This is a genomic window from Modicisalibacter sp. (genome assembly GCF_055145905.1).
In genome coordinates this window covers 1-55893 of record NZ_JBSREH010000035.1, presented here as the reverse complement: position 1 = coordinate 55893, position 55893 = coordinate 1, and the positions used below count along the sequence as shown (strand labels likewise).

The 55893-nt window shown below is 67.1% G+C and carries 48 protein-coding genes, 2 tRNA genes and 1 pseudogene; 28 read left to right on the top strand and 23 right to left on the bottom strand.

Translation table 11 applies throughout. The features are described 5' to 3' along the window. Positions 1 to 173: 173 nt before the first annotated feature. Together ACTCB7_RS11375 and recN are read right to left on the bottom strand one after the other, a co-directional pair. Positions 174 to 845, bottom strand: coding sequence for a YoaK family protein (locus tag ACTCB7_RS11375; RefSeq protein WP_463006763.1), 672 nt, complete (start codon positions 843 to 845; stop codon positions 174 to 176). 202 nt (positions 846 to 1047) lie between these two features. After that, positions 1048 to 2721, bottom strand: coding sequence for a DNA repair protein RecN (gene recN / locus ACTCB7_RS11370; RefSeq protein ID WP_463006762.1), 1674 nt, complete (start codon positions 2719 to 2721; stop codon positions 1048 to 1050). A gap of 196 nt (positions 2722 to 2917) precedes the next feature. Here recN and grpE point away from each other — a divergent pair, with 196 nt between their 5' ends. The 3 genes and pseudogenes from grpE (at position 2918) to dnaJ (ending at position 6811) form a co-directional block, all read left to right on the top strand. Continuing rightward, a complete protein-coding gene (gene grpE, locus ACTCB7_RS11365; RefSeq protein WP_463006761.1) occupies positions 2918 to 3538 on the top strand; it encodes a nucleotide exchange factor GrpE in 621 nt (206 codons plus the stop codon). Between the two features lie 105 nt (positions 3539 to 3643). Beyond that, positions 3644 to 5578: a molecular chaperone DnaK gene (gene dnaK / locus ACTCB7_RS11360; RefSeq protein ID WP_463006760.1), complete on the top strand. Its 1935-nt coding sequence runs from the start codon at positions 3644 to 3646 to the stop codon at positions 5576 to 5578. Positions 5579 to 5668: 90 nt separating this feature from the next. Beyond that, positions 5669 to 6811: pseudogene (gene dnaJ, locus ACTCB7_RS11355) on the top strand (molecular chaperone DnaJ). Between the two features lie 71 nt (positions 6812 to 6882). On the opposite strand, the gene ACTCB7_RS11350 reads toward dnaJ, so the two are convergent. Next, positions 6883 to 7827, bottom strand: a complete 945-nt coding sequence (locus ACTCB7_RS11350) for an HNH endonuclease (protein WP_463006759.1) — start codon at positions 7825 to 7827, stop codon at positions 6883 to 6885. Between the two features lie 111 nt (positions 7828 to 7938). Between ACTCB7_RS11350 and ACTCB7_RS11345 the strand changes: the two genes are divergently transcribed. The 5 genes from ACTCB7_RS11345 (at position 7939) to greA (ending at position 14952) form a co-directional block, all read left to right on the top strand. Next, complete coding sequence (locus tag ACTCB7_RS11345; protein ID WP_463006758.1) at positions 7939 to 8883, top strand: EamA family transporter; 945 nt, start codon at positions 7939 to 7941, stop codon at positions 8881 to 8883. Positions 8884 to 8929: 46 nt separating this feature from the next. Next, a complete protein-coding gene (gene dapB, locus ACTCB7_RS11340; protein WP_163650491.1) occupies positions 8930 to 9757 on the top strand; it encodes a 4-hydroxy-tetrahydrodipicolinate reductase in 828 nt (275 codons plus the stop codon). 297 nt (positions 9758 to 10054) lie between these two features. Continuing rightward, positions 10055 to 11200, top strand: a complete 1146-nt coding sequence (gene carA / locus ACTCB7_RS11335) for a glutamine-hydrolyzing carbamoyl-phosphate synthase small subunit (protein WP_463006757.1) — start codon at positions 10055 to 10057, stop codon at positions 11198 to 11200. A gap of 48 nt (positions 11201 to 11248) precedes the next feature. Beyond that, positions 11249 to 14479 (top strand): carbamoyl-phosphate synthase large subunit, encoded by a 3231-nt coding sequence (gene carB / locus ACTCB7_RS11330; RefSeq protein ID WP_463006756.1) that lies wholly within the window; start codon positions 11249 to 11251, stop codon positions 14477 to 14479. Continuing rightward, positions 14476 to 14952 (top strand): transcription elongation factor GreA, encoded by a 477-nt coding sequence (greA, locus tag ACTCB7_RS11325; RefSeq protein WP_463006755.1) that lies wholly within the window; start codon positions 14476 to 14478, stop codon positions 14950 to 14952. The genes carB and greA overlap by 4 nt, the downstream gene beginning before the upstream one ends. Positions 14953 to 15064: 112 nt before the next feature. On the opposite strand, the gene yhbY is transcribed toward greA, so the two are convergent. Then, entirely contained in the window at positions 15065 to 15391 is a 327-nt protein-coding gene (gene yhbY / locus ACTCB7_RS11320) for a ribosome assembly RNA-binding protein YhbY (RefSeq protein ID WP_463006754.1), read from the bottom strand. A gap of 241 nt (positions 15392 to 15632) precedes the next feature. On the opposite strand from yhbY, the gene rlmE reads away from it, so the two are divergent. The 15 genes from rlmE (at position 15633) to pnp (ending at position 30907) form a co-directional block, all read left to right on the top strand. Continuing rightward, a complete protein-coding gene (gene rlmE / locus ACTCB7_RS11315; RefSeq protein ID WP_463006753.1) occupies positions 15633 to 16280 on the top strand; it encodes a 23S rRNA (uridine(2552)-2'-O)-methyltransferase RlmE in 648 nt (215 codons plus the stop codon). Between the two features lie 93 nt (positions 16281 to 16373). Beyond that, positions 16374 to 18338 carry an ATP-dependent zinc metalloprotease FtsH gene (gene ftsH, locus ACTCB7_RS11310; RefSeq protein ID WP_463006752.1) on the top strand — a complete coding sequence of 655 codons (1965 nt, stop codon included), beginning with the start codon at positions 16374 to 16376 and terminating at the stop codon, positions 18336 to 18338. A gap of 93 nt (positions 18339 to 18431) precedes the next feature. After that, a complete protein-coding gene (folP, locus tag ACTCB7_RS11305) occupies positions 18432 to 19295 on the top strand; it encodes a dihydropteroate synthase (RefSeq protein WP_463006751.1) in 864 nt (287 codons plus the stop codon). Continuing rightward, entirely contained in the window at positions 19292 to 20641 is a 1350-nt protein-coding gene (gene glmM, locus ACTCB7_RS11300; RefSeq protein WP_463006750.1) for a phosphoglucosamine mutase, read from the top strand. The genes folP and glmM overlap by 4 nt, the downstream gene beginning before the upstream one ends. 76 nt (positions 20642 to 20717) lie before the next feature. Further along, positions 20718 to 21467: a triose-phosphate isomerase gene (gene tpiA / locus ACTCB7_RS11295; protein ID WP_463006749.1), complete on the top strand. Its 750-nt coding sequence runs from the start codon at positions 20718 to 20720 to the stop codon at positions 21465 to 21467. 2 nt (positions 21468 to 21469) lie between these two features. Further along, a complete protein-coding gene (secG, locus tag ACTCB7_RS11290) occupies positions 21470 to 21832 on the top strand; it encodes a preprotein translocase subunit SecG (RefSeq protein WP_224416419.1) in 363 nt (120 codons plus the stop codon). A gap of 124 nt (positions 21833 to 21956) precedes the next feature. After that, positions 21957 to 22043: transfer RNA gene (locus ACTCB7_RS11285), tRNA-Leu, on the top strand. Positions 22044 to 22151: 108 nt separating this feature from the next. Next, positions 22152 to 22228 (top strand) — tRNA-Met (locus ACTCB7_RS11280). A 142-nt stretch (positions 22229 to 22370) separates the two neighbouring features. Continuing rightward, positions 22371 to 22832, top strand: coding sequence for a ribosome maturation factor RimP (gene rimP / locus ACTCB7_RS11275; protein ID WP_224416420.1), 462 nt, complete (start codon positions 22371 to 22373; stop codon positions 22830 to 22832). Positions 22833 to 22860: 28 nt separating this feature from the next. Then, positions 22861 to 24354, top strand: coding sequence for a transcription termination factor NusA (gene nusA, locus ACTCB7_RS11270; RefSeq protein WP_463006748.1), 1494 nt, complete (start codon positions 22861 to 22863; stop codon positions 24352 to 24354). Between the two features lie 27 nt (positions 24355 to 24381). Then, positions 24382 to 26886, top strand: a complete 2505-nt coding sequence (gene infB / locus ACTCB7_RS11265) for a translation initiation factor IF-2 (protein WP_463006747.1) — start codon at positions 24382 to 24384, stop codon at positions 26884 to 26886. 21 nt (positions 26887 to 26907) lie between these two features. Then, positions 26908 to 27309, top strand: coding sequence for a 30S ribosome-binding factor RbfA (gene rbfA, locus ACTCB7_RS11260; RefSeq protein ID WP_463006746.1), 402 nt, complete (start codon positions 26908 to 26910; stop codon positions 27307 to 27309). Beyond that, positions 27309 to 28211: a tRNA pseudouridine(55) synthase TruB gene (truB, locus tag ACTCB7_RS11255; protein ID WP_463006745.1), complete on the top strand. Its 903-nt coding sequence runs from the start codon at positions 27309 to 27311 to the stop codon at positions 28209 to 28211. The genes rbfA and truB overlap by 1 nt, the downstream gene beginning before the upstream one ends. A 108-nt stretch (positions 28212 to 28319) precedes the next feature. Continuing rightward, positions 28320 to 28589 (top strand): 30S ribosomal protein S15, encoded by a 270-nt coding sequence (rpsO, locus tag ACTCB7_RS11250; RefSeq protein ID WP_163650506.1) that lies wholly within the window; start codon positions 28320 to 28322, stop codon positions 28587 to 28589. A 194-nt stretch (positions 28590 to 28783) separates the two neighbouring features. Then, positions 28784 to 30907, top strand: a complete 2124-nt coding sequence (gene pnp, locus ACTCB7_RS11245) for a polyribonucleotide nucleotidyltransferase (protein ID WP_163650507.1) — start codon at positions 28784 to 28786, stop codon at positions 30905 to 30907. A gap of 89 nt (positions 30908 to 30996) precedes the next feature. Here pnp and hisC read toward each other — a convergent pair whose 3' ends face one another. The 12 genes from hisC to dksA all read right to left on the bottom strand — a co-directional run bounded on the left by hisC (position 30997) and on the right by dksA (position 44502). Beyond that, on the bottom strand, positions 30997 to 32055 hold the full coding sequence (hisC, locus tag ACTCB7_RS11240; RefSeq protein WP_163650508.1) for a histidinol-phosphate transaminase: 1059 nt from the start codon (positions 32053 to 32055) through the stop codon (positions 30997 to 30999). Positions 32056 to 32192: 137 nt separating this feature from the next. After that, positions 32193 to 33371 (bottom strand): acetyl-CoA C-acetyltransferase, encoded by a 1179-nt coding sequence (locus tag ACTCB7_RS11235; protein ID WP_463006744.1) that lies wholly within the window; start codon positions 33369 to 33371, stop codon positions 32193 to 32195. Positions 33372 to 33515: 144 nt separating this feature from the next. Then, complete coding sequence (gene panD, locus ACTCB7_RS11230; protein WP_463006743.1) at positions 33516 to 33896, bottom strand: aspartate 1-decarboxylase; 381 nt, start codon at positions 33894 to 33896, stop codon at positions 33516 to 33518. 23 nt (positions 33897 to 33919) lie between these two features. After that, positions 33920 to 34771, bottom strand: coding sequence for a pantoate--beta-alanine ligase (gene panC, locus ACTCB7_RS11225; protein WP_463006742.1), 852 nt, complete (start codon positions 34769 to 34771; stop codon positions 33920 to 33922). Beyond that, positions 34771 to 35562, bottom strand: a complete 792-nt coding sequence (panB, locus tag ACTCB7_RS11220) for a 3-methyl-2-oxobutanoate hydroxymethyltransferase (protein ID WP_463006741.1) — start codon at positions 35560 to 35562, stop codon at positions 34771 to 34773. The genes panC and panB overlap by 1 nt, the downstream gene beginning before the upstream one ends. Positions 35563 to 35684: 122 nt before the next feature. Beyond that, entirely contained in the window at positions 35685 to 36182 is a 498-nt protein-coding gene (gene folK, locus ACTCB7_RS11215; RefSeq protein ID WP_463006740.1) for a 2-amino-4-hydroxy-6-hydroxymethyldihydropteridine diphosphokinase, read from the bottom strand. Beyond that, on the bottom strand, positions 36175 to 37584 hold the full coding sequence (pcnB, locus tag ACTCB7_RS11210) for a polynucleotide adenylyltransferase PcnB (protein ID WP_463006739.1): 1410 nt from the start codon (positions 37582 to 37584) through the stop codon (positions 36175 to 36177). The genes folK and pcnB overlap by 8 nt, the downstream gene beginning before the upstream one ends. A gap of 941 nt (positions 37585 to 38525) precedes the next feature. After that, the gene (locus ACTCB7_RS11205) at positions 38526 to 39920 is read right to left on the bottom strand and encodes a sigma-54-dependent transcriptional regulator (RefSeq protein ID WP_463006738.1); all 1395 of its coding nucleotides are present in this window, start codon (positions 39918 to 39920) and stop codon (positions 38526 to 38528) included. Continuing rightward, positions 39898 to 42861 carry an ATP-binding protein gene (locus ACTCB7_RS11200; RefSeq protein ID WP_463006737.1) on the bottom strand — a complete coding sequence of 988 codons (2964 nt, stop codon included), beginning with the start codon at positions 42859 to 42861 and terminating at the stop codon, positions 39898 to 39900. The genes ACTCB7_RS11205 and ACTCB7_RS11200 overlap by 23 nt, the downstream gene beginning before the upstream one ends. After that, a complete protein-coding gene (locus ACTCB7_RS11195) occupies positions 42851 to 43027 on the bottom strand; it encodes a hypothetical protein (RefSeq protein WP_463006736.1) in 177 nt (58 codons plus the stop codon). The genes ACTCB7_RS11200 and ACTCB7_RS11195 overlap by 11 nt, the downstream gene beginning before the upstream one ends. An 88-nt stretch (positions 43028 to 43115) precedes the next feature. Then, positions 43116 to 44003: a tRNA glutamyl-Q(34) synthetase GluQRS gene (gene gluQRS, locus ACTCB7_RS11190; protein ID WP_463006735.1), complete on the bottom strand. Its 888-nt coding sequence runs from the start codon at positions 44001 to 44003 to the stop codon at positions 43116 to 43118. A gap of 61 nt (positions 44004 to 44064) precedes the next feature. After that, positions 44065 to 44502 (bottom strand): RNA polymerase-binding protein DksA, encoded by a 438-nt coding sequence (gene dksA, locus ACTCB7_RS11185; protein ID WP_463006734.1) that lies wholly within the window; start codon positions 44500 to 44502, stop codon positions 44065 to 44067. A 238-nt stretch (positions 44503 to 44740) separates the two neighbouring features. Here dksA and ACTCB7_RS11180 point away from each other — a divergent pair, with 238 nt between their 5' ends. After that, positions 44741 to 45907, top strand: a complete 1167-nt coding sequence (locus ACTCB7_RS11180) for an aminotransferase class I/II-fold pyridoxal phosphate-dependent enzyme (protein WP_463006733.1) — start codon at positions 44741 to 44743, stop codon at positions 45905 to 45907. 1 nt (position 45908) lies between these two features. Continuing rightward, entirely contained in the window at positions 45909 to 46697 is a 789-nt protein-coding gene (gene sfsA / locus ACTCB7_RS11175; RefSeq protein ID WP_463006732.1) for a DNA/RNA nuclease SfsA, read from the top strand. On the opposite strand, the gene ACTCB7_RS11170 is transcribed toward sfsA, so the two are convergent. The 6 genes from ACTCB7_RS11170 to ACTCB7_RS11145 all read right to left on the bottom strand — a co-directional run bounded on the left by ACTCB7_RS11170 (position 46656) and on the right by ACTCB7_RS11145 (position 51033). Next, a complete protein-coding gene (locus tag ACTCB7_RS11170; protein ID WP_463006731.1) occupies positions 46656 to 47006 on the bottom strand; it encodes a Rieske (2Fe-2S) protein in 351 nt (116 codons plus the stop codon). The two genes, sfsA and ACTCB7_RS11170, sit on opposite strands and share 42 nt — an antisense overlap. Beyond that, entirely contained in the window at positions 46999 to 47610 is a 612-nt protein-coding gene (gene metW / locus ACTCB7_RS11165) for a methionine biosynthesis protein MetW (RefSeq protein WP_463006730.1), read from the bottom strand. The genes ACTCB7_RS11170 and metW overlap by 8 nt, the downstream gene beginning before the upstream one ends. After that, on the bottom strand, positions 47610 to 48770 hold the full coding sequence (gene metX / locus ACTCB7_RS11160) for a homoserine O-succinyltransferase MetX (protein ID WP_463006729.1): 1161 nt from the start codon (positions 48768 to 48770) through the stop codon (positions 47610 to 47612). Before metX ends, metW begins: the two co-directional genes overlap by 1 nt. Before the next feature lie 87 nt (positions 48771 to 48857). After that, positions 48858 to 49448 carry a YggT family protein gene (locus tag ACTCB7_RS11155; protein ID WP_163650524.1) on the bottom strand — a complete coding sequence of 197 codons (591 nt, stop codon included), beginning with the start codon at positions 49446 to 49448 and terminating at the stop codon, positions 48858 to 48860. A gap of 12 nt (positions 49449 to 49460) precedes the next feature. Beyond that, a complete protein-coding gene (proC, locus tag ACTCB7_RS11150; protein WP_463006728.1) occupies positions 49461 to 50297 on the bottom strand; it encodes a pyrroline-5-carboxylate reductase in 837 nt (278 codons plus the stop codon). A 28-nt stretch (positions 50298 to 50325) separates the two neighbouring features. Next, a complete protein-coding gene (locus tag ACTCB7_RS11145; protein ID WP_463006727.1) occupies positions 50326 to 51033 on the bottom strand; it encodes a YggS family pyridoxal phosphate-dependent enzyme in 708 nt (235 codons plus the stop codon). A gap of 47 nt (positions 51034 to 51080) precedes the next feature. Between ACTCB7_RS11145 and ACTCB7_RS11140 the strand changes: the two genes are divergently transcribed. Together ACTCB7_RS11140 and ACTCB7_RS11135 are read left to right on the top strand one after the other, a co-directional pair. Next, the gene (locus ACTCB7_RS11140) at positions 51081 to 52121 is read left to right on the top strand and encodes a type IV pilus twitching motility protein PilT (protein WP_463006726.1); all 1041 of its coding nucleotides are present in this window, start codon (positions 51081 to 51083) and stop codon (positions 52119 to 52121) included. Positions 52122 to 52159: 38 nt separating this feature from the next. Continuing rightward, positions 52160 to 53305, top strand: a complete 1146-nt coding sequence (locus ACTCB7_RS11135; protein WP_224416432.1) for a PilT/PilU family type 4a pilus ATPase — start codon at positions 52160 to 52162, stop codon at positions 53303 to 53305. 25 nt (positions 53306 to 53330) lie between these two features. Here ACTCB7_RS11135 and ACTCB7_RS11130 read toward each other — a convergent pair whose 3' ends face one another. After that, the gene (locus ACTCB7_RS11130; protein WP_463006725.1) at positions 53331 to 54440 is read right to left on the bottom strand and encodes an anhydro-N-acetylmuramic acid kinase; all 1110 of its coding nucleotides are present in this window, start codon (positions 54438 to 54440) and stop codon (positions 53331 to 53333) included. Between the two features lie 100 nt (positions 54441 to 54540). Here ACTCB7_RS11130 and tyrS point away from each other — a divergent pair, with 100 nt between their 5' ends. Further along, positions 54541 to 55737 (top strand): tyrosine--tRNA ligase, encoded by a 1197-nt coding sequence (tyrS, locus tag ACTCB7_RS11125; RefSeq protein ID WP_463006724.1) that lies wholly within the window; start codon positions 54541 to 54543, stop codon positions 55735 to 55737. The last annotated feature ends 156 nt before the right edge of the window (positions 55738 to 55893 follow it).

The window sequence follows — 55893 nt, the reverse complement described above, 5'->3', positions numbered from 1 at the left end:
CGGGGTTTTTGCGTTTGGGGCCGGGAAATGTGGCCGGCTCCCCCTCGGCCGATCCCGGCAGCCCTGCCGGGCTGCCGGCGGGCGCCGCATCCTCCGCGCGCCGCCGGAACGCGCCCCCCATCGTCGACAGACCGCCCACCCAGATAATCATCAGCCAGCAAGGCTTTCCTGAATTACTCCTGTCGTCCTGCCTTAGCGTGATAGTAGCGACGATAGCTTGCGGCCAGGACAAAACAGATGACGGCAGGCACGCCCAGACTCGAAAACGAGAAGCGGGCAAACAGCCAGGCCCCCGCAGCGCCACCGGCAATGAAGCCCGAGACAATGATCAGAAAGAGCGTGGCCTTGCGCCGGTCGAAGGCACGCCCCCGGAAGGCTTCCCCCAGCATGAGCCCCAGATCGGTGAAGATACCGGTAAGGTGGGTGGTGCGCACCACCGCCCCGCTGTAGGTGGTCACCAGGGCGTTCTGCAGGCCGCAGGCGGCGGAGGCGATGTAGTGGCCGACGGGATGGCCGGCCTGGAGTATCGGAACCGCCGCCAGCAGCAGTCCGCCTTCGATGGCCAGCAGGGTCTCGTAATGGCGGCCCAGTTTCAGCGACTCACCGCACAGCAATGCGCCGGAGAGGGCGGCCCCGAGCAGGAAGCTGATCAGGATGCCGGCCAGGTGCAATGCCTCGCCGAATGTGCCATGCATCAGCCCCGTGCCGAGCAGCGTGGCCGTACCGGACAGGTGGGAGATCGCCTGGTGGGTAAAGCCCAGCAGGCCCACTGCATTGATGCAGCCTGCCGTGAATGCCAGAACGAAAGCGCCATATTCGACCCATCGGGGCAGTCGCGTGATCACGGGCGTTCCTTGGTCGCGGTGACGAGAGTGTCGCGGTAACGGGGCAGCCGGGCGTTACCCGGTTATACGCGATTGTCGCATGGTGGATAAGCTCATCGCTTCCCACGGTGATCTTGACGCTTGACGGATGCCCACAAAAAAGCCGACCGGGTTGGCCCGGGCCGGCTCGCGATGAAAAAGTGGGTAGCGGGTGGCCGATCGCTCAGTGATGCGGCCGCTGACTGGCAGAGAGCATCTCCCGGGCGTGAGCCAGGGTCTGATCCGAGAGGTGAACGCCGCCGAGCATGCGTGCCAGCTCGCGGACACGTCCGGCGCCGTCGAGCAGGGCCATCTGTGTCTGCGTGGTGTCCTCGGCGGTCTGTTTCTCGATATGCAGATGATGATGCGCCTGGGCGGCGACCTGCGGTAGGTGGGTCACGGTCATGACCTGGCCGTTCCCGCCCAGCCGGCGCAGCAGTTGCCCGACGATCTCCGCCGTGGCGCCGGAGACCCCCACGTCGACCTCATCGAAGACCAGAGTGCTGATGGTGCTGTGCGTGGCGGCGACGACCTGAATGGCCAGGCTGATGCGCGACAGCTCGCCGCCGGAGGCGACCCGGGCAAGTGGCCGGGGCGGCTGGCCGGGGTTGGCGCTGATCAAAAAGCGCACGGTTTCCAGCCCCTCGGGCTGCGGCGTGTCGCGCTCCTCGACGTCCACGGCGAAATGCGCCTTGCCCATGGCCAGAAAACCCAGCTGCGACTGCACTTCCTCGGCGAAGGCCGTGGCCGCCTGACGCCGTGCGTCGCCGATGCGCCGCGCCTGTTGCCGGTAGGTGTCGCGTGCGGCTTCCGCCTCGGCACTCAGGGCCTCCAGATCCTGATCGCCCCCCTCCAGACTCTCCAGCTCGTCGCGCAGGGTCGCATGCAGGGCCGTCAGCTCCTCGGGCATGACATGATGCTTGCGGGCAATGCGATGCACTTCTCCCAGACGGTCCTCGACATGCGCCAGGCGCTCGGGGTCGAGTTCGGTGGCATCGGCGACGTGGCGCAGCTCGCGCGCGGCCTCCTCGATCTGGATGCGTGCCTCGCCGAGCATGCCGCGCGCCTCGGCCATTGCGCCCTGATCGCTGCCGGGCAGGGCCTCGAGGCGTGTCAGGGCCTGGTGCAGCAGGTTCAGCGCGCCGCCGTCGTCATGCTCGCAACAGTCGACGGCGAATTGGGTATCGCCGATGATCTGCTCGGCGTTGGCCAGCGTGGCCTGTTCGCGTTCCAGCGCGGCCAGCTCCCCTTCCGCCAGGGCCAGTTGATCCAGTTCCTCGACCTGATAGCGCAGCAACTGGCGGCGAGCCTGCAGTTCATCGCTGGTATCGGCCAGTTGCTTGAGCCGACGCCGCAGGGCCTGCCAGTGACGGAAGGTCTCGCCGAGGGTGGCCACATCGGCGCCCAGCCCGGCGAAATCGTCGAGCAGGCGGCGATGGGTGTCCTCGCGCAGCAACGCCTGATGGGCATGCTGGCCGTGGATCTCGATCAGGGTCTCGCCGAGGGCCTTGAGATCGGCGATGGTGCAGGGCTGGCCGTTGATCCATGCCTTGGAGCGGCCGGCACTGGTGACAACCCGGCGCAGCAGGCAGTCGTCCGCGGGCAGTTCGCGAGCGTCCAGCCAGGCGCGGGCGGCCGGCAGGCGCTGGATGTCGAAGCGCGCGCTGAGATCGGCCTGCCGGGTGCCGTGGCGAACGCTGGCGGCATCGGCCCGCTCGCCCAGGCACAGGCCCAGAGCGTCGAGCAGGATCGACTTGCCGGCGCCGGTCTCGCCGGTGATGGCGGTCATGCCACCGCCGAGGTCGAGTTCGAGACGCTCGACGATGGCAAAGTCGCGAACGGCGAGTTGCACCAGCATGGCCACCTCCTGAAACGGGAATCGGCACGACAAGGGTCTGTGTGTTTATACAGTAGCACCGGGTGCCCTGCAATCCACCGCCACGAACCCCGCCGAGCGCCTTGAGATTGTCGCGGTCATCCCCATATACGAGGGCAATCGATCACTCCCGGCGGCCGCGGCGCGGTCGCGGGGCGACTTTTCTCAGGAGAGCGACATGGCCAAAGACCCACAGACGCCGCTGGACGAGGAACTGCAACGCGCCGAACAGGGCGCCGAGCCACAGGACGAGCCGCTCGAGGGCCAGCTCGACGCGGCCGATGCCGGTGAGGACGCGGCCGCCGACGCCGAGGCGATGGCCGATCCGGAAGCGGAGATCCTGGCGGCCAAGGTCGAGGAGCTCGAGCAGGCGCTGGCCGATGCCAAGGACCAGTCGATGCGGGCCGCCGCCGAGGCCCAGAACGTGCGGCGGCGTGCCGAGCAGGATGTCGAGAAGGCGCGCAAGTTCGCCCTCGAGAAGTTCGTCAAGGAACTGCTGCCGGTGGTCGACAGCCTGGAAAAGGCGCTGGAGTCGATGGGCGAGGACGCCAGCGAGGCGCACCGCGAAGGCGTGTCGATGACCCTCAAGCTGCAGCTCGACGTGCTGGCCAAGTTCGGCGTCGAAGCCGTCGAACCGCAGGGCGAACCGTTCGACCCGCAGTATCACGAGGCCATGGCCATGGTGCCCAACGCCGAGGTGGAGCCCAATACCGTGATCGACGTCATGCAGAAGGGCTACCTGCTCAACGGCCGCCTGGTTCGCCCGGCCATGGTGGTGGTCAGCCAGGCCGCGGGCTGAACCGACGGGCCGGCCCTTGAAAGGCGCCGCCGAGCCCCCACATAGACGACAAAGACGCGGCACAGCCGCTCCGAACAGCAAGCAACGATTCTTCGAGGTGTTTATATGGGACGCATCATTGGTATTGACCTGGGGACGACCAACTCCTGCGTAGCCGTGCTCGACGGCGACAAGCCGAAGGTCATCGAGAACGCCGAAGGCGCACGCACCACGCCGTCGATCATCGCCTACACCGATGACGGCGAGACGCTGGTCGGCCAGGCCGCCAAGCGCCAGGCGGTGACCAACCCGAGCAACACGCTTTACGCCATCAAGCGCCTGATCGGCCGTCGCTTCCAGGACGACGTGGTCCAGAAGGACATCAAGATGGTGCCCTACAAGATCGCCGAGGCCGACAACGGCGACGCCTGGGTCGAGGTGAAGGGCAAGAAGCTGGCTCCGCCGCAGGTCAGCGCCGAGGTGCTGAAGAAGATGAAGAAGACCGCCGAGGATTACCTCGGTGAGGACGTGACCGAAGCGGTGATCACCGTGCCGGCCTACTTCAACGATTCCCAGCGTCAGGCCACCAAGGACGCCGGCCGCATCGCCGGTCTCGAGGTCAAGCGCATCATCAACGAGCCGACCGCGGCCGCGCTGGCCTACGGCATGGACAAGTCGCGCGGCGACAAGACCATCGCGGTCTATGACCTGGGTGGCGGCACGTTCGACATCTCGATCATCGAGGTGGCCGACGTCGACGGCGAGACCCAGTTCGAGGTGCTGGCCACCAACGGCGACACCTTCCTGGGCGGCGAGGACTTCGACCTCAAGCTGATCAACTACCTGGTCGACCAGTTCAAGGCCGACAGCGGCATCGACCTGTCCGGCGACAACCTCGCCATGCAGCGTCTCAAGGAAGCCGCCGAGAAGGCCAAGATCGAGCTGTCCGCCGCGCAGCAGACCGAGGTCAACCTGCCGTACATCACGGCCGACAACACCGGGCCCAAGCACCTCAACGTCAAGATCACCCGGGCCAAGCTCGAGTCGCTGGTCGAGGAACTGGTGATGCAGTCGCTGGGGCCGTGCAAGACCGCCCTGGCCGACGCCGGGCTGTCCAACAGCGAGATCGACGACGTCATCCTGGTCGGCGGTCAGACCCGCATGCCGCTGGTGCAGACCAAGGTCGCCGAATTCTTCGGCAAGGACGCTCGCAAGGACGTCAACCCGGATGAAGCCGTGGCCATCGGTGCGGCGATTCAGGGCGGCGTGCTCGGCGGCGACGTCAAGGACGTGCTGCTGCTCGACGTCACCCCTCTGACGCTGGGCATCGAGACGCTGGGCGGCGTGATGACCCCGCTGATCGAGAAGAACACCACCATCCCGACCAAGAAGACCCAGACCTTCTCGACCGCGGATGACAACCAGACGGCCGTGACCATCCACGTGCTGCAGGGCGAGCGCAAGCAGGCCGGTCAGAACAAGTCGCTGGGCCGCTTCGACCTGGCCGACATTCCGCCGGCGCCGCGCGGCGTGCCGCAGATCGAGGTCGCCTTCGACCTGGACGCCAACGGCATCCTCAACGTTTCCGCCAAGGACAAGGCGACCGGTAAGGAACAGTCGATCGTCATCAAGGCCTCCAGCGGCCTGTCCGAGGAAGAGATCGAGCAGATGGTCCAGGACGCCGAGGCGCATGCCGCCGAGGACAAGAAGTTCGAGGAACTGGTCCAGCTGCGCAACCAGGCCGACGGCATGATCCACGCCGCGCGCAAGACGCTCAGCGAAGCCGGCGACAAGGCTACCGACGACGAGAAGCAGAAGATCGAAACCGCGATCAGCGAGCTCGAGGAAGCGGTCAAGGGCGATGACCAGCAGGAGATCCAGGCCAAGCTGGACGCGCTGACCGAAGCCTCCGGCGGTTTGGCCCAGAAGATGTACGCCGAGCAGGGCGAGGCCGCCCAGCAGGGCGGTGCCGAGCAGGCCGACGGCGGTGCCAAGAAGACCGAGGACGACGTGGTCGACGCCGAGTACGAGGAAGTCAACGACGACCAGAAGAAGCAGTAACCACGTCTGATCCCACGGGAAACCGGCGGCGCGGGGGCATGACTCCCGCGTCGCTGTTTCCGTGGCCCGACACGGAGGCGGACAAGATCCATGTCCAAGCGTGACTATTACGAAGTGCTGGGCGTCGAGCGCGGGGCTGATCAGAAAGAGATCAAGAAAGCCTACCGACGGCTCGCCCAGAAATACCATCCGGACCGCAATCCGGATGACGATACCGCGGCCGAGAAGTTCCGCGAGGTCTCCGAGGCCTACGAGGTCCTGACCGACGACGAGAAGCGCGCGGCCTACGATCAGTTCGGCCATGCCGGTGTCGACGGCCAGGCGGGCGGCTTCGGTGGCGGCGGCTTCGGCGGTGCCGGTGCCGGCGGCTTCAGCGACATCTTCGGCGATGTGTTCGGCGACATCTTCGGCGGCGGCGGGCGGCGCAACCCCAACGCCCCGCAGCGCGGTGCCGACCTGCGCTACAACCTCGAGCTCGATCTCGAGGATGCCGTCGCCGGCACCACCGTCGACATCCGCGTGCCGCGGCATGTGGCTTGCGGGCACTGCGACGCCACCGGTGCCGAGCCGGGTTCCACCAAGGAAACCTGCCCGACCTGTCACGGCATGGGCCAGGTGCGCATGCAGCAGGGCTTCTTCGCCGTGCAGCAGACCTGTCCGACCTGTCACGGCGCCGGCCAGACCATCAAGGTGCCGTGTCGCGAGTGCCACGGCGAGGGCCGGGTGCGCGAGACCCGTACGCTGTCGGTGAAGATTCCCGCCGGCGTCGATACCGGCGATCGCATTCGCCTCAACAGCGAGGGCGAGGCCGGCGCCAACGGCGGCCCGGAAGGCGACCTCTACGTCCAGGTGGCGATCAAGCCGCACCCGATCTTCGAGCGTGACGGCCGCCACCTGCAGTGCGAGGTGCCGATCAACTTCGTCGACGCCGCCCTGGGCGGCGAGCTCGAGGTGCCGACCCTCGACGGCCGGGTCAAGCTGAAGATTCCGCCCGAGACCCAGACCGGCAAGCTGTTCCGGTTGCGCGGCAAGGGCGTCAAGCCGGTCCGCGGCGGCCCCGCCGGCGACCTGCTGTGCAAGGTCGTGCTGGAGACGCCGGTCAACCTCGGCGAGGAGCAGAAGGAGCTGCTGCGCCAGTAGGAGAGCCTCGACGGCAGCAAGAGCCACCACTCGCCGAAGAAGTCGAGCTTCTTCGACGGCGTGAAGAAGTTCTTCGAGGACATGAAGCCGTAAGGCGGTCTCCCGTTGAAAAGCCGGGCCCCGGTATCAGGCGATGCCGGGGCCCGGTGCGTTTTGTCATGCCGTCATCGCCGCAGGTGATCCAGCCGCCAGGTCAATGCCTCGGTATCGGGATGCCAGCGCGAGGTCCGTGGCAGTACCAGAGGCTTGCCGTTCAGGTCGCAGAGCCACTGATTGTCGGATACCAGAGTGTCCACGGTGGGGCTGACGTGCCAGCATCCGTCGGGGCCTGGCGCGATGAGATGATTGTCCATGGCCCAGTGCAGGTTGGGTGTCAACGCGATGCCATTGGACGGGCGATCATCCTGACTGACAGAGAAGGGAATCAGATGTGCGGCTTCGACCAGATAGCGATAGTCGGGTGTGATATAGCGCAACCGACTCGCCGCGCAGCGATAGTCGTAGGCTTCCAGTACCAGATCTCGAAACGCCGCTGAGCGCGCATAGCGCGAGTCAGCCTCCTTGACGTCAGAAGCGAGTCGCTCCGGATGTCGCTGATAGTCGCCACTGGCCAGCGTCGTCTCGAGATATTCCTCGAGGCGTTTCCTGGCGTGATCGTCAGTGGCGAGATAACGGTGGGTCAGTAGCGCGCAGGCTTGTCCGGCCAGATCGGCGTTCTGCAAGGCATTGAATAGCTCGCTGTCGAGCCGGGCCGAGGTGAATCGCTCGTTAAGCTGGCTCAGCGACTTGGGCTGCCCCATCTGATCCGCTATCCCTTGTATGGACGGGGCATACTCGGGGTGCCAGAGCTTGCCGGAGGGGCCTTCCCGGTTTTTCAGTGCCCACATCGGCATCCAGGGTCGCGCTCGATGGCGCTCTTCAGTCACGGTTTCGAAAATATCGTGATAGCGAGCGATCAGGCGCGTGTCGATCGGGATTCGCGGCGAGGTGATATGTCCCGCCTGGATCTCGCAGATGATCGCCAGCAGAAGGCATGGCTGGTGCGGTGCCGGGCTCCCGGTACTGTGGTCCACCTTCAGCCGTGACAAGCATTCAAGCCTGGAGTCCATCTGCCATCCTCTTGTGTCCCCGTGTTTCGCTGGGACCGTCATGACGCCGACCCAGCCTGTCACGGCAGTATATTAGCTATATGTCAGTTGTTCATGTGGAGGAGGGCGCCGATGACGACGAGTCGTGACGTGGCGCGGGCCCACGCCGGCCTGCTGCTCTGGGCCGGGCTGGTGGGGCTGTCGTTCCCGGTGGTGGGGCTGCTGACGCCCGGCCTGCCGCCGCTGTTGCTGACCGCCATTCGCTTCTGCATCGCCGCACTGGGGATCTGGCCGCTGGTCCGGGGGCAGTCGGCGCTGCGACCGTCGCGGGCCGGGGCGTGGCTCTACGCCGCCATGGGGCTGTGCCTGACCGGCTTCTTCGGGGCGATGTTCTGGGCGGCGCATCGCATCACGGCGGTGTCGATGGCCACGCTGTTCGTCAGTGTGCCGCTGCTGGCCTATCTGCTGGGTCTGGCGTGGCGCGTCGAGCGCCTCGCCTGGCGGCTGCCGGCGATTCTCGTCGTCGGTGCCCTGGGGGCGCTGGGTCTGGCCTGGGCCGAGGCGGGCGGCAGCTGGCGCGGGGTGGCGTTCGGCACGGGGGAGGCGGTGTTCTTCCTCGGCTGTGTAGCTTCGGCGCTGTATCCGGTACTCAGCAAATGGGGGCTCGAGAAGGGCTGGCTGGCCGCGTCGGCAGGTGTGCGGACCTTCTGGAGCCTGCTGCTGGGCGGCGGACTGATCGGTCTGGTCGGGCTGTTGCGCGGCGGGGCCCCGGCGCTGGCGTCGCTCGGCGCCATGGACGCGGCGATACTGATCTATCTGGGGCTGTTCTCCAGTGCGCTGACCTTCTGGCTGCAGCAGCGCGCGACGGCGGTACTGACGCCGGGGGCAGTGACCGCCTACGGCTATCTGGTGCCCTTCGTGTCGATGCTGGTGCTGTTCGTGCGTCAGCCCGGCGCCATGGGTCGGGAATGGCTGCCCGGCAGCCTGCTGGTGCTCGTCGCCATCGCCGCGCTGCTACGCCGGGATGCCCGGGCCCGGCGCGCCTCGGTGGCGACAGACGCTGCCGGTCGGCGTTGATATACTGGGCGGCACCGTCACCAATCACGTCGCGCAAGGAGTCTGCATGTCCCGCACCCCCGTTCGTATCGCCGTCATGGGCCCCGCCGGTCGCATGGGGCGCACGCTGGTTTCGGCCGTGCATCAGGATGAGGCTGCCGAACTGACCGCCGGCATCGTGGCGGCGGGCAGTTCGCTGGCCGGTGCCGATCTCGGCGAGTTGGCAGGCGTCGGCCGGTCGGGCGTGAGCGCCAGCGACGACCTGATCGCCGTCGTCGATGACTTCGACGTGCTGATCGACTTCACCAACCCGTCGACGACCCTGGCCAACCTGGCGTTCTGCGCCGAGCACGGCAAGCGCATCGTCATCGGCACCACCGGCCTCGACGACGCCCAGCTGGCCGAGCTCGATGGCTATCGTGACCGGGTGCCGATGGTCTTCGCCCCCAACATGAGCGTCGGGGTCAACCTGACGCTGAACCTGCTGGCCACCGCCGCCCGGGCACTGGGCGACGAAGGCTACGACATCGAGGTGATCGAGGCACACCATCGCCACAAGGTCGATGCGCCCTCCGGCACCGCGCTGAAGATGGGCGAGGTGGTCGCCGATGCCTTGGGACGCAATCTCAAGGAGCATGGCGTGTTCGCCCGCGAAGGGCAGTGCGGACCGCGCAGCGACACGGAGATCGGCTTCGCCACGGTGCGCGCCGGCGACATCGTCGGCGAGCACACCGTGATGTTCGCCACCGAGGGCGAGCGCATCGAGATCACCCACAAGGCCTCGAGCCGCATGACCTTCGCCAGGGGGGCGGTACGGGCTGCGCGCTGGGTCGCCGGGCGCGACGCGGGCCGCTACGACATGCAGGACGTGCTGGGGCTGGCCGGGTCGGTCTGACCCGCTGGATCGTATCGCCGCCGGGGGTAGCCCGGGCGGCAAAAATCGCGTAAAATCCAGTCAATTTGGCCGGGTGAAGGCGATCAGCAAGGCCACATATGCCGAATCGATGACAACAAGCGGGATGAAACCGTCTTTACCGGGTTTCGTCCCGCTTTTTTACGACCTGCGTGTCGAGATCGGCCGGCTGCGCGCCCTGTCCCACCCCGTCCTGATTGACCCTCTCGAACGGCAGCCCGCGTGGCGGAACGGCTGGGCAGGCACCACGATCCACGACAAGCAATGGAGGACGTTGCGTTGAACAGACCCGCGATACTGGCCTTGGAAGATGGCAGCGTGTTTCAGGGTAGCGCCATCGGCGCCGATGGACAGACCAGCGGCGAGGTGGTGTTCAACACGGCCATGACCGGCTATCAGGAAATCCTCACCGACCCCTCCTACACCCGACAGATCGTCACGCTCACCTACCCCCATATCGGCAATACCGGCACCAACGCGGAAGACGTGGAGTCCGGCCGGATCGCCGCGGCGGGCCTGGTGATCCGCGATCTGCCGCTGCTGGCCAGCAGCTTCCGCAATCAGCAGACGCTCGACGACTACCTGCGTTCCCAGAACATTCTCGGCATCGCCGATATCGACACGCGTCGCCTGACCCGCATCCTGCGCGACAAGGGCTCGCTGAACGGGGCGATTCACGCCGGCGCCGAGGCCGAGGGTGACGACGCCGCCGAGCGCGCCCTGGCCGTGGCGCGCGACTTTCCGGGCCTGAAGGGCATGGACCTGGCCAAGGTGGTGTCCTGCCAGTCGCCCTACGAGTGGAGCGAGGGCGAGTGGGCGCTGGGTGCCGGCTATGCCGACGCCGCGGCGGGCGAGCGCCCCTTCCACGTGGTCGCCTACGATTACGGCGTGAAGCGCAATATCCTGCGCATGCTGGCCTCCCGCGGCTGCCGCCTGACGGTGGTGCCCGCCCAGACGCCGGCCAGCGAGGTGATGGCGCTCAATCCGGACGGCATCTTCCTGTCCAACGGCCCCGGCGACCCGGAGCCCTGCGACTACGCGATCACGGCGATCCGTGAGCTGCTGGAAAGCGGCGTGCCGCTGTTCGGCATCTGCCTGGGCCACCAGCTGCTGGCGCTGGCTTCCGGAGCTACGACCGTGAAGATGAATCACGGCCACCACGGTGCCAACCACCCGGTACAGGACCTCGACACCAGCCACGTGATGATCACCAGCCAGAACCACGGCTTCGCGGTCGACGAGACCAGCCTGCCGGCGACGCTGCGGGCCACGCACCGTTCGCTGTTCGACGGCACCCTGCAGGGCATCGAGCGCACCGACCGTCCGGCCTTCAGCTTCCAGGGCCATCCGGAGGCGAGCCCGGGGCCGCGTGACGTCGCGCCGCTGTTCGACCGCTTTATCGAGATGATGAAGGCCCAGCGCTAACCGTCCGATCGTCGCCCCTCGTCCGTCACCTTATTTGCGGGAAGCACCATGCCAAAACGTACCGACATCCAGAGCATCCTGATTATCGGCGCCGGCCCCATCGTCATCGGCCAGGCGTGTGAATTCGACTACTCCGGCGCCCAGGCCTGCAAGGCGCTGCGCGAGGAGGGCTACCGGGTCATCCTGGTCAACTCCAACCCGGCCACCATCATGACCGACCCGGTGATGGCCGACGCCACCTACATCGAGCCGATCACCTGGCAGGCCGTCGAGAAGATCATCGAGAAGGAGCGTCCGGACGCGCTGCTGCCCACCATGGGCGGCCAGACCGCACTCAACTGCGCGCTGGACCTCGACAAGCACGGCGTGCTGGCGAAACACGGCGTGGAGATGATCGGCGCCAATGCCGACGCCATCAACAAGGCCGAAGATCGCGACCTGTTCGACAAGGCGATGCGCAACATCGGCCTCGAATGCCCGAAGGCCAAGGTCGCCCACCGCATGGACGAGGCCTGGGAGATCCAGGCCGAGCTGGGCTTCCCGGTGATCATCCGGCCCTCCTACACCATGGGCGGCTCCGGCGGCGGCGTGGCCTACAACAAGGAGGAGTTCGAGGAGATCTGCACCCGCGGCTTCGAGCTCTCCAACAACCACGAACTGCTGATCGACGAGTCGCTGCTGGGGTGGAAGGAATACGAGATGGAGGTCGTTCGCGACAGGAACGACAACTGCATCATCGTGTGTGCCATCGAGAACTTCGACCCGATGGGCATCCATACCGGCGACTCGATCACCGTGGCCCCGGCGCAGACGCTGACCGACAAGGAATACCAGATCATGCGCGACGCCTCGCTGGCGGTGCTGCGCGAGATCGGCGTCGAGACCGGCGGTTCCAACGTGCAGTTCGGGGTCGACCCGCAGACCGGGCGCATGGTGGTCATCGAGATGAACCCGCGGGTGTCGCGCTCCTCGGCGCTGGCCTCCAAGGCCACCGGCTTCCCGATCGCCAAGATCGCCGCCAAGCTGGCCGTGGGCTATACCCTGGACGAGCTGCAGAACGACATCACCGGCGGCAAGACCCCGGCGTCCTTCGAGCCGGCCATCGATTACGTGGTCACCAAGATCCCGCGCTTCACCTTCGAGAAGTTCCCGATGGCGAACGATCGGCTGACCACGCAGATGAAGTCGGTGGGCGAGGTGATGGCGATCGGCCGCACCTTCCAGGAGTCGCTGCAGAAGGCGCTGCGTGGCATGGAGACCGGCAATGACGGTCTCGATCCCAAGGTCACCGAGTTCAGCGACGAAAACCTGGCGCTGATCAAGGGCGAGCTGCAGGCCGCCGGTGCCGATCGCATCTTCTTCATCGCCGATGCCATGCGTGCCGGCATGAGCATCGACGAGGTCTTCGCGCTGACCAACATCGACCGCTGGTTCCTGGTCCAGCTCGAGGATCTGGTCCGCACCGAGCAGGATCTCGCCGAGCGCTCGCTGGCCGAGCTCGACAAGAACGCGCTGTTCCGTCTCAAGCGCAAGGGCTTCAGCGATGCACGCCTGTCGCGGCTGCTCGGCGTCTCCGAGAAGGAGTTCCGCAAGGCGCGCCAGAAGGCCGGTATTCGCCCAGTCTACAAGCGCGTGGACACCTGCGCGGCGGAGTTCGCCTCGCATACCGCCTACATGTACTCCACCTACGAGGAGGAGTGCGAGGCCGCGCCCAGCGATCGCCAGAAGATCATGGTGCTCGGCGGCGGGCCCAACCGCATCGGCCAGGGCATCGAGTTCGACTACTGCTGCGTGCATGCCGCGCTCGCCATGCGCGAGGACGGCTATGAAACCATCATGGTCAACTGCAACCCGGAGACCGTCTCCACCGACTATGACACCTCGGATCGCCTCTACTTCGAGCCGGTGACTCTCGAGGACGTGCTGGAGATCGCCGACAAGGAGCAGCCGGTCGGGGTGATCGTGCAGTTCGGCGGCCAGACGCCGCTCAAGCTGGCGCGCGAGCTCGAGGCCGCCGGGGTGCCGATCATCGGTACCGCGCCAGATGCCATCGACCGCGCCGAGGATCGTGAGCGCTTCCAGCAGATGATCGACAAGCTGCGCCTCAAGCAGCCGCCCAACGCCACGGCGCGCAGCTTCGAGGACGCCTTCGCCAAGGCCGAGAAGATCGGCTACCCGCTGGTGGTGCGGCCGAGCTACGTGCTGGGCGGCCGGGCGATGGAGATCGTCTACTCCGCCGACGAGCTGGAGAACTACATGACCCACGCGGTCAAGGTCTCCAACGACTCGCCGGTGCTGCTCGACCACTTCCTGAATGCCGCCATCGAGATCGACATCGATGCCGTCTCCGACGGCAAGCAGGTGGTGATCGGCGGCATCATGCAGCACATCGAGCAGGCCGGCGTGCACTCCGGCGACTCGGCCTGCTCGCTGCCGCCCTATTCGCTGCCCGCTGAGGTGCAGGACGAGATGCGCGAGCAGGTCAAGAAGATGGCCGTCGAGCTCAACGTGGTGGGGCTGATGAACGTCCAGCTGGCCTGGCAGGATGGCGAGATCTACGTCATCGAGGTCAACCCGCGCGCCTCGCGCACCGTGCCGTTCGTCTCCAAGTGCATCGGCACCTCGCTGGCACAGATCGCCGCCCGCTGCATGGCCGGCCAGACACTCGAGGCGCAGGGCTTCACCGCCGAGGTGATTCCCGGCTACTACAGCGTCAAGGAAGCGGTCTTCCCGTTCAACAAGTTCCCCAGTGTCGACCCGATCCTCTCGCCGGAGATGAAGTCTACCGGCGAGGTGATGGGCAGCGGCGCGACCTTCGCCGAGGCCTTCTACAAGGCGCAGCTGGGTGCCGGCGAAGCGATTCCGCCTCTCACCGGCGAGCGCCAGGCCTTCCTGTCGGTCCGCGACCCGGACAAGGCCGGCGTTATCGAGGTTGCGCAATCTCTGCTAGCATTGGGCTTTGATCTGATCGCCACCCGCGGTACCGCCCAGGCACTCGAGGCCGCCGGCCTGCCGGTGAAGGCCGTCAACAAGGTCTTCGAGGGGCGCCCGCACATCGTCGACCTGATCAAGAACGATGACGTGGCCTATATCGTCAATACGACCGAAGGTCGTCAGGCGATCAACGATTCTTCCGTAATCCGCCGCACCGCACTCGCCCACAAGGTCCCCTATGCCACGACGCTGGCGGGGGCCCGGGCCGTTTGCATGGCACTCGAGTACGGTAATCAGATTACCGTGCGGCGGCTTCAGGAACTGCATGCAGGAGCAAGCACATGAACAAGGTCCCGATGACCGTCGCCGGAGAGGCGCGCCTGCGGGAAGAACTCAATCAGCTCAAGAGCGTGGAGCGGCCGAAGGTGATCAATGCCATCGCCGAGGCGCGCGAGCACGGCGATCTCAAGGAGAACGCCGAATATCACGCCGCCCGCGAGCAGCAGGGTTTCATCGAGGGGCGCATCCAGGAGATCGAGGCCAAGCTGTCCACGGCACAGGTGATCGACGTCACCAAGATGCCCCGGACCGGCAAGGTGATCTTCGGCGTGACCGTCGAGCTGCTCAACCTGGAGACCGATGACGAGGTGCGCTACCGGATCGTCGGCGAGGACGAGGCCGACATCAAGGCCGGCAAGATCTCGGTGACCTCGCCGATCGCCCGGGCGCTGATCGGCAAGGAAGAGGGCGACGTGGTGGCAGTGCGTACCCCGGGTGGCGACGTCGAGTACGAGATCTCGAGCGTCGAGCATATCTAGCCCTTCGGGCAGCTGTAAGCCATAAGCTTTGAGCTGTAAGAAAAACACCCCCGAGGTCCTGCCTCGGGGGTGTTTCGGTTTGACTGGCTGCTTGCGGCTCGCGCGAAGCGCGTCAGTGCCGGCCGTGATGATTCTCGAAGCGGGCGATGTTGGACAATTTGGGGTTGGCTCTGGGGTTCTTGCGGTAGAGCAGGGCGACCTTGCCGATGGTCTGGACCAGCTCGGCGCGGCTGTCGGCGCAGAGCTGTTCGGCGACGGCCCGGCGGGTGTCGCGCTCGCCGACGGCGATCTTGATCTTGACCAGTTCGTGGTCGCTGAGCGCGCGCTCGAGTTCGGCCAGCACTCCATCGGTGAGACCGTTGTCGGAAACCGTCACGATGGGCGACAGATGATGGCCAATGCTGCGCAATGCTTTCTTTTGTGCCTGTGACAAGCTCATGGTATGGTGATCGTTCCGGTTGGCGTGCGTGGGGAGCGGCAAGTTCGGTCGACGACGGTCGTGAGGGACTCCGATCCGGGTCGCGACCACTGAGCGCGCCATGGTACGGCGAAAGCCGAGCGTTGCAAAGCGCTCGGGCCGGATTGCCTCCCGCCAGATTCCCGCACGACACCCGTCAGATTTCCGTTTTCTGTGACCCCCATGGCTTTGCCCGTCGGGCGAACCCCCGTTAGGTGATCGCGTGGCTCGAAACGCTTCCAGCAAGTCCGCCGCCGGCAGCAAGAGCAGTGCCGGCTGGCTCAAAGAACATTTCGACGATCCATACGTCAAACGCTCGTGGCAGGACGGCTATCGCTCGCGGGCCAGCTACAAGCTGCTCGAGCTCGACGAGAAGGACCAGCTTTTCAAGCCCGGCATGACGGTGATCGACCTGGGTGCGGCCCCGGGCGGCTGGAGCCAGGTGGCGGCCGAGCGGGTCGAACCGAACGGCCTGGTGATCGCCTCCGACATCCTCGAGATGGACGCCCTGGCCGGCGTCGAGTTCATCCAGGGTGATTTCACCGAGGATGAAGTGCTCGAGGCGATCTTGGCGCAGCTCGGTGAGCGCCCGGTGGATTTGATCATTTCCGACATGGCGCCCAACATGAGTGGCATGGCCGCCATCGATCAACCCAAGGCGATGTACCTGGTGGAGCTGGCGCTCGACCTGGCCCGGCAGACCCTGAAGCCCGGCGGGCGCCTGTTGACCAAGGTGTTTCAGGGCGAAGGGTTCGACGACTATCTGAAGGCGCTGCGCGACAGCTTCACGCGGGTGATGACCCGCAAGCCGGGCGCCTCGCGAAACCGCTCGCGGGAAGTGTACCTGCTGGCGGACGGATTCAAGGGCTGAGCTTGCAACCGTGGTTGACCACCCCCACCTCTGGTGTAGTGTCAACGGCATGGGCGCGCTTGGCAGACAGATTGATGCAATGAGGGTATTCCCTTGAACGACATGGCGAAGAACCTGATCCTGTGGTTGATCATCGCGGCGGTACTGCTGACGGTGTTCAACAATTTCAGTGTCGATACGTCACCGCAGACGATGAACTACTCGCAGTTCGTCCAGCAGGTGCAGAACGGTCAGGTCCGTTCGGTGACCATCGACGGCTACACCATTACCGGCGAGCGCGAGGACGGCTCGAACTTCCAGACGGTTCGTCCGGCGGCCCAGGACCCCAAGCTGATGGATGACCTGCTGGCGCACGACGTCAGCGTCACCGGCAAGAAGCCGGAGGAACAGAGCCTGTGGACCCGGCTGCTGATCGCCAGCTTCCCGATCCTGATCATTCTCGCCATCTTCCTGTTCTTCATGCGCCAGATGCAGGGCGGCGGTGGCGGCAAGGGCGGGCCGATGAGCTTCGGCAAGTCCAAGGCCAAGCTGCTGACCCAGGATCAGGTGAAGACCACCTTCGCCGATGTTGCCGGCTGCGACGAGGCCAAGGAGGAGGTCGAGGAACTGGTCGACTTCCTCAAGGATCCCTCGAAGTTCCAGCGCCTGGGCGGCCAGATTCCGCGTGGCGTGCTGATGGTCGGCCCGCCGGGGACCGGCAAGACGCTGCTCGCCAAGGCGATCGCCGGCGAGGCCAAGGTGCCGTTCTTCACCATCTCCGGTTCCGACTTCGTGGAGATGTTCGTCGGCGTGGGTGCCTCGCGCGTGCGTGACATGTTCGAGCAGGCCAAGAAGCAGGCGCCGTGCATCATCTTCATCGACGAGATCGACGCCGTCGGCCGCCATCGCGGCTCCGGCATGGGCGGCGGTCACGACGAGCGCGAGCAGACCCTGAACCAGCTGCTGGTCGAGATGGACGGCTTCGAGGCCAATGACGGCATCATCGTCATCGCCGCCACCAACCGTCCGGACGTGCTCGACCCGGCGCTGCTGCGCCCGGGCCGCTTCGACCGTCAGGTGACCGTGCCGCTGCCCGACATCCGCGGCCGCGAGCACATTCTCGGCGTGCACCTGCGCAAGGTGCCGCTGGGCGAGGACGTCAAGGCCAGCCTGATCGCCCGTGGTACGCCCGGCTTCTCCGGTGCCGACCTGGCCAACCTGGTCAACGAGGCGGCCCTGTTCGCCGCACGGCGCAATCGTCGCCTGGTGGGCATGGAAGAGCTGGAGATGGCCAAGGACAAGATCATGATGGGCGCCGAGCGCCGCTCGATGGTGATGACCGAGAAGGAGAAGCTCAACACCGCCTATCACGAGTCCGGCCACGCGATCATCGGGCTGCTGATGCCCGAGCACGACCCGGTCTACAAGGTCACCATCATTCCGCGCGGGCGCGCCCTGGGCGTGACCATGTTCCTGCCCGAGGAGGATCGCTACAGCTTCTCCCGGCAGCAGATCATCAGCCAGATCTGTTCGCTGTTCGGCGGGCGTATCGCCGAGGAGATGACGCTGGGCCCCAACGGTGTGACCACCGGGGCTTCCAACGACATCAAGCGCGCCACCGAGCTGGCCCATAACATGGTCGCCAAGTGGGGCCTCTCCGAGGAGATGGGGCCGATCATGTACGACGAGGACGAATCGCACCAGTTCCTCGGCGGCCCCGGCCAGGGCGGCGGCAAGCTCAAGTCCGGCGAGACCACCTCGCGCATCGACAAGGAAGTGCGCCGCATCATCGACGAGTGCTACGCCCATGCCCGGCAGCTGCTCGAGGACAACCGCGACAAGCTCGACATGATGGCCGAGGCGCTGGTCCAGTACGAGACCATCGACGCCAACCAGCTCAAGGACATCATGGCCGGTCGCAATCCGCGCCCGCCGAAGGACTGGGGTGACGACAACGGCACCGGCGGCGGTTCCGCCGTGGCCGAGCCGCGTCCCGATCCCGATGACGGCGAGGACGACGAGGAGGAATCGTCGAACCGACGCCCCTCCGACCCGTTGGGCGGGCCCGCCGGGCACTGACCCTGACCTGCCGCACAGCAAGGCGCCCCGCGGGGCGCCTTGCGCCGTTCTGGACGGCTCATTAGAGTGACCGCTTTTGCCAAGGACCTTGCCATGAAAGACGCTGCTTCCGCGGCCATGCTGGCGTGCGGCCGGCACCGGCTCGATATCAGCTATCCCCGGGTCATGGGGATCCTCAACGTGACGCCGGATTCCTTTTCCGACGGCGGGCGCTTCTCGCGTCGCGATGATGCCCTGTTCCACGCCGAGGCGATGCTGGCCGAAGGGGCGGCGATCGTCGATGTCGGTGGCGAGTCGACCCGCCCGGGTGCCGCCGTGGTGAGCGAACAGGAGGAGCTGGACCGCGTGGTGCCGATCGTCGAGGCGCTGGTGCGGGAACTGGATGCGCTGGTCTCGGTGGACACCAGTTCGCCGGCCGTGGTGCGGGCGGTCACCGACGCGGGGGCGGGGCTGATCAATGACGTGCGTGCCCTGCAGCGTCCCGGGGCGCTGGAAGCGGCCGCCGCCAGCGGCCTGCCGATCTGTCTGATGCACATGCTCGGCGAGCCGGGTGACATGCAGCAGCGGGCCGCCTACGATCAACCCATAGAGATAGCGGTCGCAAGCTTTCTCGAGGCACGTATCGCCGCCTGCGAGGCGGCGGGCATCCGCCGCGAGCGATTGGTTCTCGATCCCGGCTTCGGGTTCGCCAAGACGGTCGAGCACAACCTGCGGCTGCTCAACCGGATGGCGGAGCTGGACCGCTTCGGCCTGCCGATCCTGGCCGGGATGTCGCGCAAGAGCATGATCGGCAAGGTACTCGACCGGCCGGTGGAGGAGCGCCTGCCCGGCGGTCTGGCGCTGTCGACGCTGGCCGTCGAGCGCGGCGCGAAAATCGTGCGTGTCCACGACGTGGGGCCCACCGTGGATGCGATCAACATGACCTGGGCCGTGCTACAGGAAGGTGCGGAATCATGACACGACGCTATTTCGGGACCGACGGGATTCGCGGCACCGTGGGGGAGTATCCCATCACGGCGGACTTCATGCTCAAGCTGGGCTGGGCCGTGGGGCGGGTGCTGGGCCGCTCGAACGAACAGGCCAAGGTGCTGATCGGCAAGGATACCCGGATCTCCGGCTACATGTTCGAGTCGGCGCTGGAGGCCGGGCTCTCCGCCGCCGGCGTGGATGTCGCGCTGCTCGGGCCGATGCCCACGCCGGCCATCGCCTATCTGACCCATACCTTCCGGGCCGATGCGGGGATCGTCATCTCCGCCTCGCACAACCCGTTCCAGGACAACGGCATCAAGTTCTTTTCCGGCGAGGGCACCAAGCTGCCCGACGACGTGGAGGCCGCGATCGAGGCCGAGCTCGACAAGCCGCTGGAGACCGTCACCGCCGACCGGCTGGGCAAGGCGGTGAGGGTGCCCGACGCGCCGGGCCGCTACATCGAGTTCTGCAAGTCTACGGTGCCCAAGCGCCTGACGCTCAACGGTCTATCGATCGTGCTCGACTGTGCCCATGGCGCCACCTACCACATCGCGCCCAGTGTGTTCCGCGAGCTGGGTGCCGAAGTCAGCGTGCTGGGCGCGAGCCCGGACGGGCTCAACATCAACCAGCGGGTCGGTTCGACCCATCCGGCATCGCTGCGCGCCGCGGTCATCGAGCGCGGCGCGGATCTCGGCATCGCCTTCGACGGCGACGGCGACCGGGTGATCCTGGTCGACGCCGACGGTCGCGAGATCGACGGCGACGACATCCTCTATCTGATCGCCCGCGATCGCCACGAGCGCGGCGTGCTGGGCGGCGGCGTGGTCGGCACGCTGATGAGCAACTTCGGCCTGGCGGCGGCGCTCGAGGGCATGGGCATTCCCTTCGAGCGGGCGAAGGTGGGCGACCGCTATGTGATGGAACGCCTGGTCACCAACGGCTGGCAGTTGGGCGGCGAGTCGTCGGGACACATCGTCTGCGGCCATGTGCAGACCACCGGCGACGGCATCGTGTCCGCCCTGCAGGTACTGGCGATCATGGTCACCCGCAATACGCCGCTGGCGACACTGCTCGACGGCTTCGAGAAGGCGCCCCAGGCACTGATCAACGTGCGGCTCACCCCGGGGGCCGAGGCGCGCGAACTGCTCGACCACCCGCGTCTGGCCGACTCGGTGGCGGCTGTGGAAGACGAGCTGGGCGGCGAGGGCCGCGTGCTGCTGCGCCCTTCGGGCACCGAGCCGCTGATTCGCGTCATGGTGGAGGGTCGCCCGCGCTTCGATGTCGACGCCCTGGCACGGCGCATCGCCGCCGATGTCGAGGCGTTGATCGCCTGAGACGCGGCGCTGGTTGTGTTGCCCGGGAGGCTCCTATACCATCTTGCACCACTTCGAGAAAGGGGGTAGCTAGCTCATGCGCATGCCGCTGATCGCCGGCAACTGGAAGATGAATGGCTCCTTGACGCTGGTCGAGCAGTTCGGGCAGGCGTTTGCCGAAGCGGCTCTCGCGCCGTCCGTCGAGGTCTGTCTGATCCCGCCGTTTCCCTACCTCGGCGCGGCTCAGGCGGCGCTGGCGGGAACGCCGGTGGCACTTGGTGCACAGACGCTCAACCCCGAGCCTTCCGGCGCCCACACCGGGGAGGTCAGCGCCGCCATGCTGGCCGAGTTTGGGGTACGCTACGTGCTGGTCGGCCACTCCGAGCGGCGCTCGCTCTATCATGAGGGCGATGCCGATGTGCTGGCGCGCACGCGCGCCGCGCTGGAGGGCGGGCTGACCCCCGTGCTGTGCGTCGGCGAGACCCTCGAGCAGCGCGAGGCGGGGCGCACCGAGGCGGTGGTCCTGGGGCAGGTCGAGGCCGTCCTCGATGCCCTGGCTCCCGAGTCGCGCCGTCGCGTGGTGATCGCCTACGAGCCGGTGTGGGCGATCGGTACCGGGCGTACCGCCACCCCCGAGCAGGCCCAGGCGGTGCATGCCGCCATCCGCCGTCGGCTGGCCGCCTATGCGCCCGAGCTGGCCGAAACGTTGCGCGTGCTGTACGGCGGCAGCATGAAAGCCGACAATGCCGCCGAGCTGCTCGCGCAGCCCGATATCGACGGCGGCCTGGTGGGCGGCGCCTCGCTCAAGGTCGACGATTTTCTAGCCATCTGTCAGTCAGCAGGTTAACCATGCAAGTTGCCATTCTCATGATTCACGTGGCGATCGCCATCGCGCTGGTCGCCCTCGTCCTGTTGCAGCAGGGCAAAGGTGCCGAGGCCGGCGCCTCCTTCGGCGGCGGTGCGTCGCAGACCGTCTTCGGCTCCCGCGGCAGCGGCAGCTTCCTGGCCAAGCTGACCGGGGTGCTGGCGGGGGCGTTCTTCATCACCTCGCTGGCCCTGGCCTACCTGGCGTCCTCGCAGGCGGACAACGCGCCCGACGCCGGCATCCCGGACGCGACCGTCGTGGAGCAACAAAAATCCTCGCCGACTCTTGACGAAAGCAGCAAGAGCCAGGATAATACTGCGCCAACGCTAGAGGATTCCGGAGAGTGATCTCCACGCCTTAGACGTTGATAGCAGTGCTGTATCGGGTGGTTCATCGTCAAGTCGACCGCCCGAGCAAGAACACAAGGCAGGCAGCCTTGAAAAGCTTGAAAGCCTGTGTTCGCCCTCTGTTGCCGAAGTGGTGGAATTGGTAGACACGCTATCTTGAGGGGGTAGTGACCTTATGGTCGTGGGGGTTCAAGTCCCCCCTTCGGCACCATCTGACAGGCCTGGTCAGGCCCATTCAGAAGCACGATTGGCAAGACGTGGCGATGCGCTCGAGTCCTTGACCAAGGGTGAGCGGATTCTTATAATCGCCAACCTATGATGCGGGGTGGAGCAGTCTGGTAGCTCGTCGGGCTCATAACCCGAAGGTCGTCGGTTCAAATCCGGCCCCCGCTACCAAGTTTCTTGTGAAAGGCCCCTTCCTTTGAAGGGGCTTTTTGTTAGCAGCTCGCTCTGTTGACACTAACGCCAATCAGCCACCTAGCTTTCCTCTTAACTCCCGGTCAGGTGCCTGATGCAACTGCTGTAGGAGCCTTCATCTGTGGCAATCAAGGACGCTGCGCTGAACGCACTCATCGAGCCGGTGGTGACGTCCATGGGATTCGAGCTCTGGGGAATCGAATACCTCTCCCAGGGCAAGCATTCACGGCTGGTCATCTACATCGACGGCCCCGACGGCATCAACGTCGACGATTGCGCCGCCGTCAGCCGTCAGGTCAGCGGCGTGCTCGATGTCGAGGACCCGATTCCCGGCCAGTACCAGTTGGAGGTGTCCTCGCCCGGCATGGACCGTCCCCTTTTCACGCTGGACCAGTTCACGCGTTACCGGGGGCATGTCGTGGCCTTGCGCCTTCGTGCGCCCTACGAGGGGCGGCGCAAGTTCAAGGGGCTGCTGGCGGGCGTCGAGAACGACGAGGTGTTGCTGCAGCTCGACGGTGAAGAGTACTGCTTTCCTATCGATGGCATCGAGCAGGCGCGGGTCGTTCCGCAGTTCGATGGATGAGGACTGGTTTTCTGGCGAGGCTTAAGGCATGAGCAAAGAGATTCTGCTGGTCGTTGACGCGATCTCGAACGAAAAGGGCGTGTCCCGCGACGTGATCTTCGGTGCGGTCGAAGCGGCGCTGGCCAGTGCATCGCGCAAGCGTTTCGAGGGCCAGGAGGTCAACGTACGGGTGCAGATCGATCGTGCCACCGGTGACTACGAAACCTTCCGCCGCTGGGTGGTGGTCGAGGACGACGAGTTCGAGAATCCCGACGCCGAGATCAAGCTGTCCTACGCCGAGCGGCGCGATCCGCCGCTGGGCCTCGGCGACGTGGTCGAGGAGCGCATCGAGAACGCCGCCTTCGGTCGCATCGCGGCACAGACCGCCAAGCAGGTCATCGTGCAGAAGGTCCGCGAGGCGGAGCGGGCCGAGATCGTGCGTCATTATTCCGAGCGCGAGGGCGAGCTGATCGCCGGCATCGTCAAGAAGACGACACGCGATGGCCTGATCATCGACCTCGGTGACAACGCCGAGGGTTTCCTGCCACGCAGCGAGATGATTCCCGGCGAGCGCTACCGCATGAACGAGCGGGTGCGCGCGTTGCTGTGGAAGGTCGACGCTGAGGCGCGCGGCTCGCAGCTGATCCTGTCGCGGACCCGCCCCGAGCTGATCATCGAGCTGTTCAAGATCGAGGTGCCCGAGATCGCCGAGCAGCTCATCGAGATCAAGGGCGCGGCCCGCGATCCGGGCTCGCGGGCCAAGATCGCGGTCAAGACCAACGACAAGCGCATCGATCCGGTCGGTGCCTGTGTCGGCATGCGCGGCTCGCGGGTCCAGGCGGTCTCCAACGAGCTGCGCAACGAGCGGGTGGACATCATCCTCTGGGATGACAACCCCGCCCAGCTGGTGATCAACGCCATGGCACCGGCGGACGTGGCATCGATCCTGGTCGATGAGGACGCCCATGCCATGGACGTCGCCGTGGCCGAGGACAATCTCGCTCAGGCCATCGGCCGCAGCGGGCAGAACGTGCGTCTGGCCAGCGAGCTGACCGGCTGGACGCTCAATGTAATGACGGAGGAAGAGGCCGAGGGTAAGCGCGAGCAGGAAGTTGACACCCTGGTCGAGTACTTCATCAATCACCTCGAGGTCGACGAAGAACTGGCGAGGACCCTGGTCGAGGAAGGGTTCACGTCGCTGGAAGAGCTGGCCTATGTGCCGCTCGAGGAAATGCTCGAGATCGAGGACTTCGACGAAGACCTGGTGGAAGAGTTGCGCGCACGCGCCAAAGACGAGCTGTTGAACCTGGCAATCGCCTCCGAGGAGGAGCTGGACGGTGCTCAGCCCGCCGAGGACCTCCTTGAAATGGACGGCATGGACCGTCACCTGGCCTTCATTCTGGCCAGCCGTGGCATCGTCACCATGGAGGACCTTGCCGAACAGTCCATCGATGACCTCAAGGACATCGAGGATGTGGACGAAGAGCGCGCCGCGGCACTGATCATGACCGCCCGTGCGCCCTGGTTCGAGAGTGAAGAGTAACTAGGTCACGGGCTCAGGAGGGTCGTAATGGCAGAAATGACGGTTAAAGACTTTGCAGCCAAGGTGGGACGCGATACGTCCCGCCTGCTGGAGCAGATGAAGGAAGCGGGGCTTCCCCACAAGGCCGAAGGCGATGCGGTGTCCGAGGAGGACAAGCGGCGCCTGCTCGACCATCTCACCAAGAGTCATGGCGGTAGCGGCCAGGGGCCCAAGAATCGCATCACCCTGACGCGCAAGACCAAGAGCCGGATCCGCTCCGGCGACGGTCGCGGCAAGAGCATCGAGGTCTCGGTGCGCAAGAAGCGGACCTACGTCAAGCGCGAGGAAGAGGCCCCGGAGCAGGCGCCGGAGCCGGCCGATCACGGGCCGCGTCAGCTGGTCGGGGACATGGCCGACGCCACTCAGGCCCGCGAGAAGGCCGAGCGCGAGGCCGAGGCCCGGGCTGCGGAAGAAGCGGCCAAGGCCGCCGAGGAAGCCGCCAAGCAGGAAGCGGCGAAACCGGCCGAGACGATTCCCACCGAGCTGGAGCTGCCGGCCGAAGAACCCCCGGCCGCCGAGGCGCCGCCCAAGGAACCGCGCACCGAAAACCGTCGTGGCCAGAAGAAGAAGGCCAGCGGCAAGAAGGGGCGTGAGACCAGCCGTGACGAGGATCGCGAGGAGCGTGCCGAGCGCCGGCGTGGCGGCAAGAAGGTCAAGCGTGCCGAACGTCGCGGCACCCGGCGTGGCGGTCGCGACAGCGGTGGCGGCAAGCACGGCTTCCAGAAGCCGACACAGCCGATCGTCCGCGAGGTCTCGATCCCCGAGTCGATCAGCGTCGCCGATCTGGCCGACAAGATGGCCATCAAGGCCAACGAAGTCATCAAGGCCATGTTCACCATGGGCGCGGCGGTGACCATCAACCAGACCATCGACCAGGACACCGCGGCGATCGTCGTCGAGGAGATGGGCCACAAGCCCAAGCTGGTCAAGGACGATGCGCTGGAGACCGAAGTCCTCGAGGGCATCTCCTACGAAGGCGAGGAGATTACCCGCGCGCCGGTGGTCACGGTGATGGGTCACGTCGACCACGGCAAGACCTCGCTGCTCGACTACATTCGCCGCACCAAGGTGGCGACCGGCGAGGCCGGTGGCATCACCCAGCACATCGGTGCCTATCACGTCGAGGACGATCACGGCGGCGTGACCTTCCTCGATACCCCGGGTCACGCGGCGTTTACCGCCATGCGTGCCCGTGGCGCCCAGGCCACCGACGTGGTCATCCTGGTGGTGGCCGCCGATGACGGCGTGATGCCGCAGACCATCGAGGCGGTCGAACACGCCAAGGCCGCCGGTGTACCGCTGGTGGTCGCGGTCAACAAGATCGACAAGGCGGGCGCCGATCCGGATCGCGTCAAGAACGAGCTGTCGCAGCACGGCGTGATCTCCGAGGAGTGGGGCGGCGACACCCAGTTCGTCCACGTCTCGGCGAAGACCGGTGAAGGCATCGACTCCCTGCTGGAGGCCGTGCTGCTGGTCTCCGAGGTGCTCGAACTCAAGGCCGTCCCCGAAGCGCCGGCCAAGGGCGTAGTGGTCGAATCGCGCCTCGACAAGGGGCGCGGTCCGGTGGCCACCGTGCTGGTCCAGAACGGCACCCTGCGAAGGGGCGATATCGTCCTGGCCGGGCTGCACTACGGCCGCGTGCGGGCGCTGACCAACGAGCTCGGCAAGCAGGTCGAGCAGGTCGGCCCGGCCATGCCGGTGGAGATCCAGGGCCTGGACGGTACGCCGGAAGCCGGCGAGGACTTCATGGTCCTGGCCGACGAGAAGAAGGCCCGCGAGGTTGCCAACTTCCGTCAGGGCAAGTACCGCGAGGTGCGTCTGGCGCGCCAGCAGAAGGCCAAGCTGGAGAACATGTTCAGCCAGATGGGCCAGGACGAGGTGGCCAAGGTCAACATCGTTCTCAAGGCCGACGTCCAGGGCTCGCTGGAAGCGATCAAGGGCGCGCTGGAGGAACTGTCCACCGACGAGGTTCAGGTCGCCGTGGTGTCCTCCGGGGTCGGCGGCATCACCGGTACCGATGCCAACCTGGCGCTGGCCAGTGACGCCATCGTGGTCGGCTTCAACGTGCGTGCCGACGCCGCCGCGCGCGAGATCATCGAGCGCGAGGGTCTCGACCTGCGCTACTACAGCGTCATCTACCAGCTGATCGACGAGGTCAAGCAGGCGATGAGCGGCATGCTGGCGCCGGAGTGGAAGGAAGAGATCGTCGGTGTCGCCGAGGTTCGCGATGTCTTCAAGGCGCCCAAGATCGGCGCGGTGGCCGGCTGCATGGTCGTCGAGGGCACCGTGCACCGCAACAAGAAGATCCGTGTCCTGCGCGACAACGTGGTCATCTACGAAGGCGATCTGGAATCCCTGCGTCGCTACAAGGATGACGTCAACGAGGTCCGCAACGGTATGGAGTGCGGTATCGGCGTCAAGAACTACAACGACGTCCAGGTGGGCGACAAGATCGAGGTCTTCGACCAGGTCAGGGTCGAGCGCACCCTGTAAGGCGTCGAGGAGAAGTCACGGATGCGCGAGTTCCAGCGTACCGACCGGGTGGCCGATCAGCTCCAGCAGGAGCTGGCGGTCCTCATCCAGCGTGAGGTCAAGGACCCGCGCCTGGGCATGGTCACCGTCAGCGGCGTGACCGTCAGCCGCGACCTGGGCTACGCCGACGTCTACATCACCCTGCTGGGCGATGACGACCCGGCGCGGATCAAGGAAAACCTGGCGGTGCTCAAGCGTGCCGGCGGTTTCCTGCGCAGCCAGATCGCCCGTCGCGTGAAGCTGCGCCACGTGCCCGAGCTGCGCTTCCACTACGACGAGAGTGTGGCTCGGGGCCACAAGCTGTCGTCGCTGATCAACGAAGCCGTGGAATCGGACCGGGTCCGGCGTGGTGACGAGGCGTCCGACGACGAGGAATCCCGCTGATGGCGCGTCGGCGTCGCGGTCTGCCGATCGATGGCGTGCTGCTGCTCGACAAGCCCCGTGGCGTGTCGAGCAATCATGCCCTGCAACGGGCGCGACGCCTGTTTCAGGCGCAGAAGGCGGGGCACACCGGCACCCTCGATCCGATGGCCACCGGGCTGTTGCCGGTGTGCTTCGGCGAGGCGACCAAGTTTTCCTCCTACCTGCTCGAGGCGGACAAGACATACCGAACTCGGGTGCAGCTGGGGGTGGTCACCGACACCGGGGACGCCGAGGGCACCGTCGTCGAACGCGGGCCCGTCGAGGGTATCGATGCGGCGCGCGTGCAGCGCGTGCTGGCCGAGTTCACCGGCGAGATCGACCAGATCCCGCCGATGCATTCGGCGCTCAAGCACGAGGGGCGCAAGCTCTACGAACTGGCCCGCGAGGGCAAGCAGGTCGAGCGTGCAGCGCGCCGTGTGAGGGTGTATGATGCGCGCCTCCTTGCCTTCGAGGGCGATGCCTTCGAACTGGAAGTCGCCTGCAGCAAGGGCACCTATATCCGCACACTGGCCGAGGACATCGGCCGGGCCCTGGGCTGTGGTGCGCACATCACCGCCCTGCGGCGGTTGCGATCCGGTCCCTTCGCGGCTGACGACATGCTGGATTTCGTCGCGCTCGACGCGCTCGAGTCCCGCGACACGGCCCTGTTGCCGATGGACGTGCTGGTGCGGCATCTGCCGCGTCTGGACGTTGCGGAGGCCACGGCCGCGCGTCTGCTCAACGGGCAGCGTGCCGCCACGGACACCGCCGGCCTGGCCGGCGATGCTCTGGCAAGGCTGTATCGTGACGAGTCCTTCCTGGGGCTGGTCACGGTCACGGCGCCGGGCGAGGTCGCCCCGCGCCGGCTGGTGGCCACCGGCTGAAGCCGGTGGCGCCTATCGTCGCCGCTCACGCGGCGTACGGGGAGACTGCAAATATGCGTGGTCTCCGACATTCATCCCCATCAGGCATATTGCTTACTGGAGACACAGATGGCATTGACCGCTGAAAAGAAGGCCGAAATCGTCAAGGAATACGGCCGTGGTGACAACGACACCGGTTCCCCCGAAGTTCAGGTGGCTCTGCTGACCGCCAACATCGACGGCCTTCAGTCCCACTTCAAGACCAACAAGCAGGATCACCACTCCCGTCGTGGCCTGATTCGCATGGTCAACCAGCGCCGCAAACTGCTCGACTACCTCAAGCGCAAGGACTTCGAGCGTTATCAGTCGCTGATCCAGCGTCTGGGGCTGCGCCGCTGAGTTCGGCCATCATCCCGCGGATGATTTCGGAACAAGCAACCCTCCGGGGTTGCTTGTTCTTTTTTGGGCGCTTGCCGGGCACGCCAGACGCCGGGCAGCGGTCGCATCGGTAGCCCTCACCGGCGCGAACGCCTAAAATGGGCGCCGAGTCAAGAAACGCCCGAACATGAAACCGACAAGTTGAAGGAAGCCCTGTGAATCCGGTCAGAAAGACATTCCAGTACGGTAACAGTACCGTCACCCTGGAAACCGGGCGCATCGCCCGCCAGGCCTCCGGTGCCGTGATGGTCACCATGGACGACACCGTGGTGCTGTGCACCGTGGTGGCGAAGAAGGACGTCAACCCCGCCCAGCCGTTCTTCCCGCTGTCCGTCCACTACCAGGAGAAGACCTACTCGGTCGGCAAGATTCCCGGCGGCTTCTTCAAGCGTGAGGGGCGTCCCACCGAGAAGGAGACCCTCACCTCGCGGCTGATCGATCGGCCGATTCGTCCGCTGTTCCCCAAGGGCTTCATGAACGAAGTCCAGGTCATCTGCACGGTGCTCTCCGCCGATCGTAACCAGGACCCGGATATCGCCGCCATGATCGGCACTTCCGCGGCGCTGGCCGTCTCCGGCGTGCCGTTCAACGGCCCGATTGGCGCCGCCCGCGTTGGCTTCACCGAGGAGCGCGGCTACTTCCTCAACCCGAGCGTCGAGGAGCTCGCCACCTCCGAGCTGAACATGGTCGTCGCCGGCACCGAGAAGGCCGTGCTGATGGTCGAGTCCGAGGCCAGCGAGCTGCTCGAGGACGAGATGCTGGGCGCCGTGCTCTACGGCCACCAGGAAATGCAGGTCGCCGTCTCCGCCATCAACGAGCTGGCCGCCGAGGCCGGCAAGCCGCGCTGGGACTGGCAGCCGGCCGCCGAGAATACCGCTCTGAAGGACGCGCTCGCGAGTGCCTTCGAGAGCAAGGTCGGCGAGGCCTACCGCATCACCGACAAGATGGCCCGTCAGGATGCGCTGTCCGCGCTGAAGGATGAAGCCGTGGCGCAGCTGGCCGGTGAAGAAGACGGTCAGTTTGCCGCCGACGAGGTCAAGGGCGCCTTCGCCGCGCTCGAGAAACGTGTCGTGCGCCAGCGCGTAATCAACGGCGAGCCGCGCATCGACGGCCGCGATCACAAGACCGTGCGTTCGCTGAACATCGAGGTCGGCAGCCTGCCCAAGACCCACGGCTCGGCGATCTTCACTCGTGGCGAAACCCAGGCCGTGGTCGTGGCCACCCTCGGCACCCTGCGCGATGCCCAGCTGATCGAGTCGCTGGAAGGCGAGCGCAAGGACCGTTTCCTGCTGCACTACAACTTCCCACCCTACAGCGTGGGCGAAGCCGGCTTCATGGGTGGACCCAAGCGTCGCGAGATCGGCCATGGTCGTCTGGCACGCCGCGGTGTCCAGGCCATGCTGCCCAGCGACGAGGAATTCCCCTACACCATTCGCGTGGTCTCCGAGATCACCGAGTCCAACGGCTCGAGCTCCATGGCCTCGGTGTGCGGCTCCTCGCTGGCGCTGATGGACGCCGGCGTGCCGCTCAAGGCACCGGTGGCTGGCATCGCCATGGGTCTGGTCAAGGACGACGACAAGTTCGCCGTGCTCACCGACATCCTGGGTGATGAGGACCACCTCGGCGACATGGACTTCAAGGTGGCCGGCTCGGCCTCCGGCGTCACCGCCCTGCAGATGGACATCAAGATCGAGGGCATCAACGAGGAGATCATGGAGCAGGCGCTGCAGCAGGCCCATGAGGCGCGGCTGCACATCCTCGGCGAGATGAACCAGGTGATCGCCCAGAGCCGCGAGGAAGTCTCCGCCAACGCGCCGTCCATGGCCACCATCAAGATCGACCCGGACAAGATCCGCGACGTCATCGGCAAGGGTGGTGCGACCATCCGTCAGATCTGCGACGACACCGGCGCCTCGATCGACATCGACGACGATGGCACCGTGCGCATCTACGCCGAGGACAAGGCGGCCGCCAAGCGCGCCATCGACACCGTGCTGGGCATCACTGCCGAAGCCGAGATCGGCAAGCTCTACAAGGGCAAGGTGGTGCGCATCGCCGACTTCGGCGCGTTCGTCAACTTCATGCCGGGCACCGACGGTCTGGTGCACATCTCGCAGATCGTGCCGGAGCGCGTCAACAGCGTCCGCGACTACCTCAACGAGGGTGACGACGTGGTGGTCAAGGTGCTCGACATCGACAACCGCAACCGCGTCAAGCTGTCGATCAAGGAAGTCACCGCCGAGGAAAAGGCCGCCTTCGAGGCCAGCCTCGCCGAGTGATCCACGCCTGATCGCCGGTATCACGAAAACGGCCCACCCGCTTGGCGGGTGGGCCGTTTTTCATGGCTATCGCCGGTGGCGGAGCGATGTTACCCGCGACACAGCGCCTCGAGCGCTTCGATCAGGCTGTCCATCTCATCGTCGGTGCCGATCGAGATGCGCAGGAAGTCGTGCAACGCCTCGCTGTTGAAGTGACGCACCAGGATGCCGCGCTCGCGCAGGCCGGTGAACAGCACTCCGGCATCGTGGCCGTCGTGGCGGGCGAGCAGGAAGTTGGTCTGCGAGGGCAGGGCCTCGAAGCCCAGATCGACGAGCCGCCGGCGGGTGCGCTCGCGGGTGGCGATGACGTTATCGCGACAGGCGTCGAAGTGCTCGCGGTCGGCCAGCGCGGCGACACCGGCGGCGATTGCCAGGCTGTCGAGCGGGTAGGAGTTGAAGGAGTTCTTGACCCGCTCCAGCCCCTCGATCAGCTCCCGCGAGCCGATCGCGTAGCCGATCCGCAGCCCGGCCAGGCTGCGCGACTTGGAGAAGGTGCCCACCACCAGCAGGTTGGGATACTCCGCCACCAGCGGCACGCTGCTTTCCCCACCGAAGTCGACGTAGGCCTCGTCGATGAGCACCACACTGTCGGTGACGCGCTCCAGCAGGCCGGCGATGGCCTCCTTCGCGTGGCCGTGGCCGGTCGGTGCATTGGGATTGGCGAAGATCACGCCGCCGTTGTCGCCGCTCAGGGCGTCCAGCGGCACCTGCCAGTGGTCATCGAGTGCCACGGTCCGGTAGGCGATATCGTAAAGGCGGCAGTAGACCGGGTAGAAGCTATAGGTGATGCCCGGCATCAGCAGCGGGCGAGGCTGACGGAAGAAGGTCTGGAAGGCCAGGGCCAGCACTTCGTCGGAGCCGTTGCCGACGAAGACCTGCTCGACCGCCACGCCATGCTCGTGGGCCAGTGCCTCGCGCAATGCCAGCGCATCGGGATCGGGGTAGAGGCGCAGGTGGTCGACCGGGTAGTCGCGCAGTACCTGCTCGACGCCCGGCGCCGGCGGGTAGGGGTTCTCGTTGGTGTTCAGCTTGATCAGTCGTTCACGGGGCTGCTCACCGGGGACGTAGGGCGTCAGCTCGCGAACGTCCGGGCTCCAGAACTTGCTCATGATGGCTCACACGATGTGGGGTAAATCCCGCCATGGTGACGTGGCGGGGCCGGAGGCGCAAGCGCGGCACGGCGACGCCGAGGAGACGACATCGCCGCGAGCGGGGCCGACAAATGCTGGCCCGGAGGAAAGATTGGTTAGCGTTCGATGGCCAGCGCCACGCCCTGGCCGCCACCGATACACAGCGTGGCCAGTCCCTTCCTGGCGTCGCGAGCGATCATCTCGTGGACCAACGTGACCAGAATCCGGCAGCCGGAGGCACCGATCGGATGGCCCAGGGCGATCGCGCCGCCGTTGACGTTGATCCTGGACGGATCCCAGCCGAGCTCCTTGTTGACCGCCAGCGCCTGGGCAGCGAAGGCCTCGTTGGCCTCGATCAGGTCCAGATCATCGATCGTCCAGCCGGCCTTCTCCAGGCAGCGGCGGGTCGCCGGGGCCGGGCCGATGCCCATGATCGCCGGATCGACGGCGGCGTTGGCGTAGGCCTTGATGCGGGCCAGCGGCTCGAGGCCCAGCTCGCGGGCCTTGCTCTCGCTGCAGAGCATGGTCACGGCGGCACCGTCGTTGATCGACGAGGCATTGCCGGCGGTGACGCTGCCGTCCTTCTTGAAGGCGGGCTTCATGGCGCCGAGCTTCTCGGCGGTGATCCCCGCGCGCGGGCCTTCGTCGGCCTTGAAGACCAGCGGATCGCCCTTGCGCTGGGGAATCTCGACGGGAACGATCTGGCTGTCGAAGCGGCCCGCCTCGATGGCGGCGCTGGCCTTCTGCTGAGAGCCGGCGGCGAATTCGTCCATCTGCTCGCGGGTAATGCCGTACTTCTCGGCGAGATTCTCGGCGGTGATGCCCATGTGGTACTGGTTGAAGGCATCCCACAGGCCGTCGTAGACCATGGTGTCGACCGCCTTCCAGTCACCCATGCGCTGGCCGGTGCGCGAGTGCGGCAGGGCGTGAGGGGCGAGGGACATGTTCTCCTGGCCCCCGGCAAGGATCAGCTCGGCGTCGCCGCAGCGAATCGCCTGGGTGGCCAGATGCAATGCCTTGAGACCGGAGCCGCAGACCTTGTTGATGGTCATTGCCGGCACGCCGTCAGGCAGGCCGCCCAGGATGGAGGCCTGACGCGCCGGGTTCTGGCCGCAGGCGGCGGTCAGGACGTGGCCAAGCAGGACCTCGTCGACCTGCTCGGGGGCGACGCCGGTGGTGGCGAGGATGTCCTGGATCACCTTGGCGCCGAGTTCGGCGGCGGGGATCCCGGCGAGCGACCCGCCGAAGGTACCGATGGCGGTGCGGCGCGCCGCGACGATGACCACGTCTTGCATGTGAGACTCCTTGAATCGAGGGCGAAATGCCCCGTCAGCATAGGAGAAGCTTGTGCGCTGCGGCAATTGCCAATCTGTCGAAGTTTGACGCTGGACAGGCCGGGAGGGGGAAATGGCCCCGCCGGTAGCGGCGGGGCGGGGCAATCAGGCGAACTGGATGGGAATGGCGTTGCTGGTGTGGCTGATCGCATTGCCTTCCTGCAGGTAGACGATCGAGGGCTTGTGATCGTCCAGCTCCGAGGTCTCGTAGTGCGCGTAGCTGCAGATGATGACCCGCTCGCCGGCGTTCGCCAGGTGTGCGGCGGCGCCGTTCACGGAGATCATGCGCGAACCTTCCTCGCCACGGATGGCATAGGTGGTGAAGCGCTGGCCGTTCTCGACGTTGTAGATCTGGATCTGCTCGTTCTCGCGGATGCCGGCCATGTCGAGCAGCTCGCCATCGATGGCGCAGGAGCCCTCGTAGTTGAGCACGGCATGGGTGACCCGGGCCATGTGCAGCTTGGCCTTGAGCATGATGGTGTACATGGGCGTTCCTCGATGAGCCGCGATCAGCGCGGCAGCGTTACCGGAAGGTTGTCGATCAGGCGGGCCGGCCCCAGGTGGGCTGCGGCCAGCAGTACCGCCTCTCGGGTGGTGTCGGTCACCGGCCCCAGGTCGTCGGCACGACGCAGCTCGAGATAGTCGGGCTTGAAGCCGGCCTCGGTCAGCTGGGCGAGGCCCTCGCGCAGTGCCGCGTCGGGTTCGTCGCCCCGGGCGAGTGCCTCGCGGGTTGCCGTGAGCACGGCGTACAGGCGCGGGGCGCGGGCACGCTGCTCATCGCTCAGATAGCCGTTGCGCGAGGAGAGGGCCAGGCCGTCCTCGGCACGCACGATGGGCACGCCGACGATCTCGATGGGCATGTGCAGATCGGCGACCATCCGGCGGATGACCGCGAGCTGCTGGTAGTCCTTCTCGCCGAAGCAGGCCAGGTCGGGCTGCACCAGGTTGAAGAGCATGGTCACCACCGTGGACACGCCGTCGAAGTGGCCGGGCCGGCGCGCGCCGCACAGCCCTTCGCTGACCTCGGGCACGTGTACGGTGGCAGAGGCCTCGGTGCCGCGCGGGTAGATGGTCTCGGCGGCCGGCGCGAAAAGGATGTCGCAGCCGGCGCCGTCGAGCGCGGCGCGGTCCGCATCGAGGGTGCGCGGGTAGCTGGCGAAGTCCTCGCCGGGCCCGAACTGCAGCGGGTTGACGAAGATGGTGGCGACGACCAGATCGGCACGGCGGCGCGCTTCGGCGACCAGCGCCAGGTGCCCTTGGTGAAGGTTGCCCATGGTCGGCGCCAGGCCGATGCGGCGGCCGTCACGGCGTGCCTCGCCCAGGATGCGGCGCAGCGTGGCGATGTCGTGAATGGTCTGCATTAGAAACTGTGCTCCTCGGCCGGAAAGCGACGCGCCTTGACGGCGTCATGGTAGGCTTGGAAGGCGCCCTGGATCGAGCCGGCCTCGGCCAGGAAGTTCTTCGAAAAACGCGGGATGTAGCCGCTGCTCACGCCGATCACGTCGTGCATTACCAAGATCTGGCCATCGGTGCCGGCCCCGGCGCCGATGCCGATCACCGGCACCTCGAGGGCGGCCTGCATGGCCCGGCCCAGGTCGGCGGGCACGCACTCGACAAGAACCACCGAGGCGCCGGCCTCGACCAGGGTGCGGGCGTCGGCGATGAGCTGCTCGGCGCGCCCGGCCTCGCGGCCCTGCACCTTGAAGCCGCCGAGCTGGTGGACCATCTGTGGTGTCAGCCCCAGATGGGCACAGACCGGGACGCCGCGCCGGGTCAGTTCCCGCACGCCGTCGGCCATCCACGCTTCGCCCTCGATCTTGACCATCTCCGCCCCGGCCCGCATCAGGGCACCGGCGTCCTGCAGCAGCCGCTCCGTGGAGGTGTTGCTCATGAACGGCAGGTCGGCCATCAGCAGGCTGGCGCCCTTGGTACGGGCCACACAGCGCGTGTGGTAGGCGATATCGTCGAGGGTGACCGGCAGAGTGCTGGTGTGGCCCTGCAGGACCATTCCCAGGGAGTCGCCGACCAGCAGGACCTCGACGCCAGCCCGGCTGGCCGCCTCGGCGAATGAGGCGTCATAGGCGGTCAGACAGCTGAACGGCTCGCCGGCGCGCTTGGCTGCCTGCAGCGTGCTCACGGTGACGGTTTTCATGACTGGCTTCTCGTCGACTTGTCGGACAACGTCCGTTTCGAGGGCGTGGCGGGCAGGATGTTACCGTAACTGTTACCCGCTTCTGGCCTGAAGTGTGGAATGGTAACAAACGTGTTGCAACTCTACTGCTGTGGCACCAGGCGCTGCAACCCGTCGCGGTCGATGGCGTCGGCCAAATGTGACACCGCGGCGTCGCCGATACACGTATCCGGCGCGATGTCGGCCAGCGGGACCAGCACGAAGTTGCGCTCGGTGATCCCCGGGTGGGGCAGCGTGAGGCGTGGCCAGCGGCCCCGGCAATCCCCGTAGAGCAGCAGATCCAGGTCCAGGGTACGCGGTCCCCAGTGGCGCCGGCGCACGCGGCGGTGGCGCTGCTCGAGGGCCTGCAGTTGGTCGAGCAGTGCCAGCGGCGACAGATGGGTGGCCAGCCGGGCCACGGCATTGATGAAGGGCGGCTGATCCTGTGGCCCCATCGGCGTGCTGCGATACAGCGGCGAGCCGGCCTCGCACCGGGTCAACGGCAGGGCGTCCAGTTCGGCCAGGGCGCGGCGCACCTGATGCTCGGGGTCATCAAGGTTGCTGCCCAGGCCGACATAGGCAAGACGCGGCTGCTCAGTCATGATCGGGTGTCGAGCGGCGATTGCGCCCCCCACGGCGGCGCTTGCGCGAGCGTCGCCGCGGTCCGGGCGTGCCGGCCGGGTCGGCGTCGACCTTGCCGAGCAGGCGGCGCTGCTCGTGTTCGTCACCCTCCTGGAAGGCCGTCCACCAGTACCCCAGGCCGGGGGCAACCTCGCCGGCGCTCTCGCGCAGCAGCAGGAAGTCGTACGCGGCACGGAAGCGCGGATGCTCCAGGGTCTGGAAGGCGCGCTTGCCGCGGCGCCGGGGCAGACGTTCCTGCAGGTCCCAGATGTCGCGCATGGGCAGGCTGAAGCGCTTGGGGATCGAGGTGTGCTGGATCTGGCGCGACACGGCCTGCTGGGCAGCGGTCTGCTGGGCGGGAATCGGCGGCATGCCTTCCGCCTGAAGCTGGCCGGTGCGCCACTGCACGCCGGGCCAGAGCAGGGCGCCGAACAGGAAGGCCGGTGTTACCGGCCGCTCCTGGCGGATGCGCTCGTCGGTATTGGCCAGTGCCTGGAGGATCAGGGGCTCGGCCCAATCGAGCTCGGCGATGGACTCGTCCGCCTCGGGGAAGAGCATGGCGAACAGGCCGTACTCGCGCAGCAGGTGATAGGTTGCTACTGCGTGGCCGGAGAGGAAGAGCTTGAGCACTTCCTCGAACAGGCGTGCCGGGGGGATCTGCAGCAGCAGCGGCGCCATGTCGCGGATCGGCGCCTCGGTCGCCGCGGCCAGGCTGAAGTCCAGCTTGGCGGCGAAGCGAATCGCCCGCAGCATGCGCACCGGATCCTCACGGTAGCGGACTTCCGGCTCGCCGATCAGGCGCAGCGTGCGGCTTTCGATGTCGGCCATGCCGCCGGCCCAATCGTGCAGGGAGAAGTCGGCGATGTTGTAGTAGAGCGCGTTGACCGTGAAGTCACGGCGCATGGCGTCTTCCTCGACGCTGCCCCAGACGTTGTCGCGCAGCAGCAGCCCGTCTTCGGACTGGTGGGCGAGATGCTCGCCGTGCTCGTCGCCGGGGCGGCCGCGGAAGGTGGTGACCTCGATGATCTCGCGCCCGAAGCGTACGTGGACGATGCGAAAACGCCGCCCGATGATGCGCGAGTTGCGGAACAGTTCACGCAACTGTTCCGGCGTGGCATCGGTGGCGACGTCGAAATCCTTGGGCGTCTTGCCGAGCAGGGCGTCGCGCAGGCAACCGCCGACCAGATAGGCCTCGAAGCCGGCATTGTGCAGGCGATAGAGCACCTTGAGCGCGTTGTCGCTGAACAGGCGCCGCGAAACGGGGTGATCTTCTCGGGGAATGATGCGAAGCCCGGGGGTCTGGCCGGAGCCGTCCTGATTGCCGAAGAGTGTCTTCAATCGTTCACCGGGGCGTTGCAGAAAGCGGGTAAATCCTTTGAACATGCCGCGATAGTGTCTCGCTGTTCGCGAAAAAGCCAGTGTAGCGGAGCGCTGGAGCCTTGCAAAGCATTGAAGTCGCGCCGCGGCCCGAAACGGGGTGGAAACAGGCGTGTCGAAGGCTCATGAGGAAAGCCCATGAGAAAGGGGAGGCCGGTGGCCTCCCCTTAAGCATTCCGACAGCGTCCGTGCTGTTGATTTTTCTTCGTGATGGCGCATCGCCTTGAATACGCACCACAGTCACCAATTCGGAGTTATCAGGCAAGCAGGATGTTGTTGTTGGTTGTCTTCCTGATGGTGACCGCCTCGTATTCAAAACAATAATCCAACCACGACGGCAGGGGTGTCTGCCTCCCTCCGGCGGCTTGTTATTGTTGCCGGAGGTGCTCCTCGGACAGGCGTTGTTGTTGTTCGTCCTGTGCACGGAGCGCCGCGTCCCGATACATTACCGGATTGTCTCGGCCCTGTTGTGATTGTTGTGGCCGGTGGATTCCTCGCCTGGGTGCTTGTTGTTGTTCGCCCTCGGGAATCGATGTCGTTGCCTGGCTTGTTATTGGGTTCTTGCAACGTGTGTTACCGCGAACGTCTCTTGTTGTTGTTGGCGTCGCCGGCATCCGGGTTTTGTTCTTCTTGCCCGATATAGTGCACCGTGCATGCCACGTGTCGCTTTTTGTTTTAAAAACAGCGTATTAAGAATCCATGGCTGTCGGGAGTTCGTTGTGGGTGGCCTGGGTGTTACCGCTGACGCCCCGTAATGGGGAAAATGCTGTGTGGGATGGTAACAAGTGGTGCAGATTCGCCGGCTCGCACGGAGGCGAGGTGTCGTTTTTCACGAAAAAATCCCTGTTAGACCATGGTCTTGGGCGACATGGGTCGCAGCCGTTCCCGGCGACCATTCGGCTTTCGCCAGGGGCGTCGGGAACGGGTATGCCCAGGGAGGGGCGCCGTCAGGCCGAGCGGCTGCGGGGTGATTTCTTGCGCGGGATGCCGAGGCGTTGGCGCCGCTCCCAGAGGCACTTGCGGCTGATGCCCAGCTTCTGCGCCAGCTCGGTCTCGCTCATCTGGTCCTGGTGCTCGAGCACGAAGTGCTGGAAGTAGTCTTCCAGGGAGAGGTCTTCCTCGGCGACCGCCTTGCCGTCGTCGCCGGTATCCGCCGGGCTGCTGCGAGGCGTCGCCGGTGCCCGGGGCATGGGCGAGGGCTTCAGCCCCAGGTCGTCGGGGTGAATGAGGTTGCCTTCGGCAAGGATGACGCCGCGCTCCAGGGCGTTCTCCAGCTCGCGAACATTGCCCGGCCAGGGGTAGTCGCGGATGTCGCGGCGGGCGGCGCGGGAAAGCTTGAGTCCCTCGCGGTCGTGACGACGGCAGGCGGACTGCAGCAACACGTCGGCGATCTTGAGGATGTCGTCCTCGCGGTCGCGCAGGGGCGGCAGGTCGATCTGCATCACGTTGAGGCGATAGTAGAGGTCGAGACGGAACTCGCCGCTCTTCGACAGCGCATGCAGGTCGCGATGGGTGGCGGCGATCAGGCGGACGTCGACGTGACGGGTCTCGACCGAGCCGATCTTGCGGATCTCGCCCTCCTGCAGCACGCGCAGCAGGCGTGCCTGGGCGTCGAGCGGCAGTTCGCCGATCTCGTCGAGGAACAGCGTGCCGCCGTCGGCGGCCTCGACCAGACCGGTGCGTGCCGCGCTGGCGCCGGTGAAGGCGCCCTTCTCGTGGCCGAACAGCTCGGACTCGATCAGCGTTTCGGGAATCGCCGCGCAGTTGACGCAGATCAGCGGCGCCCGGGCGCGCCGGCTCTGGCGATGGATCGCGCGGGCGACCAGCTCCTTACCGGTTCCCGATTCGCCCTGGATCAGCACCGTGACGTCCGCCGGTGCCGTCTTGCGAATGCGGGTGTAGACGGCCTGCATCGCCGGACAGTTGCCGATCATGTCCTGCGGCACCTGGGGCTGCGTGGCAGGCGGTGCGGTCTCGGCCGTCTCGCGGCGCGGTGCGTGCTGCTCGAGCGCCTGGCTCACGGTGGCCAGCAGTTCCTCGTGATCGAAGGGCTTGGCCACGTAGTCCACGGCGCCCTGCTTCAAGGCATCCACGGCCGAGCGCATGCTGGCATAGCTGGTCATGATCAGCACGGGCACCGGCGCGGCGGCCTCGATCAGCGCCGTGCCCGCCTCGCCGGGCAGGCGCAGGTCGCTGATGATCAGATCGAAGCGGTCGAGCCCCTGGCGACGGGCCTCTTCGACCGATTCGGCCTCGCTGACCGTATAGGCGTGGCGCTCCAGCAATCGACGCAGTGCCGTGCGGATGATGGCTTCGTCTTCAACGATCAGAATCTGGGTCATCGGGGTCTCTGCCATCCTGAGAAGGTTCCGGCAGCCACAGGGCGATGCGGGTGCCGTGATCGAGGTCGGGAAGGGGCGATTCGATGCGCACCTGGCCCCCGTGGTCGCGGATGATGCTGTAGACCAGCGACAGGCCGAGTCCGGTGCCTTCCCCCGGAGGCTTGGTGGTCGTGAAGGGTTCGAACAGGTGATCGCGAATCTCGGGATCGATGCCGCACCCGGTGTCGACCACGGCCAGGCACACCCCGCCGTCCTGCGCTCCCGCCTCGACGACGACCGCGGCGCCCGGCGGGCTGGCGTCCCGGGCGTTGCCGAGCAGATTGACCAGCACCTGCACCAGACGCTGGGTGTCTCCCTGCACCGTCAGGCCGGCGGGGCAGTCGTTTCGGTAGACGATATCCTCGCCCGAGCGGGCCAGCTGTATCAAGTGCAGGGCCTCGTCGGCCAGTTCGCGGACATCGCAGGACGTCATGCCGACGGCCTGCCCGCCGTGCCGGCCGCCATGGGCGAAGCTCACCAGCGAGCCGACGATCCGCGAGACACGCTCGGTGAGCTGCTGGATCTGATCGGCGGACTCCAGCACCACCGGGTCGTCGGTGTCGTAGCGCAGGTTCTGGACCAGCGAGGAGATGCCGGTGATGGGGTTGCCGATCTCGTGGGCGACGCCGGCGGCCAAACGCCCGATGGACGCCAGGCGTTCGGCATGAACCAGTTCGTCCTCGAGCCATTTCATGTCGCTGTGATCCTCGATCAGCACCACGGTGCCGCCGCGTTCGCCGTCGGCCACGTCGAGGTCGGCCTTGTGCAGGGTCAGGTAGCGGGTGCCGGCCGCCAGCGGCACGGGCTGCTTGTAGAGGAAGCGGTCGTGATGATCGAAGGTGCGCCCCAGCAATTCCGCCCAGGGCGCCGGCAGGCTCTCGCGGCGGGCACCGATCACGCTGGCGCCGTCGATGCCGGACAGTCGCGCCAGGGCGTCGTTCCACATCAGCAGCTCGCCGTCGTCGCCGAAGGCGCACAGGCCGATCGGCAGCTGGGTCAGGGTGCGGCGATGGTAGCGGCGCAGTCCGTCGAGCTCGCGAGCCAGACCGGTCAGGCGTGTGCGGTAGGCCTCGAGCAGGCTCTCGACGTAATGCACGTCGTCGGTGGCCGGCTGCGGGCCGGTTTGGAAGGGCAGGAACCGGTCGACGATGTCTCGCGCCACCGACGGCCCCATCAGGCCCGACAGGTTGGCCTGCAGCCGCCCCCGCAACCGCCGCAGGGCGTAGGGCCGGCTTTCCTGCGGCGACATGCCCAGGTCATCCAGGGCGTGATCGACCTCGCGGGCGGCGACATCGGGCCCCAGGGCGCTGCTCAGGTGGCGCTTGAAGTCCTGTGCCGTGCGGGCGCTGAGCGGCAGGCGCTTGGGACGGATGACGGCGTCGATCGAACAGGCCTCCGCGGCGGCGCGTTCCCCGTCGGAGGTGCGCGTCATCAGCGAGACCCCGATGAAGGTCAGGGCGTTGGCGGCCAGCGAGATCAGGGTGACGGCGTACCAGGCCGGCTCGTTCTCGAGCAGCTCGAGCCCCGGCGGGATGAGCACCAGCGGCGGAAGGTCGACGACCAGCGGCAGCCAAAGCCCGCCCAGCCACAACAGGCTGCCGACCAGCAGCCCGCTGACCATGCCCTTGCGGTTGGCACCCGGCCAGTAGAGTACCGCCAGCATGCCGGGCAGACACTGGGCGATGCCGATGAAGGCCACCAGCCCCAGCGTGGTGGGGTCGTGATGCACGCCCACCAGCCGGTAGAATACCCAGCCGCCGAGAATCACGGCGATGACCAGCAGGCGGCGCAGGCCGAGCAGCCAGCGATAGAGGTTGTCCTGGCGCGCCGGCGGGTGGGCCACCAGCACCAGATGATTGAGCGCCATGCCGGCCAGGGACAGGGTAGTGACCACCAGGGTACCGGCGGCGGCGGCGAGTCCGGCGATGAGGACCAGCGCGATCACGCCGGGCGAGTCGCTGAGCATGAAGGCCAGATAGGCCAGCCCGGTTTCCGGCGAGGCGATTCCCAGCGACTGCGCAGCCCAGAGAATCAGCGGCGCCGGCAGGGCGATCAGCAACAGCAGCAGCGGCAGTTGCCAGCCGGCCTGCAACAGCGCCGGGCGTGACGGTCCCTGGGCGAAGACCATGTGAAACATGTGGGGCGCCAGAAAGGCGGCGGCGAAGAACAGCAGCAGCAGGGTACGCCACTGGCCGGGTGGCAGACGGGCGGCCAGTGCCTGCAGCGGCTGTCCGGGGCCCTCGAGCCATTGCTGAAGGTCGGCCGGGCCGCTGAAGACGCCGTACAGGGCGATGACACCCAGGGTGAGCATGGCGCCCAGCTTGAGCAGCGAACCGGTGGCGACGGCTGCGGTCAGGCTGTCGTGATCGGCGTTGAGGTGAGCATGGCGCGCGCCGAGGCGCAGGGCCAGCGCCGCCGCCAGCACACAGAAGGCCAGCGCCAGCCAGGCCGGGTCGGCGAGTCCGCTGAGGCGATAGGCGATGGCGCCCACCACCTGGGCCTGCTGGGCCAGCAGCGGCAGCACCGCCAGCAGGGTGATCACGGTCACCAGCGTGCCGACCCAGCGGCTGCGAAAGCGGAAGGCGAACAGGTCGGCCAGCGAGGCCAGTTGATAGGTGCGGGTCAGGCGCAGGATCGGCACCAGCAGCACCGGTGCCAGCAGGAAGGCGCCGGCCACGCCCAGGAAGTAGGCCAGGTAGCCGTAGCCGATCTCGGCGGCCAGCGCGATGCTGCCGAACAGCCCCCAGGCGTTGACGTAGACGCCCAGCGACAGGCCGTAGACCAGCGGGTGATGCACGATCCGCGTCGACAGCCAGCCCCGTTCCACGGCACTCGCGGCCAGCAGCATCAGCCCCAGATAGCCGGCCGTCAGCGCCAGCAGCCCCGTCAGGCTAATGCTCATCGAGCTTCCTTTTCTGTTCCAGCCACACCGACAGGGCGATCAGCCCGCCCCAGATCAGGAAGGGGCGATACCAGGCCATGCCGGGAACCGCCCAGCCGCTCATCAGCGCCGGCGACAGCAGGTAGCCGCCGAAGACCAGAAACAGCATGATGCGGTAAACGTACATTCGCAGGCCCGCGCGGGATAAACCATCGAGTGTAGGGAAGGCGAGGGCGGCGGCTCAACCCGACGTGAGTCGCATCCGCGCCGGGCATTCAGGTGTGCGGGGCGGGTAGGTGCGCGTGGGCATCGAGGCGGCTCGGATCCCAGTGGCGAACGGCGTGGGCGAGCTGTTCCGCCACGGGGGCCGTGCGCAGCGCCGCCGGCGGCGCCTGGGCCAGCAGCCCCAGGGCGTCGTGCAGCCAGTGGCGCACGCTGGTGTCGTCCTCGGGCAGCGCCGGGGCGAGGTTCTGCTTGGAGAGCTTCTGGCCGTTCTCGGCCACCACCAGCGGCAGGTGCAGATAGCGTGGATGCGGGGCGCCCAGCGCAGCCTGCAGCTGCCATTGCCAGGGCGTGTTGTCGAGCAGGTCGACGCCGCGCACCACATCGGTGATGCCCTGGTCGGCGTCATCCACCACCACCGCCAGCTGGTAGGCCCAGAGACCCTCCTTGCGCTTGAGCACCACGTCACCCAGCTCGGCGGGGTCGAAGCACTGCTCGCCGAACAGGCGATCCTGCCAGATGACCGGGCGCTCCCCGAGATCGCTGCGCAGCCGCCAGGCCAGCGGGCGCCCGGGGGCGCGGATGCCGTCGCGGCACCAGCCGGGGTAGATGGGGTACTCGCGCCATTCCTTGCGCGAGCAGCTGCAGGGGTAGGCCAGCCCGGCGGTGACCAGACGATCCAGCGCCGCCTGGTAGGCGGCATCGCGCGTTTGCTGATAGCGGATCTCGCCGTCCCAGTGAAGGCCGTAGGCCTCGAGCTGGCGGCGGATGGTGTCGGCGGTGCCCGGCGGACAGCGCGGCGGGTCGACGTCCTCGATGCGCAGCAGCCAGGTGCCGCCGGCGTGGCGGGCATCGAGGAAGCTGCCCAGCGCGGCGACCAGCGAGCCGAAGTGCAGCGGACCGGAGGGGGTGGGGGCGAAACGGCCGCGATAGCCGGGCATCGAGCTCTCCTGAAACGCAAACGGGCGCCGTGCGGCGCCCGTGTCCGGTCGGCCGGGGGGCTCAGCCGCCCAGCTGCTTTTCCTTGAGTTCCGCCAGCGTCTTGCAGTCGACGCACAGCGTGGCGGTCGGGCGTGCCTCGAGGCGACGGATGCCGATCTCGACGCCGCAGGCCTCGCAGAAGCCGTAGTCGTCCTCGTCGATCTTCTCGAGGGTCTCGTTGATCTTCTTGAGCAGCTTGCGCTCACGATCGCGGGTGCGCAGCTCCAGGCTGAAGCCTTCTTCCTGGGTCGCCCGGTCGGCCGGGTCGGCGTAGTTGTTGGCGTCTTCCTGCAGATGGCGCACGGTGCGGTCCACCTCTTCCATGAGATCCTGCTTCCAGCCCAGCAGGATCTGGCGGAAGTGCTCCAGCTGCTTCTCGTTCATGTACTCTTCCCCCGGCGCCGGCTCGTACGGGGTGAATTTCTTGGGCGCTTCCGTTTTCTGTTCCGCTACTGGCATGGGGCTGCCTCATTACTCAAGTGACTTGGGCCGATGCCCGGCCGGTCGAAGGCGAGTCGGGGTGTCCGTCTCCGTCGCCTCCACGGATGGCATGCCCACCCGAAGCCTTGCTTATTTAGCGAAAAAGCGGTGGGTTTGCAACCGCTGAAGCGGCTTGTCGTGAGAAGATTGACCCGTGTCGCATGCCCGGGCAACGTGGCGTGCGAATCTGGGGATGGCGCAGGAGGAGGACGCCGGCATGAACTGGAACACCCGTATCGACCGGGTGCAGCCGTTTCGCGTGATGGGACTGCTTGAGCAGGCCCAGGCACGCGAGGCGGCCGGACACGACGTGATTCACCTGGAAATCGGCGAGCCGGACTTCGCCACGCCCGAGCCGGTGGTGGAGGCCGGGCGGCAGGCGCTGGCCGAGGGGCGGACCCGCTACACGCCGGCCGGCGGCATTCCGGCGCTGCGCGAGGCGATCGCCGGCCACTATGCGGCGCATTTCGGTGCCGACATCGATCCGGCGCGGATTCTGGTCACCCCGGGGGCCTCGGGGGCGCTGCTGCTGGCCAGCCAGCTTTTGGTGGGGCGCGGCGATCGGGTGCTGATGGCCGATCCCACCTACCCCTGCAACCGCCACTTCATGGGGCTGGCCGATGCCGAGATCGACTGCGTGCCGGTGGGCGATGAAAGCGGCTGGCAGCTCGACGCCGCGCTCGTCGCCCGGCACTGGCAGCCGGCGACCCGGCTGGCGATGCTGGCCACGCCCTCCAATCCCACCGGGCACATGCTCGATGCCGGCGGGCTGCGGGCCGTGGCCGGCGAGGTCGCCCGCCGCGACGGCGCGCTGCTGGTCGACGAGATCTATCAGGGGCTGAGCTACGACGTGGCGCCGGTGAGCGCCGCCGCCGTGGCCCCCGAGGCCTTCGTGGTCAACAGCTTCTCGAAGTACTTCGGCATGACCGGTTGGCGCCTGGGTTGGCTGGTCGCCCCGGAGGCGGCCGTGGAACCCCTGACCCGGCTGGCCCAGAACGTCTTCCTCGCTGCGCCGACACTGTCGCAGCACGCCGCGCTGGCGGCCTTCACCCCCGAGTGCGCCACCGAACTCGAACGTCGCCGGCGCGAGCTGCATCGGCGCCGCGACGCGCTGCTGGCCGGGCTCGAGCGGCTGGGGCTGGCGCCGGCGATGCCGCCCCAGGGGGCCTTCTACCTGTGGCTCGACGTGTCGCGCTACACCCGCGACAGCCAGGCCTTCTGCCAGCGGCTGCTGGAAACCGAGAACGTCGCCATCACGCCGGGCGTCGACTTCGCCGTGCGCGGCGGCGAGCACCATGTGCGCATCGCCTTCACCAACGATGTCGCCCGGCTCGAGGAGGCGGTGGAACGACTCGGCCGCTTTCTGGCGCGAGAGGCGGGCTGACGTGGACTATCCCGAGCTTGTTTCCGGGATTCTGCGTCGGCGCTACAAGCGCTTTCTTGCCGATGTCGAACTGGCCGACGGTACCGTGGTGGTGGCTCACTGCCCCAACACCGGCTCGATGCGGGCGGTCAACGTGCCGGGCTGCCGGGTGTGGCTGTCGCCGAGCACCAATCCGGCACGCAAGCTGGCCTGGACCTGGGAGCTGATCGAACTGCCCCGGCCGGAAGGCGGCGTGGCTCTGGCCTCCGTGCACACCGGGCGCACCAATGCCATCGTCGAGGAGGCGCTGCGAGGCGAGCGCATCGAGCCGCTAGCCGGCTACGCCACGCTCCGGCGCGAGGTCCGGGTCGGCGACGCCCGGCGTAGCGACGCGCGGCGTGGCGACGCCCGGCTCGACTTCCGGCTCGATGACCCGCGCCACGGCACCGCCTTCGTCGAGGTCAAGCAGGTCACCCTGCAGGAGGCCGACGGTCACGGCTACTTTCCCGACACGGTGAGCGAGCGTGCCACCCGGCATCTCGAGACCCTCGCCGGGCTGGCTGCCGACGGGCACCGCGCGGTGCTGCTGTTCTGCGTCGCCCATACCGGCATCCGTGACGTCGCCCCGGCCGCGCATCTCGATCCGCGCTATGCCGAGACGCTGCGGCGCGTCGCGGACGCGGGCGTCGAGGTGCTGGCCTACGGGTGCCGGGTGAGCCGGCGCGACGGGCGGCCGGCCGGCATCACCCTGGCCGGCTGCTTGCCGGTGTCACTGCATCGCCAGGTGCACGACGCCGGCGTCGTCGACTGACACCGGCACCGGCGTCAGGCGCTTGCCCTGGCAGGGGCCGGCCAGGCACTCGCCGCTGGCGGGCAGGAACAGCGCGCCGTGGCGGTCGCAGCGCAGCAGTGCGCTGCCGGCATCGAGGAAGCGACCGGCGGCGTCGCCCAGCGAACCGGCGCGATGCGGGCAGTGGTCGCGGTAGGCGCGCACGTGATCGCCGTCGTGAACCAGCAGCACCCGCCCGCCATCGGGCAGCGCCGCGCTCGCCGTGCCGTCGGCCGCGAAGTCGCCCGGCCGGGCCAGGAGGGCGCTGCCCGGCGCGGGGCTTTCAGCCACGACGGCGCGCCTCGCCGCGGCCGACCCGAAAGATGGCGATCTCGCCGAACAGGTTGGGCCACAGCCGGCTGGACCAGTGGCTTTCATGGTCGCCCCGGCCCACCGCGCGGTCGGTGATCACCAGTCCCTTGTCGGTGCACAGGCGCTCGAAGTCGTTGAAGGTGGACAGGTGGATGTTGGGCGTGTCGTACCAGGCGTAGGGCAGCGAGCGCGACACCGGCATGAAGCCCTTGAAGCCCAGGTACAGGCGATGACGCCAGTAGGCGAAGTTGGGGAAGGTGATGATCGCCTCGCTGGCCACCCGCAGCATCTCGTCAAGCATCCGGTCGGGGCGGCGCAGGGCCTGCAGGGCCTGGGTCATGATCACCAGGTCGCAGGCGTCGTCGTCGAAGTTGGCCAGGCCCTGGTCGAGGTCCTGCTCGATGACGTTGACGCCGCGTTCCAGGCAGGCGGTGATGCCGTCGGGGTCGATCTCGAGGCCGTAGCCGGTGACGCCCTTGTCGCGAGCCAGGGCGTCGAGCAGGGTGCCGTCGCCGCAGGCCAGGTCGAGGACCTGGGCGCCCTCGGGCACCCAGCGGTGGATCAGTGTCAGGTCGGGACGCATCAGTGACGCTCCTCCAGGCCGAGGTCGCGGGCCACGCGCTTCATGAAGCCGCCGAACACGGCGCCATAGCGCGGGTCCGGGAGCAGGAAGGCATCGTGGCCGTGGGGGGAGTCGATGGCCGCGTAGCTGACCGGCTTGCGGGCGCGCATCAGCGCATCGACCAGCTCCCGCGAGCGTTCCGGCGTGAAGCGCCAGTCGGTGGAGAAGCTGACCACCAGGAAACGGCAGGAGGCCGGCGCCAGGGCGGCGGCCAGGTCGCCCTGATGGTCGGCCGCCGGGTCGAAGTAGTCCAGCGCCTTGGTCATCAGCAGGTAGGTGTTGGCGTCGAAGGCGGTGGAGAAGGCGTCGCCCTGATAGCGCAGGTAGGACTCGACCTGGAACTCCACGTCATAGCCGAAGTTGAGCTCGTCGCTGCGCAGGTCGCGGCCGAACTTGGCGCCCATCGAGTGCTCGGACAGGTAGGTGATGTGGCCGACCATGCGCGCCAGCTTGAGGCCGCGCTTGGGCACGGTATCGTGCGCCGCGTACCAGCCGTCGTGGAAGTCGGGGTCGGAGCGGATCGCCTGGCGGGCGACCTCGTTGAAGGCGATGTTCTGCGCGGTCAGCCGCGGCGTGGCGGCGATCACCACGGCGTTGGCGATGCGCTCCGGGTAGCGCATCGCCCACTGCAGTACCTGCATGCCGCCCAGGCTGCCGCCGACCACGGCGGCGAAGCGCTCGATGCCCAGCCGGTCGGCGAGCCGGACCTGGCTGTCGACCCAGTCGCCGACGGTCATCACCGGGAACTCCGGCCCCCACAGACGACCGGTCTCGGGGTTGATGTGGCAGGGGCCGGTGCTGCCGTGGCAGCCCCCCAGGTTGTTCAGGGACACCACGAAGAAGCGGTTGGTGTCGATGGCCTTGCCGGGGCCGATGTGGGCGTCCCACCAGCCGGGCTTGCGGTCGTCCGGGCTGTGGTAGCCGGCGGCGTGATGGTGGCCCGACAGGGCGTGGCAGATCAGCACGGCGTTGCTGCGCTCGGCATTGAGCTCGCCGTAGGTCTCGTAGACCAGCTCATAGGCCGGCAGGGTCTTGCCGCAGGCCAGCGGCAGTGGCTCGTCGAAGCGGGCCTGCTGCGGCGTCACCAGACCGACCGAATCGGCGGGGAGCGTTTCGGGCATGAGGGGTCCGTGTCCAGTTCGTGACAGGGCCCGGTCGGGCCCTGTGTCTTGCTTCGTTATCGGTGTTGTCGATCGCCGGGCCGCCGCTCAGAGGCCGACCAGGGCGCCGGCGATACCGGCGGCGCGGGTCAGCGAGCCGACCAGGACGCTGTCGATCAGGTTGATGGCGATGAACACCACGATCGGCGACAGGTCGATCATGCCCAGCGGCGGTATCACGCGGCGCACCGGGGCCATGATCGGCTCGACCAGCTGCATGATCAGGATCGCCCCCGGGTGACTGGCATGCGGCGCCACCCAGCTGAGGATGATCATGCCGATCAGGGCGAAGAAGTAGATCTTGAGGATCGCACTGGCCAGCGCCGCCACCGAGGCGATGGCGATGCCGCCGAAGGAGGGGATGCCGCCGATCGCCACCTGCATGATCAGGATGATGCTCAGCGCCTTGATGATGAAGCCGGCCGCCAGGGTGGCCAGGTCGACGCGACCCATGGGCCGCAGGAAACCCTGCAGCGGCTTGACCACCGGTTGGGTCACCTTGACCACCGATTGGCTGATCGGGTTGTAGTAGTCGGCACGCGATGCCTGCAGCAGGAAGCGCAGCATCAGCAGGAACAGGTAGATGTTGATCAGGGTGTTGACCAGCATCAGGCCGGCGCTTCCCAGTTGACTTCCCATGGACTCCCTCCGTTATCGGTTCGGCGTCGACTCGCCGAGTTCGGCGGCCATCTCGCGGGCGCGGGCGGCGCAGGCTTCGGTCGCCTCGGCGAACAGCGCGCGCAGCCCGCCTTCCTCGAGGCTGTGAATGGCGCGTTCGGTGGTGCCGCCCGGCGACATCACGTTGCGGCGCAGCTGCGCGGGGTCGTGCTCGCTGCGTTGCGCCATCGTCGCCGCCCCCAGGCCGGTCTGCAAGGCCAGCCGGCGCGCCGTGGCGGCGGGCAGACCGAGGCGCACGCCGGCTTCCTCGAGGGCCTCGAAGACCAGGAAGAAGTAGGCCGGGCCGCTGCCGGAGACCGCGGTGACGGCCTCGAGCAGCGCTTCGTCATCGACCCACTCGACGAGGCCCACGGCCTCCAGCAGGGTGGTGGCGAGCTCGCGCTGTTCGTCGCTGACCCGGGCGTTGGCGTAGAGCCCGCTGGCGCCGGCACCCACCAGCGACGGCGTATTGGGCATGCAGCGTACCACTGCCAGATCGCCGCCGAGCCAGGTGTCCAGCGTTTCGGCGGTGAGGCCGGCGGCCACCGAGACGATCAGCGGACGACGCGCCTGCACGGCGTCGCGCAGGCCTTCGCAGACCTCGCGCATGATCTGGGGCTTGACCGCCAGTACCACCACGTCGGCCTCGGCGACAGCCGCGGCGTTGTCATCGGTGGTGTGGATGCCACGCTCGGCGGCGAGGGCCGCCAGCCGCTCGGGGTCGGGACTGGTGGCGGTGATCGCCGCGGCCGGATAGCCGTTGTCGATCATGCCGCCGAAGATAGCGCTGGCCATGTTGCCGGCGCCGATGAAGGTGACTTGGCTTGCCATGCGAAGCTCCTCTGAGAAGCGTGAGTGGTCAGGGGCGCGGAGGCCGGGCCCCGAAGATGGCGGTGCCCAGCCGCACCCAGGTGGCGCCTTCCTGCACCGCGGCTTCCAGGTCGCCGCTCATGCCCATCGACAGGGTGTCCAGGGCCAGTTCGGGGTGCGCCGTGTTGAGGCGTTCCAGGCACTCGCGCAGCTGGGCGAAGGGCCGGCGCTGGGCGTCCAGGGTCTCGGCCGGGGCGGGAATCGCCATCAGCCCGCGCAGGCGCAGATTGGGCAGGCCGGCGACCTCGAGGGCCAGTGCCTCGAGCGCCTCGGGCGGCACGCCCGACTTGCTGGCCTCGCCGCTGACATTGACCTGCAGGCAGATCTCCAGCGGGCCGAGTTCGGCGGGGCGCTGGGCCGAGAGGCGGCGGGCGATCTTGAGCCGGTCGACGCTGTGCACCCAGCGGAAATGCTCGGCCACCTCGCGGGTCTTGTTGGATTGCAGCGGGCCGATGAAATGCCAGACGATATCTTCCAGCTCGGCGAGCGCGGCCTGCTTGTCGAGGGCTTCCTGCAGGTAGTTTTCGCCGAAGTCGCGCTGCCCGGCCCGGTAGGCCTCGCGGAGGCGTTCGGCCGGCTGGGTCTTGCTGACCGCCAGCAGGCGGGTGGCGTCGGCACGGCGGCCGGACTGCCGAAGAGCCGCGTCCAGGCGCCGGCGGGCGCGCAGGAGGGCTTCGCTGACCTGAGCGTCTGGCATACTGGCCTCTATCCGAATAACGACAGCAACACGAGCAGGGGAAGTGAATGGATATTACCGAACTACTGGCATTCTCGGCAAAGCAGAACGCCTCGGACCTGCACCTGTCCGCCGGGCTGCCGCCGATGATCCGGGTCGACGGTGACATTCGCCGGCTCAATGTGCCGGCGATGGAGGACAGCGAAGTCCGCCGGATGATCTACGACATCATGGGCGATCGCCAGCGCCGCGACTACGAGGCCTACCTTGAGACCGACTTCTCCTTCGAGGTGCCCGGGGTGGCGCGCTTTCGCGTCAATGCCTTCAATCAGGGCCGCGGTGCCGGGGCGGTGTTCCGCACCATTCCCGGCCAGGTGATGACGCTCGAGGACCTGGAGCTGGGCGAGGTGTTCCGCCAGTTCGCGCGGATGCCGCGGGGGCTGGTGCTGGTGACCGGGCCCACCGGCTCGGGCAAGTCGACGACGCTGGCGGCGATGGTCGACTACATCAACGAGACACGCCACCATCATATCCTGACGATCGAGGATCCGATCGAGTTCGTGCATGTCAGCAAGCGCAGCCTGATCAACCAGCGCGAGGTGCACCGTCACACCCAGGGATTCTCCCAGGCGCTGCGCTCGGCGCTGCGCGAGGACCCCGACGTGATCCTGGTCGGCGAGCTGCGTGACCTGGAGACCATACGGCTGGCGCTGACCGCGGCGGAGACCGGACATCTGGTATTCGGCACGCTGCACACCACCTCGGCGGCCAAGACCATCGACCGGGTCATCGACGTCTTTCCCGGCGACGAGAAGGCGATGGTGCGCTCGATGCTCTCCGAGTCGCTGCAGGGGGTGGTGTCACAGGCCCTGCTCAAGCGCCAGGGGGGCGGACGGGTCGCCGCCCACGAGATCCTGGTGGCCACCTCGGCGGTGCGCAACCTGATCCGCGAGGACAAGGTGGCGCAGATCTATTCGGCGATCCAGACCGGGGGCAACCTGGGCATGCAGACCCTGGACATGGCGCTGAGCCGGCTGGTCAACCAGAACCTGGTGTCCCGCGAGGAGGCCCAGGCCAAGGCCAAGGGACGCCTGCCGGCGGCCTCCTGAAACAATGAATACCATGGTGACGCGACAAGGAGACCGGCATGACACCCGGTGAATGGCTGCAGCAGCTGCTGGACCTGATGATCGACAAGCAGGCCTCGGACATGCTGATTTCCACCAATGCGCCGGCCTCGCTGAAGATCGACGGCCAGCTGGTGGCGCTGGGCGAGACGCCGCTGTCGATCGCCCAAGTTCGCCAGCTGGTGATGGCGGCCCTGCCCCAGGGCCTGACCGAGCGCTTCGAGCGCGACCACGAGGCCAACTTCGCGCTGAGCCTGCAGGGCAAGGGGCGCTTTCGGGTCAGCGCCTTCTATCAGCGCAGCCAGATGGCCATGGTCATCCGCCGCATCGCCTTCGACATTCCGTCGCTGACGGCGCTGGGCCTGCCGGACGCACTGGGCGAGCTGGCGCTGCTCAAGCGGGGGCTGGTGTTCGTGGTGGGCGGCACCGGCACCGGCAAGTCCACCACCCTGGCGTCGATGATCCAGTATCGCAACGCCAGCGCCGGCGGCCACATCCTGTGCATCGAGGACCCGATCGAATACATCCATCCGCATCGCCGCGCGATCATCAATCAGCGCGAGGTGGGCATCGATACCGAGTCGTTCGAGGTGGCGCTGAAGAACGCCCTGCGCCAGGCGCCGGACGTGATCATGATCGGCGAGATCCGCTCCCGCGAGACCATGGAGCAGGCGCTGACCTTCGCCGAGACCGGTCACCTGTGCCTGGCGACCCTGCACGCCAACAACGCCAACCAGGCGCTCGAGCGCGTCATCCACTTCTTTCCCGCCGAACGCCACGAGCAGGTCTGGCTGGATCTGTCGCTGAACCTGCAGGCGATCGTCGCCCAGCAGCTGCTGCCGCGTCAGGACGGCCGGGGTCGCGTGGCGGCGATCGAGATCCTGCGCCGCTCGCCGCTGATCGGCGACCTGATCCGCAAGGGCGAGGTGGGCGAGATCAAGGGCTTGATGGCGCGTTCGCGGGAGCTGGGCATGCAGACCTTCGACCAGGCGCTCTATGAGTGCTATCGACGGGGCGACATCAGCGAGGATGTGGCCCTGGTCCATGCCGAGTCGGCCAACGACCTGCGCATGATGATCAAGTTCGGTGACGGCGCCCACCAGGGTGTGGAGCAGGCGCTGGATGCCGCCGATCGGCTGTCGCTGCGCGACAGCGACGACTACTGAGTGTCGCCACCGGGGCGCTGACGTCTCAGCGGCTGTAGAGGCCGCCCAGCACGCGCTCGCCCGCCGCGCCGGTGACGGCCGGCAGGTTGCCGGGCAGGCCGGCAAGGCGCCGCCAAGCCAGCCAGGCGAAGGCGCCGGCCTCGAGCCAGTCGGCATGCCAGCCGAACATCTCGCAGCTTGCCAGCGTCAGGGTCGGCAGGTGGCGGCCCAGGCGTTGCAGCAGATCGGCATTGTGCGTGCCGCCGCCACAGGGGATCAGGGTGGCGGGCACCGGGCCGAGCGTCTGGGCAATGCCCAGCGCGATGCTCCTCGCGGTCAGTTCGGCGAGCGTCGCCTGAACGTCCTGCGCCGCTTCGCGGCCGCTCAGGTGTGCCTCCAGCCAGGCGAGGTGGAAGTATTCGCGGCCGGTGCTCTTGGGCGGGCGTCGGGCAAAGAAGGGGTCCTCCAGCAAGCGCTCGAGCAGGGCGGCATCGACCGTGCCACCGGCGGCCCAGCGACCGGCGGGGTCATGGTGGCCGTCTGCATGGTGGCGGGCGTACCAGGCATCGAGCAGCGTGTTGGCCGGTCCGGTATCGAAGCCGGTGACCGGCATCGCGCGGGAGCCGGGCGGCAGCAGGGTCAGGTTGGCGAAGCCGCCCAGGTTGAGCACCGCTCGCCATTCGTCGCTGTCCGAGAACAGCGCGGCATGAAAGGCCGGGGCCAGCGGTGCGGCCTGACCGCCGGCGGCCAGGTCGCGGCGGCGGAAGTCGCCCACCACTGCACAGCCGGTCAGTTCGGCCAGCAGGCTGGGGTTGTCGAGCTGACAGGTATACGGGGCCTCACCGTCCGGGGCGTGCTCGATGGTCTGGCCGTGGCTGCCGATGGCGGCGATTGCGTCGGCGTCCAGATGGTTGCGCGCGAGCAGCTGCTGGACCGCCTCGGCCTGCAGCCGGCAGAAGGCCGATTCCGCCCGGGCCAGCTCGGCGAAGCGCACCGAGTCGGCCTGGCACAGGGCCAGCAGGTCGGCGCGCAGTGTCTCCGGCATGGGCATGCCAACGGCATCCAGCAGCTCGGGGTGGCTCTCGCCGCAGCGGACCAGGGCGGCATCGATGCCGTCCAGGCTGGTGCCCGACATCAGGCCGACGAACAGGGGCATGGAGGTCTCCTTCCGTGGGATGCGCTCAACCGCGTGTGCCAGACATGCTACCATCCCCGGCCATTGATCCAGACAACCGTTTGCTGTGGAGAAGGGCACGATGACCGATGTCGCCGATGCGCTGGCGCTGCTCAAGCGCGGTGCTCATGAAATCCTGCTCGAGGACGAGCTGAAGGAGAAGCTCGCTTCCGGGCGCAAGCTGCGTATCAAGGCCGGTTTCGACCCCACCGCCCCGGACCTGCACCTCGGGCACAGCGTGCTGCTGACCAAGATGCGCCAGTTCCAGGACCTGGGGCACGAGGTCATCTTCCTGATCGGCGACTTCACCGGGCGTATCGGTGACCCCACCGGCAAGAACGTCACCCGCAAGCCGCTCACCGAGGAAGAGGTCAAGGCCAACGCCAAGACCTATCGCGAGCAGGTTTTCAAGGTGCTCGATCCGGAAAAGACCATCGTCGCCTTCAATGCCGACTGGATGAGCAAGCTCTCCGCCGCCGACATGATCGAGCTGGCCGCCCAGTCCACGGTGGCGCGCATGCTCGAGCGCGACGACTTCGAGAAGCGCTACAAGGCCAATCAGTCGATCTCGATCCACGAGTTCCTCTACCCGCTGGTGCAGGGCTACGACTCGGTGGCGCTGGAGGCCGACGTCGAGCTGGGCGGTACCGACCAGAAGTTCAACCTGCTGATGGGCCGCGAGATCCAGAAGCACTTTGGTCAGGCGCCGCAGGTCGTCATCACCATGCCGCTGCTCGAGGGGCTCGACGGCGTGCAGAAGATGTCCAAGTCGCTGGGCAACTATGTCGGGCTCGATGAAGCCCCGGGCACGATGTTCAACAAGCTGGTCTCGATGCCCGATTCGCTGATGTGGCGCTACTTCGAGCTGCTGTCGCTGAAGTCCAACGAGGCGATCGAGGACCTGCGCCGGCGCATCGACGAAGGCGCCAACCCCCGGGACATCAAGATGGAGCTGGCGCGCGAACTGATCGCCCGCTACCACGGCGAGGAAGCCGCCGCCAATGCGCACCGCAGCGCCGGCAACCAGCTGGCCGAGGGCGAGCTCCCCGAGGACATGCCCGAGGTGACGGTCGAGTTCGAGGGCGAGCAGGCACCGATTGCTGCGGTACTCAACCGCGCCAACCTGACCAACAACAGCGCCCAGGCCAAGGACATGCTCGGCAACGGTCGGGTCCGGGTCGATGGTGAAGTGGTCGCCCGCGATCACATGCTGGATATCGGCAAGAGCTACGTGATTCAGGCCGGCAAGAAGCGCTATGCACGGGTGACACTCACCTGATCGAACTCTGCGCTTGTCGCTGTTCTGTGACGCCCGCCTTCTTGGCGGGCGTTTTTATCTATTCAGTTTATCCACACCCGGTTGTCGGCGGTTCATGAAGGCGGCTGTGGACAGGCGGATTCGGGCGAGGGGCGTGGCGCCGAAATTTTTTTCGGG

Bases quoted from the DNA above. Each gene is read 5' to 3' on its own strand.
- yhbY (WP_463006754.1), bottom strand. From the start codon at position 15,391: ATGAGCTTGTCACAGGCACAAAAGAAAGCATTGCGCAGCATTGGCCAT.
- metW (WP_463006730.1), bottom strand. From the start codon at position 47,610: ATGCGTCCCGACCTGACACTGATCCACCGCTGGGTGCCCGAGGGCGCC.
- ACTCB7_RS11345 (WP_463006758.1), top strand. From the start codon at position 7,939: ATGACGACGAGTCGTGACGTGGCGCGGGCCCACGCCGGCCTGCTGCTC.
- ACTCB7_RS11350 (WP_463006759.1), bottom strand. From the start codon at position 7,827: ATGGACTCCAGGCTTGAATGCTTGTCACGGCTGAAGGTGGACCACAGT.
- ACTCB7_RS11135 (WP_224416432.1), top strand. From the start codon at position 52,160: ATGACACCCGGTGAATGGCTGCAGCAGCTGCTGGACCTGATGATCGAC.
- ACTCB7_RS11145 (WP_463006727.1), bottom strand. From the start codon at position 51,033: ATGCCAGACGCTCAGGTCAGCGAAGCCCTCCTGCGCGCCCGCCGGCGC.
- ACTCB7_RS11235 (WP_463006744.1), bottom strand. From the start codon at position 33,371: ATGCAAGACGTGGTCATCGTCGCGGCGCGCCGCACCGCCATCGGTACC.
- dapB (WP_163650491.1), top strand. From the start codon at position 8,930: ATGTCCCGCACCCCCGTTCGTATCGCCGTCATGGGCCCCGCCGGTCGC.
- panC (WP_463006742.1), bottom strand. From the start codon at position 34,771: ATGCAGACCATTCACGACATCGCCACGCTGCGCCGCATCCTGGGCGAG.
- secG (WP_224416419.1), top strand. From the start codon at position 21,470: ATGCAAGTTGCCATTCTCATGATTCACGTGGCGATCGCCATCGCGCTG.
- dnaK (WP_463006760.1), top strand. From the start codon at position 3,644: ATGGGACGCATCATTGGTATTGACCTGGGGACGACCAACTCCTGCGTA.
- carB (WP_463006756.1), top strand. From the start codon at position 11,249: ATGCCAAAACGTACCGACATCCAGAGCATCCTGATTATCGGCGCCGGC.
- dksA (WP_463006734.1), bottom strand. From the start codon at position 44,502: ATGCCAGTAGCGGAACAGAAAACGGAAGCGCCCAAGAAATTCACCCCG.
- ACTCB7_RS11130 (WP_463006725.1), bottom strand. From the start codon at position 54,440: ATGCCCCTGTTCGTCGGCCTGATGTCGGGCACCAGCCTGGACGGCATC.
- recN (WP_463006762.1), bottom strand. From the start codon at position 2,721: ATGCTGGTGCAACTCGCCGTTCGCGACTTTGCCATCGTCGAGCGTCTC.
- pcnB (WP_463006739.1), bottom strand. From the start codon at position 37,584: ATGTTCAAAGGATTTACCCGCTTTCTGCAACGCCCCGGTGAACGATTG.
- hisC (WP_163650508.1), bottom strand. From the start codon at position 32,055: ATGAGCAAGTTCTGGAGCCCGGACGTTCGCGAGCTGACGCCCTACGTC.
- grpE (WP_463006761.1), top strand. From the start codon at position 2,918: ATGGCCAAAGACCCACAGACGCCGCTGGACGAGGAACTGCAACGCGCC.
- glmM (WP_463006750.1), top strand. From the start codon at position 19,292: ATGACACGACGCTATTTCGGGACCGACGGGATTCGCGGCACCGTGGGG.
- ACTCB7_RS11180 (WP_463006733.1), top strand. From the start codon at position 44,741: ATGAACTGGAACACCCGTATCGACCGGGTGCAGCCGTTTCGCGTGATG.
- metX (WP_463006729.1), bottom strand. From the start codon at position 48,770: ATGCCCGAAACGCTCCCCGCCGATTCGGTCGGTCTGGTGACGCCGCAG.
- folP (WP_463006751.1), top strand. From the start codon at position 18,432: ATGAAAGACGCTGCTTCCGCGGCCATGCTGGCGTGCGGCCGGCACCGG.
- ACTCB7_RS11205 (WP_463006738.1), bottom strand. From the start codon at position 39,920: ATGACCCAGATTCTGATCGTTGAAGACGAAGCCATCATCCGCACGGCA.
- folK (WP_463006740.1), bottom strand. From the start codon at position 36,182: ATGACTGAGCAGCCGCGTCTTGCCTATGTCGGCCTGGGCAGCAACCTT.
- infB (WP_463006747.1), top strand. From the start codon at position 24,382: ATGGCAGAAATGACGGTTAAAGACTTTGCAGCCAAGGTGGGACGCGAT.
- panB (WP_463006741.1), bottom strand. From the start codon at position 35,562: ATGAAAACCGTCACCGTGAGCACGCTGCAGGCAGCCAAGCGCGCCGGC.
- ACTCB7_RS11155 (WP_163650524.1), bottom strand. From the start codon at position 49,448: ATGGGAAGTCAACTGGGAAGCGCCGGCCTGATGCTGGTCAACACCCTG.
- greA (WP_463006755.1), top strand. From the start codon at position 14,476: ATGAACAAGGTCCCGATGACCGTCGCCGGAGAGGCGCGCCTGCGGGAA.
- proC (WP_463006728.1), bottom strand. From the start codon at position 50,297: ATGGCAAGCCAAGTCACCTTCATCGGCGCCGGCAACATGGCCAGCGCT.
- rbfA (WP_463006746.1), top strand. From the start codon at position 26,908: ATGCGCGAGTTCCAGCGTACCGACCGGGTGGCCGATCAGCTCCAGCAG.
- panD (WP_463006743.1), bottom strand. From the start codon at position 33,896: ATGTACACCATCATGCTCAAGGCCAAGCTGCACATGGCCCGGGTCACC.
- nusA (WP_463006748.1), top strand. From the start codon at position 22,861: ATGAGCAAAGAGATTCTGCTGGTCGTTGACGCGATCTCGAACGAAAAG.
- ACTCB7_RS11140 (WP_463006726.1), top strand. From the start codon at position 51,081: ATGGATATTACCGAACTACTGGCATTCTCGGCAAAGCAGAACGCCTCG.
- truB (WP_463006745.1), top strand. From the start codon at position 27,309: ATGGCGCGTCGGCGTCGCGGTCTGCCGATCGATGGCGTGCTGCTGCTC.
- rpsO (WP_163650506.1), top strand. From the start codon at position 28,320: ATGGCATTGACCGCTGAAAAGAAGGCCGAAATCGTCAAGGAATACGGC.
- ACTCB7_RS11195 (WP_463006736.1), bottom strand. From the start codon at position 43,027: ATGTACGTTTACCGCATCATGCTGTTTCTGGTCTTCGGCGGCTACCTG.
- tyrS (WP_463006724.1), top strand. From the start codon at position 54,541: ATGACCGATGTCGCCGATGCGCTGGCGCTGCTCAAGCGCGGTGCTCAT.
- ACTCB7_RS11200 (WP_463006737.1), bottom strand. From the start codon at position 42,861: ATGAGCATTAGCCTGACGGGGCTGCTGGCGCTGACGGCCGGCTATCTG.
- tpiA (WP_463006749.1), top strand. From the start codon at position 20,718: ATGCGCATGCCGCTGATCGCCGGCAACTGGAAGATGAATGGCTCCTTG.
- gluQRS (WP_463006735.1), bottom strand. From the start codon at position 44,003: ATGCCCGGCTATCGCGGCCGTTTCGCCCCCACCCCCTCCGGTCCGCTG.